The organism is Streptomyces sp. NPDC026515 (assembly GCF_055567595.1).
In genome coordinates this window covers 1-56684 of record NZ_JBVHQD010000035.1, presented here as the reverse complement: position 1 = coordinate 56684, position 56684 = coordinate 1, and the positions used below count along the sequence as shown (strand labels likewise).

General features: G+C 72.0%; 49 protein-coding genes, 1 pseudogene and 1 riboswitch (1 of these 51 running past the window's edge). Of the genes and pseudogenes, 29 read left to right on the top strand and 21 right to left on the bottom strand.

Translation table 11 applies throughout. The features are described 5' to 3' along the window. The 5 genes from ACZ4O3_RS41740 to ACZ4O3_RS41720 all read left to right on the top strand — a co-directional run. Window positions 1–379, top strand: partial view of an FHA domain-containing protein gene (locus tag ACZ4O3_RS41740; RefSeq protein ID WP_362715841.1) — the 3' portion only. It extends 452 nt beyond the left edge of the window; only the last 379 of its 831 coding nucleotides appear in the window; its start codon lies beyond the left edge, outside the window; its stop codon occupies window positions 377–379. Window positions 380–419: 40 nt separating this feature from the next. Next, window positions 420–1157: a transcriptional regulator FtsR gene (ftsR, locus tag ACZ4O3_RS41735; RefSeq protein ID WP_362715845.1), complete on the top strand. Its 738-nt coding sequence runs from the start codon at window positions 420–422 to the stop codon at window positions 1155–1157. Window positions 1158–1248: 91 nt separating this feature from the next. Next, window positions 1249–1722 carry a bifunctional nuclease family protein gene (locus ACZ4O3_RS41730; RefSeq protein WP_026253112.1) on the top strand — a complete coding sequence of 158 codons (474 nt, stop codon included), beginning with the start codon at window positions 1249–1251 and terminating at the stop codon, window positions 1720–1722. A 275-nt stretch (window positions 1723–1997) separates the two neighbouring features. Further along, the gene (locus ACZ4O3_RS41725) at window positions 1998–2681 is read left to right on the top strand and encodes a MerR family transcriptional regulator (protein WP_362715848.1); all 684 of its coding nucleotides are present in this window, start codon (window positions 1998–2000) and stop codon (window positions 2679–2681) included. A 107-nt stretch (window positions 2682–2788) separates the two neighbouring features. After that, complete coding sequence (locus ACZ4O3_RS41720; protein ID WP_467727590.1) at window positions 2789–4183, top strand: DNA polymerase IV; 1395 nt, start codon at window positions 2789–2791, stop codon at window positions 4181–4183. Window positions 4184–4243: 60 nt separating this feature from the next. Here the strand turns inward: ACZ4O3_RS41720 and ACZ4O3_RS41715 are convergent, their stop codons facing one another. Continuing rightward, window positions 4244–4627, bottom strand: a complete 384-nt coding sequence (locus ACZ4O3_RS41715) for a PRC-barrel domain-containing protein (protein ID WP_362715851.1) — start codon at window positions 4625–4627, stop codon at window positions 4244–4246. A 114-nt stretch (window positions 4628–4741) separates the two neighbouring features. Continuing rightward, a riboswitch (glycine riboswitch) is annotated at window positions 4742–4836 on the top strand. A 174-nt stretch (window positions 4837–5010) separates the two neighbouring features. Between ACZ4O3_RS41715 and gcvP the strand changes: the two genes are divergently transcribed. After that, window positions 5011–7896 (top strand): aminomethyl-transferring glycine dehydrogenase, encoded by a 2886-nt coding sequence (gene gcvP / locus ACZ4O3_RS41710; protein ID WP_467727588.1) that lies wholly within the window; start codon window positions 5011–5013, stop codon window positions 7894–7896. Between the two features lie 76 nt (window positions 7897–7972). Here the strand turns inward: gcvP and ACZ4O3_RS41705 are convergent, their stop codons facing one another. Genes ACZ4O3_RS41705 through modA form a run of 3 tightly spaced genes read right to left on the bottom strand, consistent with a single transcriptional unit; the run spans window position 7973 to window position 10778 of the window. Next, window positions 7973–9109 carry an ABC transporter ATP-binding protein gene (locus tag ACZ4O3_RS41705; protein ID WP_467727587.1) on the bottom strand — a complete coding sequence of 379 codons (1137 nt, stop codon included), beginning with the start codon at window positions 9107–9109 and terminating at the stop codon, window positions 7973–7975. Continuing rightward, window positions 9106–9954: a molybdate ABC transporter permease subunit gene (gene modB / locus ACZ4O3_RS41700; RefSeq protein ID WP_362731621.1), complete on the bottom strand. Its 849-nt coding sequence runs from the start codon at window positions 9952–9954 to the stop codon at window positions 9106–9108. Before modB ends, ACZ4O3_RS41705 begins: the two co-directional genes overlap by 4 nt. Next, a complete protein-coding gene (gene modA / locus ACZ4O3_RS41695; RefSeq protein ID WP_467727585.1) occupies window positions 9951–10778 on the bottom strand; it encodes a molybdate ABC transporter substrate-binding protein in 828 nt (275 codons plus the stop codon). Before modA ends, modB begins: the two co-directional genes overlap by 4 nt. Before the next feature lie 228 nt (window positions 10779–11006). Here modA and ACZ4O3_RS41690 point away from each other — a divergent pair. Then, window positions 11007–11207 (top strand): annotated as a pseudogene (locus ACZ4O3_RS41690) (hypothetical protein); the annotation flags it as partial. On the opposite strand, the gene ACZ4O3_RS41685 reads toward ACZ4O3_RS41690, so the two are convergent. Both ACZ4O3_RS41685 and ACZ4O3_RS41680 read right to left on the bottom strand, forming a co-directional pair. Next, the gene (locus ACZ4O3_RS41685) at window positions 11179–11526 is read right to left on the bottom strand and encodes a molybdopterin cofactor-binding domain-containing protein (RefSeq protein ID WP_467727584.1); all 348 of its coding nucleotides are present in this window, start codon (window positions 11524–11526) and stop codon (window positions 11179–11181) included. The pseudogene ACZ4O3_RS41690 and the gene ACZ4O3_RS41685 sit on opposite strands and share 29 nt — an antisense overlap. A 74-nt stretch (window positions 11527–11600) precedes the next feature. Then, window positions 11601–11996, bottom strand: coding sequence for a TOBE domain-containing protein (locus ACZ4O3_RS41680; protein ID WP_385003011.1), 396 nt, complete (start codon window positions 11994–11996; stop codon window positions 11601–11603). An 84-nt stretch (window positions 11997–12080) separates the two neighbouring features. Between ACZ4O3_RS41680 and ACZ4O3_RS41675 the strand changes: the two genes are divergently transcribed. Continuing rightward, complete coding sequence (locus ACZ4O3_RS41675; protein ID WP_467727583.1) at window positions 12081–12680, top strand: DUF6461 domain-containing protein; 600 nt, start codon at window positions 12081–12083, stop codon at window positions 12678–12680. 24 nt (window positions 12681–12704) lie between these two features. Here ACZ4O3_RS41675 and ACZ4O3_RS41670 read toward each other — a convergent pair whose 3' ends face one another. The 5 genes from ACZ4O3_RS41670 to kdpB (ACZ4O3_RS41650) form a co-directional block, all read right to left on the bottom strand. Continuing rightward, on the bottom strand, window positions 12705–13226 hold the full coding sequence (locus ACZ4O3_RS41670; protein WP_467727581.1) for a hypothetical protein: 522 nt from the start codon (window positions 13224–13226) through the stop codon (window positions 12705–12707). 113 nt (window positions 13227–13339) lie between these two features. Next, window positions 13340–15295: an APC family permease gene (locus ACZ4O3_RS41665; RefSeq protein ID WP_362727977.1), complete on the bottom strand. Its 1956-nt coding sequence runs from the start codon at window positions 15293–15295 to the stop codon at window positions 13340–13342. A gap of 421 nt (window positions 15296–15716) precedes the next feature. Next, the gene (locus ACZ4O3_RS41660) at window positions 15717–15896 is read right to left on the bottom strand and encodes a hypothetical protein (RefSeq protein ID WP_362727979.1); all 180 of its coding nucleotides are present in this window, start codon (window positions 15894–15896) and stop codon (window positions 15717–15719) included. 454 nt (window positions 15897–16350) lie between these two features. Then, window positions 16351–17163 (bottom strand): SDR family NAD(P)-dependent oxidoreductase, encoded by an 813-nt coding sequence (locus ACZ4O3_RS41655; RefSeq protein ID WP_385002997.1) that lies wholly within the window; start codon window positions 17161–17163, stop codon window positions 16351–16353. Between the two features lie 358 nt (window positions 17164–17521). Then, complete coding sequence (gene kdpB / locus ACZ4O3_RS41650; protein WP_467727578.1) at window positions 17522–19675, bottom strand: potassium-transporting ATPase subunit KdpB; 2154 nt, start codon at window positions 19673–19675, stop codon at window positions 17522–17524. Window positions 19676–20117: 442 nt separating this feature from the next. On the opposite strand from kdpB (ACZ4O3_RS41650), the gene ACZ4O3_RS41645 reads away from it, so the two are divergent. After that, entirely contained in the window at window positions 20118–21659 is a 1542-nt protein-coding gene (locus ACZ4O3_RS41645; RefSeq protein ID WP_467727577.1) for a hypothetical protein, read from the top strand. Between the two features lie 7 nt (window positions 21660–21666). Here the strand turns inward: ACZ4O3_RS41645 and ACZ4O3_RS41640 are convergent, their stop codons facing one another. Next, window positions 21667–23226 (bottom strand): Na+/H+ antiporter, encoded by a 1560-nt coding sequence (locus ACZ4O3_RS41640; protein ID WP_467727595.1) that lies wholly within the window; start codon window positions 23224–23226, stop codon window positions 21667–21669. Window positions 23227–23408: 182 nt separating this feature from the next. On the opposite strand from ACZ4O3_RS41640, the gene ACZ4O3_RS41635 reads away from it, so the two are divergent. The 3 genes from ACZ4O3_RS41635 to ACZ4O3_RS41625 all read left to right on the top strand — a co-directional run bounded on the left by ACZ4O3_RS41635 (window position 23409) and on the right by ACZ4O3_RS41625 (window position 27020). After that, window positions 23409–25907 (top strand): ATP-binding protein, encoded by a 2499-nt coding sequence (locus tag ACZ4O3_RS41635; protein WP_467727575.1) that lies wholly within the window; start codon window positions 23409–23411, stop codon window positions 25905–25907. Further along, window positions 25904–26692, top strand: a complete 789-nt coding sequence (locus tag ACZ4O3_RS41630) for a DUF4118 domain-containing protein (protein ID WP_467727574.1) — start codon at window positions 25904–25906, stop codon at window positions 26690–26692. Before ACZ4O3_RS41635 ends, ACZ4O3_RS41630 begins: the two co-directional genes overlap by 4 nt. A 181-nt stretch (window positions 26693–26873) precedes the next feature. Then, window positions 26874–27020, top strand: coding sequence for a hypothetical protein (locus tag ACZ4O3_RS41625; protein ID WP_467727572.1), 147 nt, complete (start codon window positions 26874–26876; stop codon window positions 27018–27020). Between the two features lie 47 nt (window positions 27021–27067). Here the strand turns inward: ACZ4O3_RS41625 and ACZ4O3_RS41620 are convergent, their stop codons facing one another. Next, on the bottom strand, window positions 27068–27586 hold the full coding sequence (locus ACZ4O3_RS41620; RefSeq protein ID WP_362721567.1) for a hypothetical protein: 519 nt from the start codon (window positions 27584–27586) through the stop codon (window positions 27068–27070). A gap of 309 nt (window positions 27587–27895) precedes the next feature. Here ACZ4O3_RS41620 and ACZ4O3_RS41615 point away from each other — a divergent pair, with 309 nt between their 5' ends. From ACZ4O3_RS41615 to ACZ4O3_RS41585, 7 genes are all read left to right on the top strand, one after another. Beyond that, complete coding sequence (locus ACZ4O3_RS41615) at window positions 27896–29737, top strand: APC family permease (RefSeq protein ID WP_362721570.1); 1842 nt, start codon at window positions 27896–27898, stop codon at window positions 29735–29737. A gap of 298 nt (window positions 29738–30035) precedes the next feature. Next, window positions 30036–30125 (top strand): K(+)-transporting ATPase subunit F, encoded by a 90-nt coding sequence (gene kdpF / locus ACZ4O3_RS41610; protein ID WP_016434100.1) that lies wholly within the window; start codon window positions 30036–30038, stop codon window positions 30123–30125. Window positions 30126–30132: 7 nt separating this feature from the next. After that, a complete protein-coding gene (gene kdpA / locus ACZ4O3_RS41605; RefSeq protein ID WP_362721573.1) occupies window positions 30133–31797 on the top strand; it encodes a potassium-transporting ATPase subunit KdpA in 1665 nt (554 codons plus the stop codon). Window positions 31798–31826: 29 nt separating this feature from the next. Further along, window positions 31827–33920, top strand: a complete 2094-nt coding sequence (gene kdpB / locus ACZ4O3_RS41600; protein WP_467727570.1) for a potassium-transporting ATPase subunit KdpB — start codon at window positions 31827–31829, stop codon at window positions 33918–33920. A 5-nt stretch (window positions 33921–33925) separates the two neighbouring features. After that, the gene (locus tag ACZ4O3_RS41595) at window positions 33926–34594 is read left to right on the top strand and encodes a potassium-transporting ATPase subunit C (RefSeq protein ID WP_362721579.1); all 669 of its coding nucleotides are present in this window, start codon (window positions 33926–33928) and stop codon (window positions 34592–34594) included. After that, complete coding sequence (locus ACZ4O3_RS41590; protein WP_362721582.1) at window positions 34594–35277, top strand: response regulator transcription factor; 684 nt, start codon at window positions 34594–34596, stop codon at window positions 35275–35277. Before ACZ4O3_RS41595 ends, ACZ4O3_RS41590 begins: the two co-directional genes overlap by 1 nt. 1 nt (window position 35278) lies before the next feature. Next, window positions 35279–37819, top strand: a complete 2541-nt coding sequence (locus ACZ4O3_RS41585; RefSeq protein ID WP_467727569.1) for a DUF4118 domain-containing protein — start codon at window positions 35279–35281, stop codon at window positions 37817–37819. A 4-nt stretch (window positions 37820–37823) separates the two neighbouring features. Here the strand turns inward: ACZ4O3_RS41585 and ACZ4O3_RS41580 are convergent, their stop codons facing one another. Further along, on the bottom strand, window positions 37824–38363 hold the full coding sequence (locus tag ACZ4O3_RS41580; protein WP_385002673.1) for a universal stress protein: 540 nt from the start codon (window positions 38361–38363) through the stop codon (window positions 37824–37826). A gap of 300 nt (window positions 38364–38663) precedes the next feature. On the opposite strand from ACZ4O3_RS41580, the gene ACZ4O3_RS41575 reads away from it, so the two are divergent. From ACZ4O3_RS41575 to ACZ4O3_RS41560, 4 genes are all read left to right on the top strand, one after another. After that, window positions 38664–39011 (top strand): SAV_915 family protein, encoded by a 348-nt coding sequence (locus ACZ4O3_RS41575; RefSeq protein ID WP_362721865.1) that lies wholly within the window; start codon window positions 38664–38666, stop codon window positions 39009–39011. A 23-nt stretch (window positions 39012–39034) separates the two neighbouring features. Continuing rightward, the gene (gene lysA, locus ACZ4O3_RS41570; protein ID WP_385002679.1) at window positions 39035–40369 is read left to right on the top strand and encodes a diaminopimelate decarboxylase; all 1335 of its coding nucleotides are present in this window, start codon (window positions 39035–39037) and stop codon (window positions 40367–40369) included. A gap of 330 nt (window positions 40370–40699) precedes the next feature. Continuing rightward, window positions 40700–42517: an APC family permease gene (locus tag ACZ4O3_RS41565; RefSeq protein ID WP_362723768.1), complete on the top strand. Its 1818-nt coding sequence runs from the start codon at window positions 40700–40702 to the stop codon at window positions 42515–42517. A gap of 99 nt (window positions 42518–42616) precedes the next feature. Next, entirely contained in the window at window positions 42617–44131 is a 1515-nt protein-coding gene (locus ACZ4O3_RS41560; RefSeq protein ID WP_362723771.1) for a glycoside hydrolase family 43 protein, read from the top strand. A 176-nt stretch (window positions 44132–44307) separates the two neighbouring features. On the opposite strand, the gene ACZ4O3_RS41555 is transcribed toward ACZ4O3_RS41560, so the two are convergent. After that, window positions 44308–44514, bottom strand: coding sequence for a DUF5999 family protein (locus tag ACZ4O3_RS41555; protein ID WP_385002705.1), 207 nt, complete (start codon window positions 44512–44514; stop codon window positions 44308–44310). Between the two features lie 350 nt (window positions 44515–44864). Then, a complete protein-coding gene (locus ACZ4O3_RS41550) occupies window positions 44865–45449 on the bottom strand; it encodes a hypothetical protein (RefSeq protein WP_385002687.1) in 585 nt (194 codons plus the stop codon). Between the two features lie 556 nt (window positions 45450–46005). Here ACZ4O3_RS41550 and ACZ4O3_RS41545 point away from each other — a divergent pair. Both ACZ4O3_RS41545 and ACZ4O3_RS41540 read left to right on the top strand, forming a co-directional pair. Then, the gene (locus ACZ4O3_RS41545) at window positions 46006–47526 is read left to right on the top strand and encodes a glutamate-cysteine ligase family protein (protein WP_467727567.1); all 1521 of its coding nucleotides are present in this window, start codon (window positions 46006–46008) and stop codon (window positions 47524–47526) included. A 163-nt stretch (window positions 47527–47689) separates the two neighbouring features. After that, window positions 47690–48430 (top strand): CPBP family intramembrane glutamic endopeptidase, encoded by a 741-nt coding sequence (locus ACZ4O3_RS41540; RefSeq protein WP_362727890.1) that lies wholly within the window; start codon window positions 47690–47692, stop codon window positions 48428–48430. Here the strand turns inward: ACZ4O3_RS41540 and ACZ4O3_RS41535 are convergent. Both ACZ4O3_RS41535 and argG read right to left on the bottom strand, forming a co-directional pair. Further along, entirely contained in the window at window positions 48420–49232 is an 813-nt protein-coding gene (locus tag ACZ4O3_RS41535; protein ID WP_467727565.1) for a PhzF family phenazine biosynthesis protein, read from the bottom strand. The two genes, ACZ4O3_RS41540 and ACZ4O3_RS41535, sit on opposite strands and share 11 nt — an antisense overlap. 251 nt (window positions 49233–49483) lie before the next feature. Beyond that, the gene (gene argG, locus ACZ4O3_RS41530; RefSeq protein ID WP_362727885.1) at window positions 49484–50932 is read right to left on the bottom strand and encodes an argininosuccinate synthase; all 1449 of its coding nucleotides are present in this window, start codon (window positions 50930–50932) and stop codon (window positions 49484–49486) included. 180 nt (window positions 50933–51112) lie between these two features. Here argG and ACZ4O3_RS41525 point away from each other — a divergent pair, with 180 nt between their 5' ends. Then, window positions 51113–51709, top strand: a complete 597-nt coding sequence (locus ACZ4O3_RS41525) for a PadR family transcriptional regulator (protein WP_362727888.1) — start codon at window positions 51113–51115, stop codon at window positions 51707–51709. 75 nt (window positions 51710–51784) lie between these two features. Here the strand turns inward: ACZ4O3_RS41525 and ACZ4O3_RS41520 are convergent, their stop codons facing one another. Both ACZ4O3_RS41520 and ACZ4O3_RS41515 read right to left on the bottom strand, forming a co-directional pair. Beyond that, window positions 51785–52213, bottom strand: coding sequence for a type II toxin-antitoxin system Rv0910 family toxin (locus ACZ4O3_RS41520; protein WP_362730850.1), 429 nt, complete (start codon window positions 52211–52213; stop codon window positions 51785–51787). A 78-nt stretch (window positions 52214–52291) separates the two neighbouring features. After that, window positions 52292–52522, bottom strand: coding sequence for a hypothetical protein (locus ACZ4O3_RS41515; RefSeq protein WP_467727563.1), 231 nt, complete (start codon window positions 52520–52522; stop codon window positions 52292–52294). Window positions 52523–52720: 198 nt separating this feature from the next. On the opposite strand from ACZ4O3_RS41515, the gene ACZ4O3_RS41510 reads away from it, so the two are divergent. Together ACZ4O3_RS41510 and ACZ4O3_RS41505 are read left to right on the top strand one after the other, a co-directional pair. Beyond that, the gene (locus ACZ4O3_RS41510; RefSeq protein ID WP_467727562.1) at window positions 52721–53296 is read left to right on the top strand and encodes a hypothetical protein; all 576 of its coding nucleotides are present in this window, start codon (window positions 52721–52723) and stop codon (window positions 53294–53296) included. A gap of 46 nt (window positions 53297–53342) precedes the next feature. Further along, window positions 53343–54320 carry an EamA family transporter gene (locus ACZ4O3_RS41505; protein WP_467727561.1) on the top strand — a complete coding sequence of 326 codons (978 nt, stop codon included), beginning with the start codon at window positions 53343–53345 and terminating at the stop codon, window positions 54318–54320. A gap of 101 nt (window positions 54321–54421) precedes the next feature. Here ACZ4O3_RS41505 and ACZ4O3_RS41500 read toward each other — a convergent pair whose 3' ends face one another. Beyond that, window positions 54422–55120, bottom strand: coding sequence for a pyridoxamine 5'-phosphate oxidase family protein (locus ACZ4O3_RS41500; RefSeq protein WP_467727559.1), 699 nt, complete (start codon window positions 55118–55120; stop codon window positions 54422–54424). Window positions 55121–55156: 36 nt separating this feature from the next. Between ACZ4O3_RS41500 and ACZ4O3_RS41495 the strand changes: the two genes are divergently transcribed. Continuing rightward, the gene (locus ACZ4O3_RS41495) at window positions 55157–56491 is read left to right on the top strand and encodes an aminotransferase class I/II-fold pyridoxal phosphate-dependent enzyme (RefSeq protein WP_467727558.1); all 1335 of its coding nucleotides are present in this window, start codon (window positions 55157–55159) and stop codon (window positions 56489–56491) included. The last annotated feature ends 193 nt before the right edge of the window (window positions 56492–56684 follow it).

The window sequence follows — 56684 nt, the reverse complement described above, 5'->3', positions numbered from 1 at the left end:
CGAGGTCACCGGCCAGACCCAGGCGCCGGCGCTCTCGCCCGAGGCCCAGGCGGCCGTCGACGCGCTGCCGCTGGGCTCCGCGTTGCTGGTCGTGCGCCGCGGCCCGAACTCGGGCAGCCGCTTCCTGCTGGACAGCGACCTGACCACGGCCGGCCGTCATCCGCAGAGCGACATCTTCCTGGACGACGTGACGGTCTCGCGCCGCCATGTGGAGTTCCGCCGCCAGCCGGACGGCTCGTTCACGGTGGCCGACGTGGGCAGCCTGAACGGCACGTACGTCAACCGGGAGCGCATCGACCAGGTCGCTCTGTCGAACGGTGACGAGGTCCAGATCGGCAAGTACCGGCTGGTCTTCTACGCGAGCCGGCAGGGCATCTGACCCTCCGGACCTCGTGCCGGGACCCCAGGGAAGAAGGTCCATGCTGCACACGCCGAGCGGCGGTACCGGTCACGGCACCGCCGCCACGGAATCCGGGCTGATGAGCATCGGCACGGTGCTGAACGTGCTGCGCGACGAGTTCCCCGAAGTGACCATCTCCAAGATCCGTTTTCTGGAGTCGGAGGGGCTCATCGAGCCCCGCCGGACTCCGTCCGGGTACCGCAAGTTCAGTGGCGGGGACGTGGAGCGTCTCGGACACGTCCTGAGGATGCAGCGGGACCACTACCTGCCGCTGAAGGTCATCCGCGAGTACCTGGACGCCATGGAGCGCGGTGAGGCCGTACAGCTGCCCGTGCTGGGGCGGCAGCGGGACGGCGAGGCGGTGCCGGTGGTGCCCGAGGTGCCCACGGTGGCGCGGATCGGGCGGGACGAGCTGCTCGCGGCCGCCGAGATCGACGAGAACCGCCTGGCGGAGTGGGAGTCGTACGGGCTGCTCACTCCCCTGGAGGACGGCGTGTACGACTCCGAGGCGGTCACCGTGGCCGCGCTCGTGACGGAGCTGGGCAGGTTCGGGATCGAACCGCGTCATCTGCGGGTGATGAAGGCCGCCGCGGACCGTGAGGCGGGCCTGGTGGACCAGGTGGTGGCCCCGCTCAGGCGGCACCGCAACCCGCAGACCCGGGCCCACGCCGAGGCCCGTACGAAGGAGCTGGCGGCGCTCACGGTGAAGCTGCACGCCGCACTGGTGCAGAGCGCCCTCGGGGTGCGGCTGCCGTGACCATCGTGACAGGACCCGGGCGGAGGCCGGATCGGGCGCGCGTTCCGGGCCCGACTACCCAAACGTCCCGGGCACGGCCTAGGGTTGCTGTGTGAACGAGCTCGATGTCGTAGGTGTCCGGGTGGAAATGCCCTCCAACCAACCGATCGTGCTCCTGCGCGAAGTGGGAGGCGACCGTTACCTCCCTATCTGGATCGGTCCGGGGGAGGCGACGGCGATCGCGTTCGCCCAGCAGGGCATGGCTCCTGCACGACCGCTGACCCACGACCTGTTCAAGGACGTGCTGGAGGCCGTCGGCCAGGAGCTCACCGAAGTGCGCATCACGGACCTGCGTGAGGGGGTCTTCTACGCGGAGCTGGTGTTCGCCAGCGGTGTCGAGGTGAGCGCTCGTCCGTCCGACGCCATAGCGCTGGCGCTGCGCACCGGAACGCCGATCTACGGGAGCGACACGGTGCTGGACGACGCGGGCATCGCGATCCCTGACGAGCAGGAGGACGAGGTGGAGAAGTTCCGCGAGTTCCTCGACCAGATCTCGCCCGAGGACTTCGGCACCAGCAGTCAGTGAGGGACGGGAGCCGGCCGGCGCTTCAGCCGCTCACCCGAAGGCCGCGACGGGCCGGTTCACGGTTCGTCAGGGGCGGAACTCACGGGCGATTGCCGGCGGCCACTGAGAGCGTCCTACGCCTTCCCGCCAGACCATTCGGCTAGCCTTTCCCCGCGGTGGGGCACGGGAAACCACTCCTAGGGTGATTATCACTCGGCGTGCCGAGTGTGGCGATCGTTGACGCACCCCTGGTGACTGCCTACCGTCGAGAAGGCAGGTCAAGGACGGAGGTCGGCGTGAGAAGCAGCGGCGACGGTATGGCTGGGGGTGCCCCGGGACGCGGTCTCGGGGAGAGCGGTCCGTACCCGCCCCCGGGCTCTCGACTCCGTCCGAGTTGGGGGGACCCCCAGCACGGCAGCGGTGGCGGTCACGCCGCGCAGCGGCCGGCGGCGGTGCCGAGCGGCGAAGGGGTGGCGTCCATGACGACCGAGGAGATCGGCTATCGGGGGCCCACCGCCTGCGCGGCGGCCGGCATCACCTACCGGCAGCTCGACTACTGGGCACGCACCGGCCTGGTCGAGCCCAGCGTGCGGCCCGCCTACGGATCGGGCACCCAGCGCCTCTACAGCTTCCGTGACGTCGTCGTCCTGAAGATCGTCAAGCGGTTCCTGGACACCGGAGTGTCCCTCCAGAACATCCGCACCACCGTCCGGCACCTGAGGGAACGCGGTTTCCGCGACCTGGAGCGGATGACCCTCATGAGCGACGGCGCCACGGTCTACGAGTGCACCTCGCCCGACGAGGTCCACGCGCTGCTCCAGGGCGGGCAGGGCGTCTTCGGGATCGCGGTCGGCGTGGTCTGGCGGGACGTGGAGAGCGCGCTCTCCCAGCTGCACGGCGAGCGCGTCGACACCGGTGAGACCCTCGTCGGGCACAACCCCGCCGACGAGCTGGCCCGGCGCCGCAACAAGGCGGTCTGAGGCGCCAAGGCGCTGAGGCTCCCCCCATGGCCTCCTGAGCCCTCTGTGACACCCCGGCGCGGTTCCGTGCCGGGGTGTTGTCAGTGGTGTGGTGCAGCATCGGAGATGTGAGAAACGCGCCCACGATCCTGCATCTCGACATGGATGCCTTCTACGCCTCGGTGGAGCAGGCATCCAAGCCGAGCCTGCGGGGGAAGGCCGTGGTCGTGGGCGGCCTCGGACCGCGTGGCGTGGTGGCCACCGCCTCCTACGAGGCCCGGGTGTTCGGGGTGCACTCCGCGATGCCGATGGCGCAGGCACGCAGGCTGGCGCCGAACGCCGCCTACCTCGTGCCGCGCTTCGGGCTGTACCGGTCGATCAGCGAGCAGGTGATGGCGCTGCTGCACGAGCTGTCGCCGCTGGTGGAGCCGCTGAGCCTGGACGAGGCGTTCGTGGACCTGGAGGCGGGTGAGGTGGGCTGGGACGCGGGGTCGGCGCGCCTGGTGGGGGAGAAGCTGCGCGCGGACATCCGGAGCGCCACGGGGGTCTCCGGGTCGGTCGGGCTCGCCGCCTCGAAGATGCTCGCGAAGATCGCCTCCGAGCAGGCCAAACCGGACGGGCTGGTGCTGATCGCACCGGGCACCGAGCGGGCGATGCTCGGGCCGATGTCGGTGCGGACCCTGCCGGGCGTGGGGCCGGCGACCGGGGACCATCTGCGGCGGGCCGGGATCACCACGGTCGACGAGATCGCCGAGGCGGGCGAGGACGAACTGGTTCGGCTGCTCGGCAAGGCCCACGGGCACGCGTTGCACGCGATGGCGCTGGCGCAGGACGAACGGCCCGTGGTCGCCGAGCGGGAGGCCAAGTCGGTGTCCGTCGAGGACACCTACGACGTGGACATCCACGACCGGATGCGGGTGGGGATGGAGGTACGGCGGCTGGCCGACCGGTGCGTGCGCAGACTGCGCGGGGCCGGGCTGTCGGGGCGGACCATCGTGCTGAAGGTACGCAGGTACGACTTCTCGACGCTCACCCGGTCGGAGACGCTCCGGGGGCCGACCGACGACCCGGCGGTGGTGCGGGAGGCGGCCGCGCGGCTGCTGGACTCGGTGGACACGACGGGGGGTGTGCGGCTGCTGGGCGTCGGGGTGACGGGGCTCGCCGACTACACCCAGGAGGATCTGTTCGCTCAGGCGGCGGCGGGGGAGGGGGCGGGGGAGTCCGCGACGGCGGAGGAGGACGCGGCGGAGCCGGTCGCCGAGCAGCAGCCGGCCGCCGAGCGGCGGTGGCCGGCGGGGCACGACGTGCGGCATGCCGAGTACGGGCACGGATGGGTGCAGGGGAGCGGGCTGGGGAGGGTGACGGTGCGGTTCGAGACGCCGGGGGCGGTGGAGCCGGGGCGGGTGCGGACGTTTCGTGTCGACGACCCGGAGCTGGAACCGGCGGAGCCGTTGCCGCTGGTGTCGGGGCGACCGGGTGACGGGGTGGCGGCAGACGGTGTGTGCGGGCGGGTGGGGGGCTGATCGCGCAGTTCCCCGCGCCCTTTGCGGGGGCGTTGCGAGCGGCGCCCCGCCGCCGCCCGGTCAGGTGCCCGGGTCCTCCGTGCCCGCCAGCTTGCCGAAGTGGTGGTCCGGCTCGTCGGGGGGCGGGGCGGCCGTCGTGTCCAGGCCGTAGTGGTGGTAGAGCTGGAGCTCCTGCTCGGGGGAGAGGTGGCGGCCCACGCCGAAGTCCGGGGCGTCCTTGATCAGGGCGCGGTCGAAGGGGACCTTGAGGGTGCCCTCGACCAGTTCGCTCGGCTCCAGGGGCACGAAGGCGTCCCGCGAGAACAGGCCGGTGCGTATGGCCGCCCACTCCGGCACCCCGGTCGCGTCGTCGAGGTAGACCTCGTCGATCGTGCCGATCTTCGTGCCGTTGCGGTCGAACGCCTTGCGGCCGATCAGGTTGCGCGGATCGATGTCGGTCTGCACGGGCCCTCCACTAGGTCGCAACTCATCCGTAAGCACTACAAAAGAGCACATTGAAGGAGGCGGCCACTCGAAGACCCGTGCGTTGCCCTCGCTGGTAGGCTGGCAAGCGGCTGCTGACCCCGCGCGGGAGAGTCCTCCGGACAGACCGGAGGCGCCGAAGGAGCAAATCCTCCCCGGAATCTCTCAGGCTCACGTACCGCACGGACGAGGTCACTCTGGAAAGCAGGGCGGGCGTCGACGGCGTCCGCTCTCACCGACGGTGAAAGCCGGATCCCCTGGGCGTCCGGCGAAGCTCTCAGGTTGAGATGACAGAGGGGGAGGCCGTCGGGGTGCCCGTGCCGGGGTACCCCTCGAAGGTCGCGTCAGACCAGGAGGCCTCCGCAATGACCGCCCAGCGCGTTCCGCTTTCCGAGCTCGAGCAGGGAATCCCCTTCGAGCAGCGCCATATCGGACCCGATCACGAGGCCCGGGCCAAGATGCTCGCCCAGGTCGGTTACGGCTCACTCGACGAGCTGACCGCCGCCGCCGTGCCGGACGTCATCAAGAACGCCGACACCCTGGAACTGCCGGGCGCGCGCACCGAGGCCGAGGTGCTGGCCGAGCTGCGGTCGCTGGCCGACCGCAACCAGGTGCTCGACTCCATGATCGGACTGGGCTACTACGGCACCTTCACGCCGCCCGTCATCCTGCGCAACGTGATGGAGAACCCGGCCTGGTACACGGCCTACACGCCGTACCAGCCGGAGATCTCCCAGGGCCGGCTGGAGGCGCTGCTGAACTTCCAGACCGTGGTCGCCGACCTCACCGGACTGCCCACCTCCGGTGCCTCGCTGCTCGACGAGGGCACCGCCGCCGCCGAGGCCGTGGCCCTGTCGCTGCGCATGGGCAAGAACAAGAAGGGTGTCTTCGTCATCGACGCGGACGCCCTGCCGCAGACCATCGCCGTGATCGAGACCCGGGCCGAACCGGCCGGGGTCGAGATCGTCGTCGCCGACCTCAGCGACGGAATCCCGGCCGACCTCGCCGCACGCGAGATCAACGGCGTGCTCGTCCAGTACCCCGGCGCCTCCGGTGCCGTACGCGACATCAGGCCGCTCATCGAGCAGGCGCACGGGCTGGGCGCGCTGGTCACCGTCGCCGCCGACCTGCTCGCGCTGACCCTGCTGACCTCGCCGGGCGAGCTGGGCGCCGACATCGCCGTCGGAACGACCCAGCGCTTCGGTGTGCCGATGGGCTTCGGCGGGCCGCACGCCGGCTACATGGCGGTACGCGAGAAGTTCGCGCGCAGCCTGCCCGGCCGGCTCGTGGGCGTCTCCGTGGACGCCGACGGGCACCGGGCCTACCGGCTCGCGCTGCAGACGCGTGAACAGCACATCCGCCGTGAGAAGGCCACCAGCAACATCTGCACCGCACAGGTACTGCTCGCCGTGATGGCCGGCATGTACGCCGTCTACCACGGGCCCGAGGGGCTGCGGGCCATCGCGCAGCGGACCCACCGCTATGCCACGATCCTCGCCGCGGGCCTCAGGGCCGGCGGGGTCGAGATCGTGTACAGTGCCTACTTCGACACCCTCACCGCACGCGTGCCCGGCAAGGCCGCCGAGGTCGTCGCGGCCGCCTGCCTGGGCGGCGTGAACCTGCGGCTGGTGGACGCCGACCACGTCTCCATGGCCTGCGACGAGACCACCACGCGGGCCCAGCTGGGTGCCGTGTGGGCGGCTTTCGGGGTCGGGGGCGACGTCGAGGCGCTGGACGAGGCCGCCGCGGACACGCTGCCCGAGGCGCTGCTGCGCGAGGACGGCTACCTGGGCCACCCCGTCTTCCACGAGCACCGCTCCGAGACCGCGATGCTGCGCTATCTGCGCCGCCTCGCCGACCGGGACTACGCGCTGGACCGGGGCATGATCCCGCTGGGCTCCTGCACCATGAAGCTCAACGCGACCACCGAGATGGAGCCGGTCACCTGGCCCGAGTTCGGCCAGCTGCACCCCTTCGCGCCCGCCGAGCAGGCACAGGGCTATCTGACGCTCATCCGTGAGCTGGAGGAGCGGCTCGCCGAGGTCACCGGCTACGACAAGGTGTCGCTGCAGCCCAACGCCGGGTCGCAGGGCGAGCTGGCCGGACTGCTCGCCGTACGGGCCTACCACCGCGCCAACGGCGACGAGCAGCGCACCGTGTGCCTGATCCCCTCCTCGGCGCACGGCACCAACGCCGCCAGCGCCGTCATGGCCGGCATGAAGGTCGTCGTCGTGAAGACCGCCGAGGACGGCGAGGTCGACGTCGAGGACCTGCGGGCGAAGATCGAGCTCCACCGTGACCAGCTCGCCGTGCTGATGATCACGTACCCGTCCACGCACGGCGTGTTCGAGGAGCACGTCGCGGACATCTGCGGTCAGGTGCACGAGGCCGGCGGCCAGGTGTACGTCGACGGTGCCAACCTCAACGCCCTGGTCGGGGTCGCCAAGCCCGGCCACTTCGGCGGCGACGTCTCGCACCTCAACCTGCACAAGACCTTCTGCATCCCGCACGGCGGCGGCGGCCCCGGCGTCGGCCCGGTGGCCGTACGGGCCCACCTGGCGCCGTACCTGCCGAACCACCCGCTCCAGCCGGCCGCGGGCCCGGCGACCGGTGTCGGGCCGATCTCGGCCGCGCCGTGGGGCTCCGCCGGAATCCTGCCGATCTCGTGGGCGTACGTCCGGCTGATGGGCGGCGAGGGGCTCAAGCGCGCCACCCAGGTGGCCGTACTCAGCGCCAACTATGTCGCCAAGCGGCTGGAGCCGCACTTCCCCGTGCTCTACACCGGCCCCGGCGGGCTGGTGGCGCACGAGTGCATCATCGACCTGCGGCCGCTGACCAAGGCGACCGGGGTGAGCGTCGACGACGTCGCCAAGCGGCTCATCGACTACGGGTTCCACGCGCCGACGATGTCCTTCCCGGTGGCCGGCACGCTGATGATCGAGCCGACCGAGTCCGAGGACCTGGGCGAGCTGGACCGGTTCTGCGCCGCGATGATCGCGATTCGGGCGGAGATCGACAAGGTCGGGGCGGGGGAGTGGCCCGCCGAGGACAACCCGCTGCGGGGCGCCCCGCACACGGCCGCCGCCCTCGGCGGGGAGTGGGAGCACGCCTACACGCGGGCCGAGGCCGTCTTCCCGGCCGGGGTGTCCGCCGCCGACAAGTACTGGCCGCCGGTACGCCGGATCGACCAGGCGTTCGGCGACCGCAACCTGGTGTGCTCCTGCCCGCCGCTGGACGCGTACGAGGACTGATCCGCGGTGTCCGCGGTGGTGCGGTAGTACGGATGTGACAGAGGCCCCGCTCCGGCGGGGCCTCTCGCATGGGGCGCTACGCCGGGTACGCGTGGGTCTGTGTCGCCTTCACCGTCGCCCACACCGGGGTGCCCGGGTGCAGGTCCAGTTCGGCGGCGGCGACCGCGGTGAGGTCGGCGACGAGGGCGAGGCCGCCGGTCAGGTCGGCTCGGATCCGGTCCCCGTGGATCTCCAGGCCCGCGACCTCGCAGCGCCAGACGTTGCGGGCGCTGGCCCCCGTGGGGCGGTCCCGGAACAGGGTGACCGCGCTCGGCGGGAACGCGACGAACACGTCGCCGGTGAGGTGCTCCGTGGTGGCGATGGCGGAGCCGGTCTCCAGCCTGACCAGATGGCCCGCGGCCGCGGCCTCGGCCCGGCCGCGGTAGAGGTTGAGGCCGACCAGGTGCGCGATGTAATCGGTGCGCGGGTGGCGGGCGATGTCCGCCGGGGTGCCCTGCTGGACGATCCTGCCGTGCTCGATGACGATCAGACGGTCGGCCAGCACCATGGCGTCCAGCGGGTCGTGGGTGACCAGAACCGCCACGGCCTCGAACTCCGCGAGATGGCGGCGGAGTTGGGAACGGACGTCCAGGCGTGTGCGGGCGTCCAGGGCGGCGAGGGGTTCGTCCAGGAGCAGCAGGCGGGGGTGGGTGGCCAGCGCCCGGGCCAGCGCGACGCGCTGGGCCTGCCCGCCGGACAGCCGGCGGGGTTTGGCGCCGGCGTGGTCCGCGAGGCCCATGCGGTCCAGCCAGGCGGCCGCCCGGACGCGGGCCTCGGCCTTGCTCGCGCCGTGGCAGCGCGGACCGAAGGCGACGTTGTCGAGGGCCGTGAGGTGGGGGAAGAGGAGGTAGTCCTGGAAGACGACGCCCACCGGGCGGGATTCGGGGGGTGTGCGGTCCAACTCCGTCCCGTCCAGGCGGAGATGGCCGGCGGTGAGCGGGGTGAGGCCGGCCAGGGCGCGCAGGGCGGTGGTCTTGCCGGCGCCGTTGGGGCCGAGGACGGCGACGACCTCGCCGGGGGCGGCGGTGAGGGTGATGTCGAGATGGAAGGCGCGTCGGGTGACGACGAGGCGGGCGTCGAGGCCGGCAGGGCCGTGGGGGTGCGACGGCGGGCGCGCGGGGGTTGCCCGGCCTTCGGCGACGGCGGCGGGTGGTGTGGGGTCGGGGGTGGTCATGAGGCGGTCATCCAGCGGTCGCGGAGGCCTGCCAGTACCGCGATCGAGACCGCGAGCAGGACCAGGCTGAGGGCGATCGCCGCGTCGGGGTCGTTCTGGAGGGCCAGGTAGACCGCCAGTGGCATGGTCTGGGTGCGGCCCGGGAAGTTGCCGGCGAACGTGATCGTCGCGCCGAACTCGCCGAGCGCGCGGGCCCAGGCCAGTACCGAGCCGGCCGCGATGCCGGGGGCGATGAGGGGGAGCGTGACCCTGCGGAACGCCGTGAAACGGGACGCGCCCAGGGTCGTCGCCGCCTCCTCGAAACGCGGGTCCGCGGCCCGCAGCGTGCCCTCGACGCTGATCACCAGGAAGGGCATGGCCACGAAGGACTCGGCGATCACGACGGCGGTCGTCGTGAACGGCAGCGTGATCCCGAACCAGGAGTCCAGCCACTGGCCGACGACCCCGTTGCGGCCCAGGGCCAGGAGCAGGGCCACACCGCCGACGACCGGGGGGAGGACCAGGGGAAGTGTCACCAGTGCTCGTACCAGGCCCCGGCCCGGGAACTCGGTACGGGCCAGCAGCCAGGCCAGCGGGACCCCGAACACCAGGCTCACGGCCGTCGCCGCGGTCGCGCTGAGCAGCGAGAGCTGGAGGGCCTGCCACACCTCCGTGCTGGTCAGCAGCGAGGGCAGGCTGCCCCAGGGGGCGCGCAGGAGCAGAGCGAGCAGGGGCAGCAGGAGGAAGACCAGAGCTACCGCTCCGGGGAGGAGGAGCGGTAGCGGCACACCCGACCTGATGCGCCGGCGCCGTGGGCGGCCCGTGACGGCGACGGCTCCGGCGCCCGGCTCGTCGGCCTTCGTCACGGCTTGAGGAACCCGGCCTGGTTCAGGACCTGCTGGCCCTCGGCGGACCGCACCAGTGCGATGAACGCCTTGGCCAGCGTCGGGTTGGGGGCGTCCTTCAACAGGGCGATCGGGTAGTCGTTGACGGCGTCGGCGGACTCGGGGAACTCGACGCCCTCCACCCTGTCGCCCGCGGCCTTCACATCGGTCTTGTAGACGACCGCGGCGTCGGCCTCCTTGAGGACCACCTTGTTGAGGGCGGACTTCACGTCCTCCTCGTAGGAGACCGGGGTCAGCTTCAGCTTGCTGGCGTCCAGCGCCTTCCGGGCGGCGGCGCCGCACGGCACCGTCCGGTCGCAGAGGACCACCTTGAGCGAGGACTTGGTGAGGTCCCTGAGCGAGGCGACCTTGTCGGGGTTGCCCGGCAGGGTGGCGATCTCCAGCTGGTTGCGGACGAAGGTGGCCGGCGTGGTGGCGGTGTCCTTCTTGGCCGTGACGATCGCCATCGTCTTGGGGCTGGCCGCGGCGAAGACGTCGGCGGGCGCCCCGCTGGTGATCTGCGCGGCCAGGGTGTCACTGCCGCCGAAACTGAAGTCGACCTCCGTACCCGGGTGGGCCTTCTCGAAGTCCGCCTTCAGCGTCGTGAAGCTCTCCTTGAGGGAGGCCGCCGCGAACACGGTGATCGAACCCGACAGCTTCGGCGAGGCCGACGCGGAGGTGTCCGACCTCGCCTTGGCGGACGAGTCGTCGTCGGAGGAGGAGCAGGCGCTCAGGGCCAGCAGGGCCGCCACCGAGGCACCGGCCACCTGGAGGGTCTGCCGGGTCCGGCGCGCGGAACGGGTCATCACGAGTGAACTCCTCTGAATCCGGATGAAACAAGCTGTCGCGCCCTGGTGCGACCTGTCTGTCAGCCGCCACTCGATGATACTGCCGCACTTGCCAGCTGTAAGTCCTCTGTCACATCGCATGAGCTGCACACATATGAATTGAGCCTGGCATGTGCGTTTGTACGGAGGGGTGCGGCGTGCACCTCTTCCAAGAGGAGGCCGCCCATGACGCTCGCCGAACTCGACCTCACCGGCGCCGACGGGCACCTCGCCCTGCTCTCCTGGGCGGAGACCGACCCGGATTTCCCGCACGCCCCTGTCCTGGTCGCCGTCAGCATCGACGGCACCCCGCTGGACCTGGCGGGCCCTCAACCGGTCCTGCCGCAGGACCGCTGCGGGGCCCGCCACATCAGCGGCCTCACGGCGATCCGGGTGGACGGCTCGTACGGCGTCCGGCGTCCGGTGCCCGCCCCCCCCGGTCACGCGTGGGCGCCAGCTCCGCGAAGCGCACACGTTCGCGTCCCGCAGCGCGTTGGCCGGCGCCGGTGCGAGCGGGTTGGACGGGCTCTCGCCTGGCGTCGGCGGTCTCCATGAAGTGCATCTCGGTGCGCGGGATGCCGGCGTGCCGCGGGAGCCGGTAGCGGCGGATCGCCGCCGTCTCGACCGCGCCGCCCGCGTCCGCCCGGACGTTCTCGAGGAGCGTGGCGCCGAGCGCCCGTGCGACCCCGCCCTCCACCCGGCCCCGGCACCGCAGCGGGTGGAGCACTTCCCGGGGCGCGACCCGTCCCGGCTGAGCGGCCGGCCGGACCTGTGGGCGGCGTTCATGTGCCGATGACGGTGTCAGACGCGGTCGATGTGGACGTTGGTCGACTTCACCCGGGCGGTGGCCTCCATGCCCACCTCCAGGCCCAGTTCCTCGACGGCCTCGCGGGTCAGCAGGGAGACCAGGCGGTGCGGGCCGGCCTGGATCTCGACCTGGGCGGCGACGTCACCGAGCTTGATCGCGGTCACGATGCCGGGGAAGGCGTTGCGGACCGAGGTGGTGGAGGCGTCCTCCTCGACCGCGCCCGCCCTGGCCAGTTCGACGGAGAACGCGGCGAGGTCCTTGCCGTCGATGAGCCGTCGGCCGCCCTCGTCGCGGTGGGTGGTCATCCGGCCGGCGTCGGCCCAGCGACGGGCGGTGTCCGGGCTGACGCCGAGCAGCCGCGCCGCCTGGCCGATCGTGTAGGACTGCATGGGGTCACGATAGGGCCGGCCGGCGGGGCCCGCGGACCCGGTGTCCTCGGCGGCCGGCCGGCCGCGTGTGGGAGCATCCGCCGTATGACGACCACTGGAGCGAGCCGCGGCCTGGATCTGTTCAGGCACGGGGACATCCCCATCTACACACTGACCTTCGTGCGGGACGTGCCCCCCGCCGAACTGCTGACCCGTATGGGGGTGGACCCGGAGACCCTCGCGCTGCGCGGCGGCGCCGCCGCCGATCTCGCGGACGGGCTGGGTGACGACCTCTACGACGGGGACGAACCGGTCGTCACGACCGGTGTCGACGGCTCCTGGACGTGGGCCTGGGAACTGGGCGGTCTGCACGGACTCGACGATCGGGTCCTCGGTGCCGTCTCGGCGGGGACCGAGGCCGTCGTGCTCCACTACAACGAGAAGCCGATGCACTGGTTCAAGTACGCGGTCGGCGGCGACGTCGTCGTGGACTTCCACACCCTGCACGCGATCGATCCGATCGGGCACGACCCGGCGCGGCTCGACGACACCATGCGGCCGCTGGGGCTGGTGCGGGGCGAGGTGGCGCCGCCGCACAGTGCGCTCGCACTGCTGGAGAACGCCTTCGACATCGGCCTGACCGACCCGACCAGCGCCGACGACCAGCGCTGGAGCGGCAGGCTGCGCGCCCTGCCGGAGGAGTGACCGGCCTAGCGGCCCCTGCGGCGGTCAGGTCAGGCCGGACGCCTTGAGGACCGCGAGCGCGGTGGTGTCGTCGATCTCGTGGCCGAGCCGTGCGAGCACCTCGGTGCCCCGGCGCAGGGTGCCGCGGTCCAGGGAACGGCGCACGCCGGTGTCCAGTTCGTGCCAGAGCAGCGGATTGGCGTGCAGGACGTTCGGGTCGAGCTCCAGCCGGTTGCCGGCGGTGTCGCGCAGCACCAGGTGGGCGGAGACGTCGCCGTACTGGGCGACGTAGACCAGGGAGTCGGTACGGACGGTACGCCGGCGCAGCGGCCCGCGTGCGGCCATCCAGCCGGGACCCGCCGTGACCCGGGCCGGCAGCAGCATGGCGAGGACGGCGGCGGCCATCGCGGCCCACAGCAGTGCGCGGGCCGGGGTCAGGGTGCCGGCGTCCCAGTCCACCAGGAGCGTCAGGCCGCCGAAGCCGAGGGCACAGCCGGCGGCCAGGCGTGCGCTGCCGCGCCAGGTGCGGTCACCGGCCGCCCGGCCCTTGCGTCTTGTGTCCTCCATGGGGCCGACGGTAGGGGCCGCCGGGCTGCCGGAGCCGGTGGCTGACGGGGTTCTTATGCCTACCCAGCGGTTATTGACGGGATCCTTACGACCGCCACCCGTACCGGCCCGGCTCAGCCCGTGTGGACGCGTGGCCGCCGGGCGCGGTCCGGCTCCGCCTCGCGCAGCACCTCCCGGGTGACCGGGGCGACCTCGCCCTGACCGAAGAGGAAGAAGCGCAGGAAGTTGGCGAACGGACCGCCCTCGGTCCACTCGAAGTAGATGTGCGGGATGCAGCCGGTCTCGTCACGGACGTGCAGCAGCAGCGCCGCCAGGGCGTTGGGGATGGAGGCTGACTCCAGGGTCAGGACCCGGTAACGGTTGTGCAGGACCTCGCCCCGCACGGTCAGGCCCGCCTCGAACTCGGAGGGGTCGGTGACCGTGACCTCGACGAAGACGAAGTCCTCCTGCTCGGGCATGTCGTTGTCGGCCCGGATCTGCTCGACCTTGTCGCGGTACTCGGCCTTGTCGCGGGCGTCCGGCTCATTGGCGATGAACCGCATCTTGCGGCTGGCCATGTCCCTGATGAACCGTTCCGCCATGTCGTCGAGCGTCACACTCGTCACGCGCAGCTCGAAGGCGCGGGCCAGCCGGGACAGCAGCGAGACCAGGATGATGCCGACGATGAAGCAGGCACCGATCTTCACACCGTCCGGGCGCTCGATGACGTTCACGACCGTCGTGTACAGGAACACCGCCGAGATGACCGCGAAGGCGACGGTCCAGTTGCGCTGCCGGGCCTTGCGGGCGGCGATGGTCACCGCGATCGCCGCGGAGCTGATCAGCACCAGCACACCGGTGGCGTAGGCGCCGCCCTGCGCGTCCACGTCGGCGTCGAAGATCCAGGTGACCAGGAAGGCGATCAGGGTGAAGACGATGACCATCGGGCGCACGGCACGCGCCCAGTGCGGTGCCATGCCGTAGCGAGGCAGGTAGCGCGGCATCAGGTTGAGCAGGCCGGCCATCGCGGAGGCGCCGGCGAACCACAGGATGCAGATGGTCGAGACGTCGTAGACCGTGCCGAAGGCGTTGCCGAGGTACTCGTGCGCCAGGTAGGCGAGGGCACGGCCGTTGGCGTCGCCGCCGGACTTGAACTCCTTCTCCGGGATCAGCAGGGTGGTGATGAAGCTGGTCGCGATCAGGAAGCAGCTCATGATCAGGGCGGCCGTGGTGAGCAGCTTCCTGGTGTCCCGGATCCGGCCGGTGGGCCGCTCCTCGGTGTCGCCCGCGTCGCCCTGGACGTGCGGCATGACCGCGACGCCGGTCTCGAAGCCGGACAGGCCGAGGGCCAGCTTGGGGAAGACGATCAGGGCCACGCCGATCATGACGAAGACATTGCCGTGTTCCGTGGTGAGGGCGCTGGTCCAGTCGGTGATCACGTGCTCGGCGGTGATGACGTGGTAGATGCCGACGATCACGACGACGACGTTCAGCGCGAGGTAGATGCCGACCAGGGCGACCGCGACGCCGATGGCCTCCAGGAAGCCCTTGAGGAAGACCGCGCCGAGCAGCGCCACCAGGATCAGCGTGATGATCATCTGCTTGCCCTGGAGGAAGTCCGTCAGATGCGGGTTCTCGACCAGGTGGGTGGAGGCGTCGGCGGCCGACAGGGTGATGGTGATCAGGAAGTCGGTGGCCGCGAAGCCCAGCAGGGTGAGCACGAAGAGCTTGCCCTGCCAGAAGGAGAGCAGGCGCTCCAGCATGGCGATGGAGCCCTCGCCGTGCGGGCTCTCCGCGGCCACGCGCCGGTAGACCGGCAGCGCGCCCGCCAGGGTGACGATGACCAGCACGATGGTCGCGATCGGCGACAGCAGCCCGGCCGCGAGGGCCGCGATGCCCGGCTGGTAACCGAGGGTCGAGAAGTAGTCCACACCGGTCAGGCACATCACCCGCCACCAGCGCTGGCCCTTGTGCGCGGCCTCGGGGTGCGCGTGGGGCCCGGTGTGGCCGCCGCTCTTGCCCATGTCGGACAGCCCCTCCAGCATCCAGGCGCGCAGGCGACCCGGAGGGGGGTGTTCGGTCGTGGCCATCGGTCGGGCTCCTGGTGTCCGGCGCGCTGAGTGCGGGGCAGTTCGATTCCGGCCATCACGCGGACGGCCGCACCAGCGTATGCAGAGAGTGACGCGTGGGCCCACGGATCAGCGGGCGCCGGGCGTCAAGCTTGCGTTAAGAATCGCCTGGCAGGAGGTGCCGGAGCGTCAAGAAAGAGCGGCACGCAGGCCACGGGGAGACGTTCGGCTGTACGGGGGACGGCGGGCGGGTGCGGGGGTCGGACACCGAGTGTCATCCCGTACGGCGCCCTGCCGTACGCCCTCTCGGGCGCACCACCGTTCGCGTACGGCCGGGCTGCCGGCGGTGTGGCGCACGTACTCGCGGACCAGGCGGAACCCAGCGGTCCAGGCCAGGAGACGGCCGGCACGGTCGTGGAGCGGACAGTTCCCGGCGGGGACGTCACCGCGCGCGGTGACGTCGGCGCACAAGGACCTGGTCGGTACGGCCGGTCGCCGCCCAGGCATGCCCGGAGGCGGCCAGGCCCCGCGGGTCGCCCCGGCCGGCGGAGAGCCGGGAGTCGTCCGGGCCGAGGCCGAGCACGGCGTCCGTGTCGGCCGGCTCCAGGCGCCGTATCGTCACGTCCTCGGAACGGCGGACGCGGCGGCTCGGCCTGGAGGGTCCAGATCATCCGGTCCTGGGAGTGAGGCGCTCGAAGGCGGCCCCGAGCGCGGGCAGGAAGCCGGCGGGAGCGTCCATCCGAGGCGGGCCAGGATGCCAGGGCCTCGGGCGTCAGTGCGTCCGCGGCTCCGCGCAGGGCGACGTGCCCGGCGCACGACGCGGCGATCAACGCGGATGAGTGGAGCGGTCGGTCACCACCGGCCGACGCCGGTGGCGAGCTCGATCACGGGGTCTTCGCACCAGTTCATCCGGGTTTGCCGGGTGCGGGACGGGGCGGTCGACCTGCCCCCCGTCGGGCTTCGGGAGCGCCCCGGCCCTGACCGGCCTTCGCGTCGCGGTCGGCCCTCTCCTGGGGGTGTCGCCCCAGCGGGCTCGTGCGGACGTGGGTTTCAACTCCGTTCCACAGAGCGGACGTTCAGGCGGTGCGTCCCACCAGCAGGTCGGCGAGCCTGGTGAGTCGCCTGACCGTGCGGTCCTCCGTCGCGGCGGGGGCCGGTTCGACGCGGGCGTCCCGGTCGTAGTAGGCGCCGTTGACGATCTCGACGGACGGGTCGCAGAGGCGGGCCACGTGTGCGGCGCCCTCGGCGGCCGAGGCGCCCTCATGCGCGTAGAGCGGGAGCAGCGCGGTCTCGCAGGCGCCCGGGTGCACGGAGACAGCGGTGACGCGCGGGTCGGCCGCGAACACGGTGAGCGCCAGCTGGGACTGGGCGTAGGCGGCGAGCCGGGAGTAGCGGCGGGTCCGGTTGGGGTCGGACCACTGGATGGACGCCGTGCGGTGCAGGGCGGAGGAGACGTTGACCACCCGGCCGCCGGGCTCGCTGGTGAGGGCCGGCTCCAGCAGGCAGGTGAGCAGGTAGTGGGCGAGGAAGTTGATCTGGAAGGCGATCTCGTTGCCGTCGGCGGTCACCGTGTGCCGCTCGGGTGCGGCGATGCCCGCGTTGTTGACGAGGACGTCCAGGTGCGGGTGCTCGGTGGCCACCTTGTGGGCGAGGCTCTCCACCTCGTCGAGACGCGCGAAGTCGGCGGCGTAGGTGCACAGCCGGTCGGCGTCGATCCCGGCGGCGGTTGCGATGAGCCGGTCCGCGGCGGCGCGCGCCTCTTCCGCGCTGCGGCCGTGCAGCAGCACGGTGGCGCCCCGCTCGGCGAGCAGCCGGGCGGTCTCCAGGCCGATGCCGGAGGTGGCGCCGGTGACGAGAACGGTGCGGGATGAAAGGGCTGAGTCGGACATGGTCCCATCCGGGGGTGCGGGCACGCGGCACGGTCCCCGAAGGGGCCGCGGCAGGCGTGCGGGGGAAAGGAAGGAGGGGGCGCCGGACCGGGTCAGGTCCCTCGGCGAGAGGGCGAGGTCCGGCGCCCCGTGAGGTGCGGAAGCCGCCTCAGCGGGACCCGAGGGCTTCCGGGCAGCGCGGCTGACGACGGGACGGCCGAGCGGTACTCGGCGGCCGGTCGAAGAGGAGCCAGGCGCTGTTCACGGGTTCCATGCAAGCGGTTCGGGGCTCCCCGGACAAGCCGGAGTGCGCTTCTCTGACACGCCTCTGACGTGCGCATACGCGTCTTTGACGGGCCGTTCGGCCGAACGGGTGGGGTCAGCCCAGGCCGGGCACCGCCGAGATCACCAGGTCGATCAGCTTGATGCCCGCGAACGGCAGCACCAGCCCGCCGAGCCCGTACAGGAGCAGATTTCGGCGCAGCAGGTCGTGCGCCGACGAGGGCGTGTAGCGGACGCCGCGCAACGCGAGCGGGATCAGCGCCACGATGATCAGTGCGTTGAAGATGATCGCCGAGGTGATCGCGGAGGTGGGGCTGTGCAGGCCCATCACGTTGAGAGACGTCAGACCGGGGTACGCGCCCGCGAACATCGCCGGGATGATCGCGAAATACTTCGCGACGTCGTTGGTGATGGAGAACGTGGTCAACGCGCCCCGGGTGATGAGGAGTTGCTTGCCGATCTCGACGATCTCGATGAGCTTGGTCGGGTCGGAGTCGAGGTCGACCATGTTGCCGGCCTCCTTCGCGGCCGACGTGCCCGTGTTCATCGCCACGCCGACGTCCGCCTGCGCGAGCGCGGGGGCGTCGTTGGTGCCGTCACCGGTCATCGCGACCAGCTTGCCGCCCGCCTGCTCCCGCTTGATGAGGGCCATCTTGTCCTCGGGAGTGGCCTCGGCGAGGAAGTCGTCGACGCCCGCCTCCTCGGCGATTGCGCGGGCGGTGACCGGGTTGTCCCCGGTGATCATGACCGTGCGGATGCCCATCCGGCGAAGCTCGGCGAAACGCCGCCGGATGCCGTCCTTCACGACGTCCTTGAGGTGGATCAGGCCGAGCACGCGCGGGCCGTCCCAGTCGTGCACCGCCACCAGCAGCGGAGTACCGCCGGACGCGGCCACCGTGTCGGCGAACATCCGTGCCTCGGACGGGACATGACCGCCGTACATCTCCACCCAGGCGATCACCTGCTGGGCCGCGCCCTTGCGGATCGAGCAGACCGCGCCGTTGTCCCAGCGCAGGTCGACGCCACTCATCCGGGTCTGGGCGCTGAAGGCGACCCAGCGGCCGTTCGCCACCTCTTCCCGGCCGGGAGCACGCAGTCCGTGCAGCTTCTTCGCGAGGACGACGACGGAGCGGCCCTCGGGTGTCTCGTCGGCCAGCGAGGACAGCTGTGCCGCGTCCGCGAGCTGCCGTTCGTCCACACCGGGCAGCGGCACGAAGGCGACGGCCTCCCGGTTGCCGAGGGTGATGGTGCCGGTCTTGTCCAGCAGGAGCGTGCCCACGTCACCGGCCGCCTCCACGGCCCGCCCCGACATGGCGAGGACGTTGCGCTGCACCAGCCGGTCCATGCCCGCGATGCCGATCGCCGACAGCAGCGCGCCGATGGTCGTCGGGATGAGGGTGACGAGGAGAGCGACCAGGACGGTCGTCGACTGGGCCGCGTCGGCGTACTCGGCCATTGGCTGGAGGGCGACCACGACCAGCAGGAAGATGATCGTGAGTGACGCCAGGAGGATGTTCAGGGCGATCTCGTTCGGTGTCTTCTGCCGGGAGGCGCCCTCGACCAGTGCGATCATCCGGTCCAGGAAGCTGTGCCCGGGTCGCGCGCTCACCCGGACGACGATCCGGTCCGACAGAACGGTCGTACCGCCCGTGACCCCGCTGCGGTCACCGCCCGATTCGCGGATCACCGGCGCCGACTCGCCCGTCACCGCCGACTCGTCGACGGCCGCGACCCCGTCGACGACATCGCCGTCCGCCGGGATCAGCTCGCCGGCCGTGACGACCACGAAGTCCAGCGGCTTCAGCTCGGTCGCGGCGACCGCCTCGGTGCGGGCGCTGCCCGCGTCCGTGCCGTAGCGCCAGTCGAGGAGCCTTACCGCCACCGTGTCGGTGCGGGCCCTGCGCAGGGACGCGGCCTGGGCCTTGCCGCGGCCCTCGGCGACCGCCTCGGCCAGGTTGGCGAAGACCACGGTCAGCCACAGCCAGAAGCTGATCACCCAGGTGAAGAGGGCCGGGTGCAGCAGCCCGGACAGGGAGGTCAGGGCGGCTCCCACCGAGACCACGAACAGGACCGGGTTCCTGACCAGGTCCCGCGGGTGCAGTTTGCGCAGCGCGTCGGGGAAGGAGCGGACGAGCTGGCCGGGTTCGAAGAACTCGCTCCGGGTCCGGCGCCGCATGCCTCCCTTCGGCTGCGGGCGGGACGGACGCGGGGCACGGGACGGCGGGGCCTGCTCGGGAGCGGCGCGCAACATGAGGACCTTCGTGGGACGACAGCGGGGTGGTGGCCGGCGAGGACCGTGCGGTGGCGGGGCCCCGGCACCGCACGGCGGGCGCACGGACGCCGACGGGACGCCGTCGGGGTGTGGTGCGCGGCGCCCGTCGCTCGGAACGGGCCCCGGCCGCCGCGGTCCGCGTCGGATCCGTCGTCCGGGGCCGTGAGGCCGCCGGCACCCGCGGCCTCCTCGGGCGGCCGACCGTGAACGTATCCCCTGGCGAGCGCCGGTCGTGCCTGGTCAGCGCCGTATTTGCGGATCCCGTACGGGCGGCGTGGGCATGCCGTCAAGGTCCCGTCAAACTTGCCTGAAGGGTCGTCAGAGGCGCATCAAGGCCGCCTGCTCCCGGCCGGATCCGGTCGCAGACTTGACCGGCACGGGGGACGGGCGACCGTCCGTGGCGGGTACCTGGGAGGGGACCGTGACCATCACGGCCGGCACAGCACACAGACCTCCGCACGAGGCTGTCGAAGAGCCACGGCACACCACGGTCGTCCCGCCGCCCGTGCCGATCCCGGAGCCGCGCAAGCGGCGCCCGGGGCCGCGGATCGTGGCCGCGCGGGCCGCTCTGCGCCACCGTTTCCGGGCGACCGTTCCGGCACGGCTGCGCCTTCTGCGCGCGGCCACGGTCCTGCTCGCCGGCGCCCTGGGAATCCTGCTCCTGGTCGCCGCACTGGCCGCGAACGGCACCTGGGACGCCGTGGCCGACCGCGACGCCCCCCGCACCACCAGCGCCGCCGGCCTGGAACTGGCCCTGAACGACATGGACGCCCAGGCCGCCAACATCCTGCTCTCCAGCGGGGACGGCGGCACGGGCGGGCTGACCACCCCGCACGCCAAGGCCGTCGGTCTGTACGGCGACGCCCGCCGCGAGATCGGGCACGACCTGCGTAACCTCTCGGCCGCCGCCCAGGGGGACCGGACCGACGAGAAGACGGTCGAGTCGATCACCGACGACTTCGCCGAGTACCAGGAACTCATCGGCCGCGCCCTGGAGAACGACCGCAGGACCGGCGGCAAGCCGGACGCGCTCACCGACTACCGTGACGCCACCGACCTGCTACGCGGCCACCTGCTGCCGGACGCGCGCAAGCTGGTCGACTCCAACGACTCGGCCTTCGACTCCCACTACACGGCGGCCCGTTCGGCGCTCTCCGCCCAGCTCGTCGCCGTCCTCGCGCTCGGCCTGCTGCTCCTCGCCGTCCTCGGCGCCCTGCAGTGGTACCTGGCCCACCGCTTCCGCCGGAACCTCAACCCCGCCCTCCTGGCCGCCACCGCGTGCGCCGTGGCCGCCGTCGTTCTCGGCACCCAGCTCCTCTCCTCCTCGGCCACGCATCTGACGGTCGCCCGGCACGACGCCTTCGACTCCGTCGTCGCCCTCTCCCGCGCCCGCGCGACCGCCTACGACGCCAACGCCGACGAGAGCCGCTTCCTCCTCGACCCGCAGCGCCGCGCCCGGTACGCGGACGCCTTCCTCGCCAAGTCCCAGGAGCTGTACGGCATCCGGGACGCCACGCTCACGACCTACGACGCCCGGCTCGCCGCCACCTGGCGGGACTACCGGTCCGACGCGGCCGCCCCGCGCTTCACCGGCGAGTTCCGGCGCGAGCTCGACAACATCACCTTCCCCGGGGAGCGGGCCGCGGCCGAGCGGACGGTCGACGCGTACGCCGTCTACGAACGCGACGACCGGAAGATCCGATCGCTGTTCGCCGCCGGCCGGGAACAGCAGGCGGTGGAGTTCTGCATGGGCTGGGAGGCGGGCACGTCCAACGTGCACTTCGGGGCGTGGATGGCCGCGCTGGACCGGGTGACCGACATCAACCGCGCCCACTTCGACGAGTCGGTGGCTGCGGGGCGCGGCGAGCTGACCGGACACCTGGCCTGGACCTGCGCGCTGTTGCTGCTGGCCGTGGCGCTGACCGGGCTGGGGCTGCGGACCCGGCTGGCGGAGTTCCGCTGACGGGACGTCACGCGTCCGCCAGCCGCGCCTCCTCCAGGTCCAAGGAGCGCTGGAGCCGCCTTCGGGTCGTGTCGCTGATCGTGTGCTCGTCGTACAGCCGCCGCAGCTCCGCTGCCTCCACCGCTATCAGGTCGCGCCGCAGCTGCCGGTAGACCAGGTCGGCCGACTCGACCGTGCTGTCGGCCAGCCGGTCGCGGGCGTGGTCGAGGCGGGCGTCGAGGCCGCGCCGGAGCCGGTCCAGGACCACCTCGGGCACGGCCTCCAGCTCGGACAGCTCCTCCAGCCGCCGGATGCCCGCGTCGGCCAGCCGGCAGCGGGCGGCGGCCTCCTCGCGCTCGGTGTGGTCGGGCTCCAGGGCGATGCCGGAGCGACGCACCACGGAGGCCAGGGAGAAGCCCTGGACGACGAGGGTGACCACGACGACGGAGGTGGTCAGGACCAGGACCAGAGGGCGCTCGGTCAGTGCCGAGCCGTCCTTCGCCACCACCGGGATCGACAGCGCTGCGGCCAGCGGCACCACGCCCCGGGTACCGGCCCAGGTCAGCACCACCGGGACCCGCCAGTTCGGCCGCTGGATGCCGCCCTTGCGCTGCACCACCGCCGACAGCGGCGCAAGCCACAGCAGCCGTACCGCGATCAGCGTGGCGGCCACCGCCAGCGCGTACAGCGGCCACACCCGGTCGCCGTCGGACAGTGCCCGCACCTGGGCGGGCAGCGCGAGCCCGATCAGACTGAAGACCACGCTCTCCAGCAGGAAGACCACGGTGCCGTGGACGGCGTGCAGCTGAAGCCTGATGCGGGCGTCGGTGAGCCGGTCGCCGCGGCCGCCCAGGACGACCCCCGCGACCACCACGGAGGTGACGCCGGAGGTGTGGGCCGCCTCTGCGAGGACGTACGCGATGTACGGCGTGACCAGGGATATCACCGTCTCCAGGACCGGGTCCTCGGTGCGCCGCCTGATCACCGTGACGACACCGGCGACGACCGCGCCGATCAGCGTGCCGCCGCCCGCCAGCAGCAGGAACTCACCGCCCGCCGTCCCCCAGCTCGCCGCCGCCGAGGCCACCGCGACGCTCACCGCGACCCGGTAGAGAACCAGGGAAGTCGCGTCGTTGAAGAGGCTCTCCGCCTGGACCAGCATCTGCACCTTCGGCGGCAGCGCGAGCCGGCGGCCGAGCGCGGTCACTGCGACCGGGTCGGTACTGGCCAGGATCGCGCCCAGGACGAACGCCATCGGCCAGGACAGCGGGGTGAGCACCGAGGCGACCGCGCCGACGGCCGCCGCCGAGGCCAGCACCAGACCGACCGCGAGGACCCCGACCGGCTTCCAGACCGCGCGCAGCTCACGCCAGGACAGCTCCTCGGCGCTGGCGTAGAGCAGCGGCGGCAGGACGACGAGACCGATGACCTCCGGGCTGATCTGGATCTGCGGGGTGCCCGGCAGCAGGGCCACGGCGAGGCCCGCGACGACGAGGAGGGAGGGGGCGGGAATCCGCCATCGACGGGCGAAGGTCGCGACCACCGTCGCCAACACCACGAGTGCGAGAACCGTAGCCACGCCGCGCATGCCGTCCCCCTGGGGTTCTGCTGGAGCCACGATGACTCCCCGCCGACCAGACTTCCCGGCACACCGCCGTCATCCTATCCGGCCACGGGCCGTCAAGAGGGTGTCAACGTCCTCGTCAGCGGCGCCAGAGACGCGTCAAGAAGCCGGACCAGGGGCCCTGCGGCGCGCTTGTCTTTGAGGTGATGAACGACGTACCGCGCGGACGACTGAAGGTCTACCTCGGGGCCGCCCCAGGGGTCGGCAAGACCTACCGCATGCTCGACGAGGCCCGGCGCCGCGCGTCCCGGGGCGCGGACGTGGCGGTGGGGTTCGTGGAGTCCCACGGGCGCCCGCGGACCGAGGCCATGACCGACGGCCTGGAGGTGGTGGCGCGCCTGCGCTGCGGCTACCGGGGCGGCGAGTTCGAGGAGATGGACGCCGCGGCCGTGCTGGCGCGCCGCCCGCAGGTGGCGATCGTCGACGAGTTCGCGCACACCAACATCCCGGGCGGCGGCCGGCACCCCAAGCGCTGGCAGGACGTCGAGGACCTGCTCGCGGCCGGCATCGACGTGATCACGGCAGTCAACATCCAGCACCTGGAGTCACTCAAGGACGTCGTCGAGAAGATCACCGGGGTGCCGCAGCACGAGACGGTGCCCGACGAGGTCGTCCGGCGGGCCCAGCAGATCGAGTTCGTGGACATCCCGCCGGAGGGGCTGCGCCGTCGCATGGCGCACGGCAACATCTACGCCCCCGAGAAGGTCGACGCGGCCCTCGCCAACTACTTCCGTCCCGGCAACCTCACCGCCCTGCGCCAGCTGGCCCTGCTCTGGGTGGCCGACCGGGTCGACGAGGCGCTCCAGTCGTACCGCGCCGAGCACGCCATCGGCGGGGTGTGGGAGACCCGGGAGCGGGTCGTGGTCGCGCTGACCGGCGGACCGGAGGGCGACACGCTGGTACGACGGGCCGCCCGCATCGCCGACCGGTCGGCGGGCGGCGACCTGCTCGCCGTGCACGTGGCCCGCAGCGACGGCCTGGCCGCCGGTGTCTCGCACGCGTCGCTGGCCCGGCAGCGCCGGCTGGTCGAGGACCTCGGCGGCAGCTACCACTCGGTCGTCGGCGACGACGTGGCCACCGCCCTGGTCGAGTTCGCCCGCGCCGAGAACGCCACCCAGCTCGTCCTCGGCACCAGCCGCCGGGGCCGCCTCGAACGCTTCCTCACCGGACCGGGGACGGGGGAGGTCGTCACCGCGCTCTCCGGCGACATCGACGTCCACCGGGTCACCCACGAGCGCGCCGGCCGCGGCACGCTGCTGCCCTCACGGCGCCGCACCCTCTCCCCGCGCCGCCTGATCGCGGGACCGGTGGCGGGGCTGGTGCTCCCGGTGCTGCTGACCGTCGCCCTCGCCCAGGTCCGGGGCACCGTCAATCTGACCAGCGAGGCCCTGCTCTTCCTGCTCGCGGTGGTCGGCGTGGCCTGCATAGGCGGGGTCACCTCCGCCGTGATCGCGTCCGTCACCGCGTCCCTGCTGCTCAACTACTGGTTCATTCCGCCCGTCGGCCGGTTCACCCTCGACGATCCCAACGCCCTGCTGGCGCTCGGGGTGTTCGCGGTGGTGGCCGCCACCGTCGCCGGGGTCGTCGACCGCTCGCTGCGGCTGTCCCGGCGCGCGGCCCGGGCCGCCGCGGAGGCCGAGACCATGTCGTCGCTGGCCGGGAGCATCGTGCGCGGCGGCCAGACCATCCCGGCCCTGCTGGAGCGCACCCGCGAGACCTTCGGCATGGATTCCGCCGTGCTCGTCGGGGAACTGCCCGACGGCGCCGACGTCACCGCCGTGCCGGCCGGCCCTGGCAACTACCTGGTCCTGCGGGGTCGTACCCCCTCCGCGTCCGAGCGGCGGGTGCTCGGCGCCTTCGCCGCGCACGTCGGCTCGGCCGTGGAGCGGGCCCGGCTCGCGCAGGCCGCCGCCGAGGTCGAACCGGTACGCGCCGCCGACCGCATGCGCACCGCCCTGCTGCGGGCCGTCGGCCACGACCTGCGCACCCCGCTCGCGGCGGGCTGGGCGGCGGTCACCTCGCTGCGCAGCCGCGAGGTGGAGTTCTCCCCGGACGACCGCGACGAACTCCTCGCCACCGCCGAGGAGTCCATGGCCCGGCTGAGCCGGCTGATCGACAACCTCCTCGACCTCAGCCGTCTGGAGGCCGGTGTCCTGACCCTCAACCTCCGGGCCACCGCCCTGGAGGAGGTACTCCCGGCGGCCCTCGCCGACACGCCGGCCGTCGACGTGCACGGCGAGCCGGAGAACCTGCCGCCGCTATTGGCCGACCCGCCGCTGCTGGAGCGCGTGATCGCCAACCTGGTCGGCAACGCGGCCCGTTACAGCCCGCCAGGCAAGCCGGTGCTGGTGACGGCGAGCGCGCTGGCCGGGCGCGCCGAACTCCGGATCATCGACCGGGGACCCGGCCTGCCGGCGGGCGGCCGCGACCGGCTCTTCGAGCCCTTCCAGCGGTTCGGCGACACCGACAACACCACCGGCCTCGGCCTCGGCCTGGCTCTCGCCCGCGGGCTCACCGAGGCGATGGACGGCACCCTGACCCCCGAGGACACCCCGGGCGGCGGACTGACCATGGTCGTCTCGCTGCCCCTGGCCGACCGCATCCGACCCAGCCTGACCCCGCAGCGCGCAGGAGGTACCTCATGACCACCACAGCCGGTCCGGGACCGGTGACCTCCGGCCGGCGCATGCCCGCCACCAGGGACCGGGTCGCCCTGGTCACCGGCCTCGTCGCCCCCTTCCTCGTCTCCCTCGCCCTCGTCCCCCTGCGCTCCGGGCTGTCCCACACCAATGCGGCGCTGGTCCTGGTCGTGGTGGTCGTCGCCGTGGCGGCGCTGGGCAGCCGTACGGCCGGAGCGGTCGCGGCGCTGTCGGCGGCTGCCTGGTTCGACTTCTTCCTGACCCGGCCGTACGAGACCTTCGGCATCAGCGCCGGCGCCGACATCGAGACGGCCGTACTGCTGCTCGCCGTCGGAGTGATCGTGGCCCGGCTCGCGGCTCACGCGCGCAGGCTGGAGGTCATCACGGTGACCGACGAGGGCTACCTCGCCCGTATCCACGCCACCGCCGAACTGGTCCAGTCCGCCAGGTCCGCCGACACCGTCGTGGACCACGTGCGCCGCGAGCTGACCGGTCTGCTCGGGCTGTCGGGGTGCCGCTTCGAGTACGGCACCCTGCTGGGGCGGCCTTCCCGCCTCCGCGCCGACGGCGCGCTCACCGTCGGGCACCGGGTCTGGGACCCGGACCGGAGCGGCTGGCCGAAGGGCGAGATCGAGCTGCGCGCGTACGGCAACGGGCACTACCTCGGCCGGTTCATGCTCACGCCGGGTCCCGGGCCGGTGCCTCCGTTGCAGGCCCGGCTGGTCGCGGTGACGCTGGCCGACCAGACCGGGGCGGCGCTGGACACGGCGGGGCCGGTCAGCGCGGGCTGACCGGCGAGGAGGGGCCGGCCCCGGCCCGCGCCGCGCGCGTGCCCTGGCGTGCTCTTGGTGATCCTTGAACGCGGCCCGGCCGGAACCGGTCGTGCCGTGAGCGCCGTTCCGGCTGAAGCGACGTCACCCCTTCTCGTGCCCGCGGCATCCGGCGGGCGAACCGGACACATGGTGATCCGCGGTGACGGCGGACTCGCGCACCGCTCGCCGTCAGCGGCCCCCCCACCACGACCAGGCCTCCGCCGTCCGACTGCCCGTCCTCGCGGGGGCCTTCGACTGGCGGGTGCCGCACCCGGGGGACCGGGTGGTGGTGATGACCACACGGTGAGGCCCCGACGTGCTGATGACCGGGGGTGGGGCAGGACGTGAGGAGACCTACTCCAGCCCCGAGGCCTTGAAGACACCCCGGGCGCTCTCGCGTTCGACCTGTTCGCCGAGTCGGCTGAGCGCCGTCGAGCCGCATGTGAGGGTGCCGGCCGCAGCCGCCTCGCGGGCGCCCGCGTCCACGCACAGCCACAGGTCGGGGTTGGCGACGAGGACCTGGGGGTCGATGGTCAGCCGTTCGCCGCAGGCGTCACGGAGCACCAGCCGGGGGGAGATGCCGTCGAGGCAGCGGACGGAGACCAGGAGATCGGTGCGGACCCTGCGGGTGCGCAGCAGCCGACGTGAGGTCAGCCAGCCGTCGCCGGCGCGGACCCTTGGCGGGTAGAGGACGGCGAGGAGGAGCAGGGCGAGGGCGGTCCAGAGACTGCCGCGCCACCAGGTGATCGTCCCCGCCCCCCAGTCGGCCAGGAGGAGCAGGGCGAGCAGGACCCCGGCACAACGGACCGATGCGTAGACGTCATTGGACCAACGGTGGTCCTCGGAGGAGCGGGCCTCTTCGCCGTGCTGCATGGGGTGAACGTAGGGAGTCGCGGTCCGCGGCGTCAGCAGGAGCCGCATGTCCTTGACGGGACTCTGACGGTCGTGGGCCGGCCCGGGACGTGGGAGGCGAGCGTACCCACGCGGCGACGGCCGCACATCGGCGCGCAGCTCCGCTTCCCGCGGGGCCCGACGTCAAGAGCGCGTCAAAGTCGAACCCTCCCGCGCGAAGAACGCGCAAGGAATTGCCGGCCCTGGCCGGGACGGGACAGAACCTAGTCGCATCGCGCGCGGTACGGCCGCGCGCGAAGGCATGTCCAGATCGTTAAGGAGCACCCTTCCATGTCGGTACTGACCACCGAACCGGGCGCCGTGCCCGCCGGTGAGGAGCCGCCCGACACCGGTGAGCGGCATCGGCTCACCGCCGTCACCGGCCTCGCCGCGCTGTCGCTGGACGCGATGGCGTCGGTGGCGTACGGGCCGGAGGCCATCGTGCTGGTGCTGGCCGCCGCCGGTGCGCACGGACTCGGGTTCACACTGCCCGTCACCCTCGCCATCGCCGCTCTGCTGGCCGTGCTCGTCGCGTCGTACCGGCAGGTCATCGCGGCCTTCCCGGACGGCGGCGGCTCGTACGCCGTGGCCCGGACGCATCTCGGCGCCCGGACCAGTCTGGTGGCCGCCGCCTCCCTGGTGCTCGACTACGTCCTCAACGTGGCCGTCGCCGTGACCGCCGGTGTCGCGGCCCTCACGTCCGCCTTCCCGGCCCTCTACCCGCACCGGCTGTGGATCTGCCTGGCCGTGCTGGTGCTGGTCACCGGGGTGAACCTGCGGGGCATCGTCGAATCGGCGAAGGCGTTCATCGTGCCGACGGCCGTGTTCGTCGGGGCGGTCTTCGTGCTGATCGGCGTGGGGCTGTTCCGTTCGTCGCCGGTGAGTACCGTCACCGCCGCCGGGCACGCCTCCGTCCTCGCCGACAACGCCTCCAGCGTCGGCGCCCTGCTCCTGCTGAAAGCTTTCGCCTCCGGTTGCGCCGCACTCACCGGCGTGGAGGCCATCGCCAACGCCGTGCCCTCCTTCCGGGCGCCGCGGGTCAGACGGGCCCAGCACGCGGAGATCGCCCTCGGCGCCGTGCTCGGCGCGATGCTGATCGGGCTGTCGGTGCTGATCTCCCGGTTCCACCTCCAGCCGGTCCAGGGCGTGACCGTCCTGGCGCAGCTCGCCGACGCCTCGCTCGGCCACAACTGGGGCTTCTACGTCATCCAGTTCGCCACGATGATCCTTCTCGCCCTCTCCGCCAACACCTCGTTCGGCGGACTTCCGGTGCTGCTCAAGCTGCTCGCCAGGGACAACTACCTGCCGCACGTCTTCGCGCTCAAAGCCGACCGGCAGGTGCACCGGCACGGCGTGCTCGCCCTGGCCCTGGTCTCGGCGGCGCTGCTGGTGTTCTCCGGTGGTGACACCAACACCCTGGTGCCGCTGTTCGCCATCGGCGTCTTCGTCGGCTTCACCATCGCCCAGGTGGGCATGGTGCGGCACTGGCGGCTGGAGCGAGGGCCGGGCTGGCGCGGGAAGGCCCTGCTCAACGGCTTCGGGGCGGTCCTGACCGGGGTCGCGACCGTCGTCGTCACCGTCGGCAAGTTCGCCGACGGCGCCTGGCTGGTCGTCGTGCTGCTGCCGCTGCTGGTCGCCGTCTTCGGCGCCGTGCACCGCGCCTACGGACGGATCGGGGAGCGGCTCGGGCTCGGACGGATCCCGGAGCCACCGCACCGCGAGCGGTCGGTCGTGATCGTGCCGGTCTCGTCGTTGTCCCGGCTCACCTCCCAGGCGCTGTCCGCGGCCGCCTCCCTCGGCGACGAGGTCCGCGCCGTGACCGTCTGCCACCCCGACCCCGAGGACCGGGCCCAGCTGCACGCCCTGGAGCGCGCCTGGGCCGAGTGGGACCCCGGGGTGCCGCTGGTGAGGCTGAGCTGTGAGCGGCGCACCCTCGGCCGTCCCATCGCCGCGTACGTCCGTGAGGTCACCGCGTCCGAGCCGGCCACCCAGGTGACCGTGCTGATCCCGGAGACCGAGCCCGAGCGGCTCTGGCAGCGGCTGCTGCAGAACCAGCGGGGCGCGGTCGTCGCGCACGCCGTGCGCCGGGAGACCGACGCGGTGATCTGCCGCCTGCGGTTCCGCGTGTCCTGATACGCCCGGTGCTTCCGAGGCCGGTGTTTCCCCAGTTCAGTGTGGTTTTGGCGGCCGAACAGCGCTGTCCGGTCGCGGCTTGGCCGAGGCCGCGTAAGAGTCCCGTCAAAGGCGTGAACACCGCCGTAAGGGACCCGTCAACGGTGGCTGAATCCGGCCGGAAAGGCGCTTTCCTCTAACAGTCCAAGTCCGTTCCGAATCTCATTCAGGAGTTCACGATGGCCGATCTGGCCTTCGTCGTCGCCGTGCTCGCGGGTTTCGCGCTGGTGGCTCTCGTCGCCAAGGGGGTGACCAAGCTGTGACCGCCGAGAACATCGTCGGCCTCGTCGTGGCCGTCGCCCTGCTGGGCTATCTCGTCCTCGCCCTGATCTTCCCGGAGAGGTTCTGAGACAGACATGGGTCCCGTAACCGCCGCCGTGCTCCAGCTCGCCGCCCTCATAGGCGCGCTGGCGCTCTGCTACGTCCCCTTCGGCAACTACATGGCCAAGGTCTACTCCTCCGACAAGCACTGGCGCGTCGAGAAGTGGATCTACAAGGGCATCGGCGCCAACCCCGACACCGAGATGCGCTGGCCCGCCTATCTGCGCGGTGTCCTCGCCTTCTCCGCGGCCGGCGTCCTCTTCCTCTACCTGCTGCAGCGGCTCCAGGGCATCCTGCCCGGCTCGCTCGGCTTCTCCTCGGTCAACCCGGCGCAGTCGTTCAACACGGCCGTCTCCTTCGTGACCAACACGAACTGGCAGTCGTACTACGGCGAGCAGACCATGGGGCACATCGTCCAGACCGCCGGTCTGGCCGTGCAGAACTTCGTCTCCGCGGCCGTCGGCATCGCCGTCGCCGTGGCGCTGGTGCGCGGGTTCGCGCGCTCGCGCACCGGTGAGATCGGCAACTTCTGGTCCGACCTGGTGCGCGGCACCGTCCGCATCCTGGTCCCGGTCGCCGCGGTTGCCGCGGTGATCCTGGTCGCCTGCGGTGCCATCCAGAACTTCTCCGGCATCCACGAGGTCGGCCAGTTCATGGGCGGCTCGCAGCAGTGGAACGGTGGCGCGGTCGCCTCCCAGGAGGCCATCAAGGAGCTGGGCACCAACGGTGGCGGTTACTTCAACGCCAACTCCGCCCACCCCTTCGAGAACCCGACGCCCTTCACCAACCTGTTCGAGATCTTCCTGATCCTGCTGATCCCGTTCGCGCTGACCCGCACCTTCGGTGTGATGGTCGGCTCGGTCCGGCAGGGCTACGCGATCCTCGCCACCATGGGTGCCATCTGGCTCGGCTTCGTCGCGCTGATGATGTGGACCGAGTTCGCCCACCACGGCCCCGCCTTCCAGCTCGCGGGCGGCGCCTACGAGGGCAAGGAGGTGCGGTTCGGCGTCGGCGGTTCGTCGATCTTCGCGGTGACGACCACGCTCACCTCGACCGGCGCGGTGGACTCCTTCCACTCCTCGTTCACCGGCCTCGGCGGCGGCATCACCCTGCTCAGCATGATGCTGGGCGAGATCGCCCCCGGTGGTACCGGCTCCGGCCTCTACGGCATCCTGATCATGGCGATCATCGCGGTGTTCATCGCCGGTCTGATGGTCGGCCGTACGCCCGAGTACCTGGGCAAGAAGATCGGCGCCCGCGAGATCAAGCTGTCGGCGATCTACATCCTGATCACCCCGGCTCTGGCGCTCGTGTTCACCGCGGCCTCCATGGCCCTGCCGACCCCGCCGCACTCCATGCTCAACCCCGGAGCGCACGGCTTCTCCGAGGTGCTGTACGCCTTCACCTCGGCGGCCAACAACAACGGCTCCGCCTTCGCCGGCCTGAACGCGAACACCGACTGGTTCAACACCATGACCGGACTCGCCATGCTGTTCGGACGCTTCCTGCCGATGGTGTTCGTGCTGGCACTGGCCGGCTCACTCGCCGAGCAGCGGCCCGTCCCGGCCACGGCCGGCACCCTGCGCACCGAGAAGCCGCTCTTCACCGGCCTGCTCGTCGGCGCCATCCTGATCATCACCGGTCTGACCTACTTCCCGGCCCTGGCGCTGGGCCCGCTGGCCGAGGGGCTGGCGTCGTGAAAACCCGAACGGAAGCCCACGAGGACACCATGTCCACACCCACCCTTGCGCCCCACCAGGACGCGCCGACCGGGCACAAGCCCGCCGAAGGCCGCGTCGGCGCGGGCCTGTTCGACGCCAAGCAGCTGATCAGGTCCCTCCCCGAGGCCTGCCGCAAGCTCGACCCGCGGGTCATGATCAAGTCGCCCGTGATGTTCGTGGTGTGGGTCGGCTCGATCCTGACCACGGTCTTCTCCTTCAAGGACCCGGGCGACTGGTTCGGCTGGACCATCAGCGCCTGGCTCTGGCTGACGGTCATCTTCGCCAACCTCGCGGAGGCGGTCGCCGAGGGCCGCGGCAAGGCCCAGGCGGACACCCTGCGCAAGGCCAAGACCGACACCGTCGCCCGGCGACTGGCCGGTGGCACCGAGGAGCAGGTGCCCGGCACCGAGCTGAAGATCGGTGACCTGGTGGTCTGCGAGGCCGGCGACATCATCCCCGGTGACGGTGACGTCATCGAGGGTGTCGCGTCGGTCGACGAGTCGGCGATCACCGGTGAGTCGGCCCCGGTCATCCGCGAGTCCGGCGGTGACCGGTCCGCGGTCACGGGCGGTACCAAGGTGCTGTCCGACCGGATCGTCATCAAGATCACGACGAAGCCGGGCGAGACCTTCATCGACCGCATGATCAGCCTGGTCGAGGGCGCGGCCCGGCAGAAGACGCCCAACGAGATCGCGCTGAACATCCTGCTCGCCTCGCTGACGATCGTCTTCCTGCTGGCCGTCGCCACCCTGCCGCCGTTCGCCAACTACGCGGGCACCCATCTGACGATGGTCGTGCTGGTCGCCCTGCTGGTCTGTCTGATCCCGACCACCATCGGCGCCCTGCTGTCGGCGATCGGCATCGCGGGCATGGACCGGCTGGTGCAGCGCAACGTGCTCGCCATGTCGGGCCGTGCGGTCGAGGCCGCCGGTGACGTCTCCACGCTGCTGCTGGACAAGACCGGCACCATCACCCTCGGCAACCGCCAGGCCTCCGAGTTCCTGCCGGTACGCGGGGCCACCGAGGCCGAGGTCGCCGACGCGGCCCAGCTGTCGTCGCTGGCCGACGAGACCCCCGAGGGCCGCTCCATCGTGGTCCTGGCGAAGGAGAAGTACGGGCTGCGCGAGCGGCACCAGGGCGAGCTGGCGCAGGCCGAGTGGATCGCCTTCACCGCCCAGACCCGCATGTCGGGTGTGGACGTCGACGGCAGGAAGATCCGCAAGGGCGCGGCCGGTTCGGTCATCGCCTGGGTCCGCGAGCAGGGCGGCACCGTCGCCGAGGACGCGGACACCCTCGCCAACCGCATCTCCGAGGCCGGCGGCACCCCGCTGCTGGTCGCGGTCGAGGACGCCGAGGGCGCGCGCATCCTGGGTGTCATCCACCTCAAGGACGTCGTCAAGGACGGCATGCGTGAGCGGTTCGAGGAACTGCGCCGCATGGGCATCAAGACCGTCATGATCACGGGTGACAACCCGCTGACCGCCAAGGCGATCGCCGACGAGGCGGGTGTCGACGACTTCCTCGCCGAGGCCACTCCCGAGGACAAGATGGCCCTCATCAAGCGGGAGCAGGCGGGCGGCAAGCTGGTCGCGATGACCGGTGACGGCACCAACGACGCCCCCGCGCTCGCGCAGGCGGACGTCGGCGTGGCGATGAACACGGGCACGTCGGCCGCGAAGGAGGCCGGCAACATGGTCGACCTCGACTCCAACCCGACCAAGCTCATCGAGATCGTCGAGATCGGCAAACAGTTGCTGATCACGCGCGGTGCGCTGACCACGTTCTCCATCGCCAACGACGTCGCGAAGTACTTCGCGATCATCCCGGCCATGTTCGCCGTGGTCTACCCGGGCCTGGACAAGCTCAACATCATGCACCTGTCCTCACCCAGCTCCGCGATCCTGTCCGCGGTCGTCTTCAACGCGTTGATCATCATCGCGCTGGTGCCGCTGTCGCTGCGGGGCGTCCAGTACAAGCCGGTCAGCGCCGACAAGATGCTCCGCCGCAACCTGGGGATCTACGGCCTCGGCGGTCTGATCGCCCCCTTCATCGGCATCAAGGTCATCGACCTGCTCATCTCCCTCATCCCCGGAATCGGCTGAAGGCCATGAACAACTCCGTAAGCAACACCGCTCGGTTGCTCTGGGCGGGCCTGCGTGCCCTCCTCGTGCTGACCCTGGTGACGGGCGTCGTCTACCCGCTGGTCGTCACCGGCATCGCCCAGGCCGCGTTCCACAGCAAGGCGAACGGCTCCGAGATCAAGTCGGACGGCAAGGTCGTCGGTTCGTCCCTGATCGGCCAGTCCTACAACCTGCCGCTGAAGAAGGGCCAGGAGACCCCGGACGCGGACCTCAAGTGGTTCCAGGGCCGCCCGGCCAACGGGCTCGGCAGCAACAGCATCAACACCCAGTACACGCTGATCCTTTCGGGTGCGACCAACCTCGCCGGCGACAACAAGGTGCTGATCCAGCAGGTCAAGGACGCCAAGGCCGCGGTCGTCAAGGACAACTCGGTGCCCGGCTACACGGTCACACCCGCGCAGGTGCCGGCCGACGCCGTCACCTCCTCGGGCTCCGGCCTGGACCCGGACATCTCCCCGGCCTACGCCGAGCTCCAGGTCCACCGGATCGCGGCGAGGAACAACCTCTCCGCCGACCAGGTGGAGAAGCTGGTGAAGGACCACACCACGGGCCGTACCCTCGGCTTCATCGGGGAGCCCCGGGTGAACGTCCTCGAACTCAACATCGCGCTGAAGGAACTGATCAAGGGCGACTGATGACCCGAGTGCTGGTCGTGGAAGACGACCCACAGCTCGTACGGGCACTCGTGATCAATATGCAGGCACGCCAGTACGGAGTGGACGCGGCGCCCGACGGCGCCACGGCCCTCCGGCTGGCGGCCGCGCGTCAGCCGGACGTGGTGATGCTCGACCTCGGACTGCCCGACATGGACGGGGTCGACGTCATCAAGGCGCTGCGCGGCTGGACCCGTGTACCGATCCTTGTGCTGTCGGCACGGCAGGCCTCCGACGAGAAGGTCGCCGCGCTGGACGCGGGCGCCGACGACTACATCACCAAGCCGTTCAGCATGGACGAACTGCTCGCCCGGCTGCGGGCGGCGGTCCGCCGTACCGAGGACGTGCCGCTCGCCCCCGAGACCACCCGGGTGGAGACCGACGACTTCACCATCGACCTGCTCGCCAAGAAGGCCGAACGCTCCGGCCGCGAGGTACGCCTCACCCCCACCGAGTGGCATCTGCTGGAGATCCTGGTCACCAACCCCGGCCGGCTCGTCACCCAGAAGCACCTGCTCCAGGAGGTGTGGGGAGTGCCGCAGAGCAACAAGACCAACTACCTGCGGGTCTACATGGCCCAGCTCCGCCGCAAACTCGAGGCGGACCCCTCACACCCCCGGTACCTGATCACCGAGCCCGGCATGGGCTACCGCTTCGAAGGATGACATGGCACGCGGCAGGCTTCGGATCTACCTCGGTGCGGCTCCCGGCGTGGGCAAGACCTACGCCATGCTCTCCGAGGCACACCGCAGGACCGAACGGGGCACCGACTGCGTCGTCGCGTTCGTCGAGCACCACGACCGGCCGCGCACCGAGGTGATGCTGCACGGCCTGGAGGAGGTCCCGCGCCGGGAACTCGGCTACCGGGGCGCGGTGTTCACGGAGATGGACGTCGACGCCGTACTCGCGCGCCGCCCCCAGGTCGCCCTCGTGGACGAGCTGCCGCACACCAACATCCCCGGCTCCCGCAACGCCAAGCGCTGGCAGGACGTCGAGGAGCTGCTGGCCGCCGGGATCGACGTCGTCTCCACCGTCAACATCCAGCACCTGGAGTCCCTCGGTGACGTCGTCGAGTCCATCACGGGGGTACGGCAGCAGGAGACCGTGCCCGACGAGATGGTGCGGCGCGCGGACCAGATCGAGCTGGTCGACATGTCGCCCCAGGCGCTGCGCCGGCGCATGGCGCACGGCAACATCTACCAGTCCGACAAGGTCGACGCGGCCCTCTCGAACTACTTCCGGCCGGGGAATCTCACCGCACTGCGCGAACTGGCGCTGCTCTGGGTCGCCGACCGGGTCGACGAGTACCTGAACGAGTACCGCAGCGAGCACCGGGTCTCGAAGATCTGGGGCTCGCGGGAGCGGATCGTGGTCGGCCTGACCGGCGGACCCGAGGGCCGGACCCTGATCCGGCGGGCCGCGCGGCTGGCCGAGAAGGGCGCGGGCGGCGAGGTGCTGGCCGTCTACGTGTCGCGCAGTGACGGCCTGACCTCCGCCTCCCCGAAGGAACTCGCCGTGCAGCGCACCCTGGTCGAGGACCTGGGCGGCACCTTCCACCAGGTCGTCGGCGAGGACGTCCCCGCGGCCCTGCTCGACTTCGCGCGCGGGGTGAACGCCACCCAGATCGTGCTGGGTGTCTCCCGGCGCAGGAGCTGGCAGTACGTGCTGGGGCCGGGCGTCGGGGCCACGGTCGCCCGGGAGTCGGGACCCGATCTCGACGTCCACCTCATCACCCACGACGAGGTCGGCAAGGGGCGTCTCCCGCTGGGGCGTTCGGCGCGGCTCGGCCGGTCCCGGATCATCTGGGGCTGGGGGGCCGGCGTGCTCGGGCCGGTCCTGCTGACCTGGCTGCTGACCAGTGCCGCACCGGAGGTGGGCCTGGCCAACGACATGCTGCTCTACCTCACCCTGACGGTCGCCGCGGCCCTGCTCGGCGGACTGCTCCCGGCGCTCACCTCGGCGGTGGTCGGCTCCCTGCTGCTCAACTGGTTCTTCACCCCTCCCGTCCACACGCTCACCATCGCGGACCCCGAGAACATCGTCGCCATAGCGATCTTCGTCGGGGTCGCCCTGTCGGTGGCGTCGGTGGTGGACCTGGCGGCCCGGCGCACCCAGCAGGCGACCCGGCTGCGCGCCGAGTCGGAGATCCTCTCCTTCCTCGCCGGCAGCGTGCTGCGGGGGGAGACCAGCCTGGAGGCGCTCCTGGAGCGGGTCCGTGAGACCTTCGGGATGGAGTCGGTCGCGCTGCTGGAGCGGGCGGACGACGTGACGCCGTGGTCCTGCGCGGGCAGCGTCGGTCCGCAGCCGTGCCGGACGCCGGAGAACGCGGACGTCGACATGCCGGTCGGCGATCACATGACGCTCGCCCTGTCCGGGCGGGTGCTGCCGGCCTCCGACCGCCGCGTGCTGGCCGCGTTCGCCGCCCAGGCGGCCGTCGTACTCGACCGGCAGCGGCTCCGGCAGGAGGCCGACCGGGCCAAGGAGCTGGCGGAGGGCAACCGCATCCGTACCGCGCTGCTGGCCGCCGTCAGTCATGATCTGCGCACTCCGCTGGCCGGCATCAAGGCCGCGGTGTCGTCGCTGCGCTCGGACGACGTGGAGTGGTCCGAGCATGACCGGGCGGAGCTGCTGGAGGCGATAGAGGCGGGCGCCGACCGGCTCGACCTCCTGGTGGGCAACCTGCTCGACATGTCCCGCCTGCAGACCGGCACCGTCACGCCGATCGTGCGCGAGGCCGATCTGGACGAGGTGGTGCCGATGGCACTCGGCGGGGTCCCCGAGGACAGCGTCAGGCTGGACATCCCCGAGACGCTCCCCATGGTCCACGTCGACAAGGGACTGCTGGAGCGGGTCGTCGCCAACGTGGTGGAGAACGCGGTCAAGTACAGCTCGGCGGACACCCCCGTACTGGTGAAGGCCAGTTCCATGGCCGACCGGGTGGAGGTGCGGGTGGTGGATCGCGGACCGGGCGTCCCGGACGAGGCCAAGGAGCGCATCTTCGAGCCGTTCCAGCGCTACGGCGACGCACCGCGCGGTGCCGGTGTGGGCCTCGGCCTGGCCGTGGCCCGGGGTTTCACCGAGGCGATGGGCGGCACGCTCACGGCCGAGGACACGCCGGGCGGGGGGCTCACGATGGTACTGAGCCTGCCGCCCGCGCCCGGGCGCGGACGAGAGCGGCCCGATCTCCCGACCGCGGTGACGTCGTAACGGCTCAGGACGACAACTGCCGTGGGTCCATCGGCAGATGCCAGGCGTTGCGGCGGTGCGCGGCCGCCAGCGCCTCCTCCAGCGGGGACGGCGGTATCGCGAGGACCGGGCAGTGCGCGTGGGTCAGGCAGTAGCGGGTGACGCGCCCCGAGAAGGCCCGGTGCCAGCCGCGCCGGCCCGCGCCCACGACCAGGATGTCGTCGTCCCGGTCGGCCGTCTCCACCAGGGCCAGCCCGGCGGTGGCGCGGACGACGAGGCCGTGCAGCGGGACGCCGGCCGGCGCCGCCTCACCGAAGACCTCGCCGAGCACGACGAGCAGCCGTTCCCGGGCCAGTCGCTGCCACTCCTCGACCAGAGCCGGCGGGGTCGGGGAGCGGCGCGCCGCGAGTTCGCCGCCCGGCGGCTCCCAGGCCAGCACCGGCCACAGTTCGGCGTCCCGCCGCCGGGCCTCCGCCGCGGCCCGCCGCAGAGCCGTGACGCTGCCCAGCGAACCGCTCACACCGACGACGACCCGACCTGGTGCGCAGGTGTCGTAACCGGACATGTATTCACCGTACTTCCGCAGCGGACCCCGGGCGTGTCCCGGGGACGGACCGGCTCCATGACACTCCCCGGAGCGCGGCGCGGGCCAGTCCCTCAGCCGCTTCCTGTCACACCTCTGACGCCCGCGACCAGCGTCGACGGCCCCTCCGTCAGCATCCCGTCAACGTCGCCGCGATCACCGTCAGCGTCCCGTCATGAGGCATCGGAGGACCGCTGGGGACAGGCATAGCTTCTTGGGAGAGCCCCGGTCAGCCTTCCCGCGTCCGGGGCACCAGCTTCTACCTGTACCAGGAGGCATCCCATGGCAGAGCTCATGTGCGGTGACGATCCGGAACCTTCCGATCGCTTCCCGGCCGGACCACTGTTCGTACCCGTCCGGCCGGGTCCCGCGGGATGTGCGGCCCGCCTGTTCCGCACCGCCCTGGGCGAGCGCACCGCCGTCGGTTTCACCTCGGCCGGCCAGCTCGCCGCCACGCTCGGCCCCGACCAGGCCTGGATCCGGCTCGCCGAACCCGCGCTGCGTGCCCTGACCGCACCGCTCGGCGTCACCACCGTCACGGTCGATCCCCAGCTGTCCGCACCGGCGCCGATCCCGGTTGCGCCGCTCGCGCCGGCCGCCGTGTCCCTGCGGATCGCCCGAACCGCCTGAACCGTCTGAGAGGGGAGCGGTCGATGACCACCCTGCACGAACCCGTCCTGACCACCACACCCGCCGATCTGTCGGTGTGGCCCGCCTCCACCACCGAGCCCCGGCCCGGCGACCTGGCCGTGGGAGGTGTCCCGCTCGCCGAGGTCGCCGACCGGTTCGGCACGCCCGTCTACGTCCTGGACGAGGACGAGGTCCGCGAGCGCTGCCGCACCTACCGGCACGCCTTCCCGGACGCCGAAGTCCTCTACGCGGCCAAGGCGTTCCTGTGCCGGGCCATGGTCCACTGGACCGAGGAGGAGGGCCTGGGACTGGACGTCTGCTCGGCCGGCGAGCTCGAACTCGCGGTCACCACCGGGTTCCCGCCGGAGCGGATCGTGCTGCACGGCAACGCCAAGTCCCCGCGCGACCTGGAGACCGCGCTGCGGCTGGGCGTGGGACGGATCGTGATCGACAGCCCCTCGGAGATCGCCCGGCTGGCCGCCGCCGTCGGACCCGACGGGCACCAGAAGGTGATGGTCCGGGTGGTGCCCGGCATCAGCGCGGGCGGCCACGAGAAGATCCGCACCGGCACCGACGACCAGAAGTTCGGCCTGTCCATCGCCGACGGCTACGCGCAGCACGCCATCGCCCGGATACTGGACCAGCCGCAGCTCGAACTCACCGGCCTCCACTGCCACCTGGGCTCCCAGATCACCAGCGTCAAGCCCTACCTGGCCGCGGTGCGCCGGGTGGTCGGGCTCATGGCCCGGCTGCACGAACAGCACGGCCTGGTGCTGCCCGAGCTGGACCTCGGCGGCGGCCACGGCATCGCCTACCGGCCCGGCGAGGAGGCCCTCGACCTGACCGCCCTGGCCCGCAAGGTGGGCGCCGAGCTGACGGAGGCGTGCGCGGCGGCCGGGCTGCCGGTGCCCCGCCTGATCATCGAGCCGGGCCGGGCCATCGTGGGTCCGGCCGGGATCGCCGTGTACCGGGTCCTCGCCGTCAAGAGGACCGGCGCGAGCACCTTCGTCGCCGTCGACGGCGGGATGAGCGACAACCCGCGGCCCGCACTGTACGGGGTCCGGTACGCGCCCCGGCTCGTCGGCCGTGCGAGCACCGCGCCGACGGCCCCGGTGACGGTCGTGGGGCGGCACTGCGAGGCGGGGGACATCCTGGCCGCCGACGTCGAGCTCCCCTCCGACCTGCGCCCCGGTGACCTGCTCGCGGTCCCGGTGGCCGGCGCCTACCACCTCTCGATGGCCTCCGGTTACAACCTGGTGGGCCGTCCGCCGGTCACCGCCGTCCGGGACGGCCACGCCCGCCTGCTGGTGCGCCGCGAGTCCCTGGAGGACATCCGCCGCCGGGACGTCGGTCTGTAGTCCCGCCCGTCCCCGATACCCACCTCCGGGCGAGCGACGGCCCGGCCTCGCCCGGAGGTGTCCCCCACCGCACCACTCCACCCGCGTTCCCGTCCCACGCACTTCGACGAGTCCGCGATCACCGGCGAGTCCGCGCCGGTCATCCGCGAGTCGGGGGGTGACCGCTCCGCCGTCACCAGCGGCGCCCGAGTGCTGTAGAGGCCCCCGGACGGGCCGGCCCTCCCTCACTCGCTCACGCCGGCCGGCCCGTCCGGGTATGTCCCACGGGCGGGCACCCACGGCGCGGAGGACACTGTTGCCGACCGTCCCACCGGCCGTGATGGGGTCCCGATGGCGTATGGCCTGGCACGACGTGAACTGAGACCGAGGGTGCCGCTGCGCCCGGGCGAGGGCGACAGACACGGTCTGACCAGTCTGCAGGGGCTGGCCGCGCTCTCCCTGGACGCGCTCAGTTCGGTGGCGTACGGGCCCGAGGCGATCGTGCTGGCCCTGGTGGTCGCCGGTACCGGGGCGCTCACCGCGACCCTGCCCATCACCCTCGCGATCGCCTTCCTGCTCGCCGTGCTCGTCGTCTCCTACGGCCAGGTCATCGCCGTTCACCCGGACGGGGGCGGCGCCTACGCCGTCGCCAAGGCGGATCTCGGCGGCACCGCGAGCCTGCTCGCCGCCGCCAGCCTGGTCGTCGACTACGTCCTCACCGTCGCCGTCAGCCTCGCCGCCGGCGCCGACGCGCTCGCTTCGGCCTTCCCGTCCCTGGGGCGGGACAAGCTGCTCGTCTGCCTGATCGGCCTGGCCCTGCTGACGGCCGTGAACCTGCGGGGCATCGCCGAGAGCGCCCGGGTGCTGATGCTGCCGACCCTGCTGTTCGTCGTCTCGGTCCTCGGCGTGATCCTGCTCGGTCTGATGCGCTCGCACCCGGCCGCCGTGGTCGGCACCGATCAGCCCGTGCACGCGACCGAGGCGCTGGGCGCGCTGGTGATCCTCAAGGCGTTCTCGTCCGGGTGCTCGGCCCTGACCGGCGTGGAGGCCATCGCCAACGCCGTACCGACCTTCCGGCCCCCCAGCGTCAGGCGCGCCCAGCGCACCGAACTGATGCTGGGTGCGCTGCTCGGGATCATGCTCATCGGCCTGGCGATCCTCATCCACCGCGACCATGTGGCCCCCCGCGGCGGGGTGACCGTCCTCGCCCAGCTCACCGCGGGTGCCTACGGCACCGGCTGGCCCTACTACGTCACCAACCTCGTCGTCACCCTCGTCCTGGGCCTGGCCGCCAACACCAGCTTCGGCGGCCTGCCGGTGCTGATGAGCCTGCTCGCCCGCGACCACCGGCTGCCGCACCTCTTCGGTCTGCGCGCCGAACGCCCGGTCTACCGCTACGGCGTGGTGGTCCTCGCGCTGCTGGCCGCGCTGCTGCTGGTCGCCACCGACGCCGACACCCACCGGCTGCTGCCGCTCTTCGCCATCGGCGTCTTCATCGGCTTCACCCTCAGCCAGGTAGGCCTGGTCCGGCACTGGACGACCTCGCGGCCGCCGGGCTGGAAGCGCCGGGCGCTCATCAACGGCACCGGCGCCCTGCTCACCACCCTGGCCGGGGTCATCCTGCTGCTCACCAAGTTCCTCGGCGGCGCCTGGGTGGTGGTGCTCGCCGTACCGCTGCTGATGCTGCTGTTCGCCCGTATCCAGCGTTACTACACCGCCGTGGGCCGGGAGCTGGGCCTCGGGCGCATCCCGCGGCCTCCGTCCCGGCACACCGGCAGCCTGGTGATCGTGCCGATCGGCGAGGTCAGCAAACTAGCCCGGCACGCCCTCGGCGCCGCCCTCGCCCTCGGCGACGAGGTGGTCGCGGTCGCGGTGCACGCCGACCCGGTCCGGTCCCGTGCGCTGGAGGAGGCATGGGACCTGTGGAACCCCGGAGTGCGCCTCGACATCGTCAACAGCCCGCACCGCTCGCTGGTGCAGCCGATCGTCGACTACGTACGCAGGGCGGCGGAGGGCGGCCGCCAGGTCGCCGTCCTGATCCCCGAGGTGGAGCCGCTCCACCGCCGCTACGAGATCCTCCAGAACCAGCGCGGCCTGCTCCTCGCCACCGTCCTGCGGGCCCGCACCGACGTCGTGGTCTGCCTGCTCCCGTACCGTCTGAAGCTGTAGTACGCCCGCCTTGTCGGGCCTCGGACAGGGCCCTACAGTGCGCCTCGTCATGTTCGCCGGCATCGCCGAAACTTTCGGCGACGGTGGGAGAGGGCACGCATGCGGACGTACGCCAACCCGGTCATCCCCGGATTCCATCCCGACCCGAGCGTGTGCCGGGTGGGGGAGGACTACTACCTGGTGTGTTCCAGCTTCGAGTACTTTCCCGGCGTCCCGCTCCTGCACAGCCGGGACCTGGTGCACTGGCGGCAGCTCGGGAACGTGCTGGACCGGCCTGGCCAGTTGACGCTGCCGGATGAGACGCCGGCCTCGGGCGGGGTGTACGCCCCGACGATCCGGCACCACGACGGGCTCTTCCACGTGGTCACGACCAACGTCAGCGCGGGGGGCACCTTCCTGGTCACCGCCGAGCGGCCCGAGGGGCCCTGGTCCGACCCGGTGTGGATCGACGTCCCCGGGATCGACCCCGACCTCGCCTGGGACGAGAACGGCGACTGCTGGTGCGCGGTCGCGGGGGTGGCGGTGGCCCGGATCGACACCCGGACCGGGAAGGTGCTGGAGGGGCCGCTGCCGATGTGGTCCGGGACCGGGCTGCGCGACCCCGAGGCGCCGCACCTGTACCGGGTCGGGGAGTGGTGGTACCTGCTGGTCGCCGAGGGCGGCACCGCGCTCGGGCACGGGGTGTCCGTGGCCCGCGCCCGCTCACCGCGCGGGCCCTGGGAGCCTGCGCCGGGCAATCCGCTGGTCTCCCACCGGGGCACCCGGGAGCCGGTCCAGTGCACCGGCCACGCCGACCTGGTGCGGGCCGCCGACGGCAGCTGGTGGGCGGTGCTGCTGGGCACCCGGCCGCGCGGCTGGTTCCCGGAGTTCCACGTCCTTGGCCGGGAGACCTTCCTGGCTCCGGTGGAGTGGGCGGACGGCTGGCCGCGGATGGGGCCGGTGCGCGAGCGGGAGCAGGCTCCGGCGGTCTGGCACCCGGTCGAACGGCCGCCCGTGCGCGACGAGTTCACGGACGCGGTCCTCGCACCGCAGTGGATCTCCCCGCGCAGCCGGCCGGCCGGCTCCTGGTCGCTGTCCGAGCGGCCCGGGTGGCTGACGCTCACGGCCACCGGGAACAGCCTCGACCGGCCCGGGCACACCTTCGTCGGCCGCCGCCAGCAGCACCCGGACTGCCGTGCCGCGGCGCTGCTCGACCCGGGCCCGGCGCGCGCGGGTCTCTCCCTCCGTATCGACGAGGCCCACCACTACGACCTGGAGGTGAGCGGGGGAACGGTGAGCGCGGTCGTCAGGATCGGTCCGCTGCGGCAGACGATTTCCGAACACCCCGTCCCCCCGGGCCCGTTGACCCTCGTCGTCGAGACCCGCACCACCCGGGTGCCGCCGCCCGCCGCGACCGTGCCGGGGCACACCGGGGCGGCCGGCGTCCGGTCCGGCGGGCCCGACGCCGTGACCCTTTCGCTGGAAACGTCCGACGGTGTCGTTCGGCTGGCCGAACTCGACGGGCGGTATCTCTCCACCCAGGTGGCGGGCGGGTTCACCGGCCGGGTCGTCGGCATGTACGTCACCGAGGGCCGGGCCGCCTTCGACTGGTTCGAATACGTGCCCATGAGCTGACGCGTGACACCTCGACGCTCCGGAACCGGCCTGCTTCGCGCTGCGCCGAGGACTCGCTACCAAGGGTGACGTCCCCTGGACGCACGTCGGGGCCGGTGCGCACCATGCGTGTGCGTCCGGCCCCTGCTGGTCACCGGGCGGAGCGGCGGAGCCGCCCGGGGGTGGTGCGGTGGTCGTCAGGCGGCGGTCATCACGCTGCCGGCGCCCTGCGGGCGGTGCGGCGCGATGATCTGGCCGTCGGGCAGAAGCTCACCGGTGTCCTCGAAGAGCAGGACGCCGTTGCACAGCAGGCTCCACCCCTGCTCCGGGTGGTGCGCCGTCAGACGGGCGGACTCCCGGTCGGCGGATTCTGCTGTCGGGCACGGTGGCTGGTGCTGGCACATGGGTGGGGTCTCTCGCTCTGTCGTGGTCATCTCGGTCCCCCGTGGTGATGAGTCGGTCGGAAACCAGTGTTGCCCTCCGGGCGGTGTTCCGCAGGGATTTAGCCGCACCGCTTCTCACAGACTGGAGACGCGTCACTCGCGCGGACGGTTCATCCCGACCGGGCTGCCAATTCGGATGGTTCCGCATGGCCGGATGGGGCTAGTCAGGTCGGTGGAGTGGCGTTATCCGGCTCTGGGGAGCGGCTAATTGCTCGTACGAGCGGCTTCTGGTGTCCCACGTATTGACTTGTGGAAATACGACCGTACCCCGTCACTCGTCCGAGGGCGACGGGGTACGGCGGGTGCCGGTCTCAGGCGGGTGTGATCAGCAGGGGTGCCGTGGTGATCCGGTGGGTCAGCACGGGCAGCAGCTCGGCCACCGGGTGCGGCCGGTGGGCCGCGATGCCGGGCGGGGCCGGGGCGAGCGGGACGAGCAGGTCGCTGGCGGCCGGGTGGCCCTCGGCGCCGTCCGCGGTGCAGTCGCCGTGCAGCCACAGGGTGAGCATGTAGAGGCCGGGCAGGGACAACAGGCGCGGCTGGTAGGTCTGTTGCAGGGCCTCGGCCTGCTGCAGGGCCCGCTCGGTGGAGGAGATGTAGGGCCCCTCGAAGAAGTGCGAGAAGGCCCAGCCGTCCGGGGTGAGCTTGGTGTCGGCCGCGGCCACCGCGCGGTCGCCGCAGCGGATCAGGAAGCGCCAGCCGGCCAGCCGGGTGGCGGACATGCCCTCCGGGGTGATGCGGTCCAGGACGTGCAGGGGCAGGGGAAGTTCGGGGGTCGTGGGTCCCTGGGCGGTGCGCAGGGAGGGGGTGCGGGCCTCGCGGACCGCGGTGGGGGACCCGAGGGCGGTGAGGACGGAACGCAGGGCAGGCGCGGGGGCAGCAGGGACGTGCAGCGGCATGGTGTCGCCTCTCGTTCGACAGGCGCGGCGGCGCGAGGGCAGGGGCGGACGGCGCTGTCAGCTCACAGGGGGGTCAGAGAGGCGGGGGCCCGGCTCGGTGAAGAGAGGTACCGGCGTTGTCCGCCGCACGTCATTCAAAGGGCAGGAACCAGACCGTGGGCGCCAGCCTTCTGCCTTGTTCGCGGAGTTTATACGACGCCTGTTCAGACGGCGTTTCACCGGGTCGTCCCACAGAAGAGAGCAAGGCGTAATTCGGCCATTGATACGTGCGGAATCCTCCCGATTTCCGGCCCGCCGTGACCGCGCTGACCTCGGAATACGAGGTTCTCGCGGTCGGCCGAATGTCGTCGGCGTTTTTCACGAGGACATCGGGGAACCCGCAGTTGCATGATGCCCCATGCCCCGCGAATGTGCCGCAGGACACATTCCAACAGACTAGCGGCTACCGGTGCCGCGCGCGACGTTATCGATCGCTCCCGCTGGGCATCATCCCACCTGGACCCGGGACCATCGGCGGCCGGAACCCCGGTCCGCCCATTCGAGGAGGGACGCTTCGATGGGGGAGAAGGTCGTGGCGGGCCGGTTCGACCTGTCCGATCGCCAGCGCTACCGCGAAAAGCTCCGTGACTGTCTGGCGGGGCTGGAGCGACTGCTGGTGGAGAAGCGGTTCGACCGCCCCAAGAACCTCATGGGCGTCGAGATCGAATTGAATCTCGCCGGTGCGGACGGCATGCCGAGAATGTTGAACGGACAGGTGCTCGAACGTATCGCGAGCCGTGATTTCCAAACAGAACTCGCCATGTTCAACCTGGAAGTGAACATAGCTCCCCACCGGCTCGGCGGCCGGGTATTCGACCGGCTCGACGAGGAACTCCGGACCTCGCTGGCGTACGCCGACCGCAAGGCGCGCGAGGTGGCCGCCGGGATCGTGATGATCGGCATTCTGCCCACCCTGGAGCGGGACGACCTGGTCTCCGCGAACCTCTCCGAGGTCGACCGGTACACGCTGCTCAACGACCAGATCGTGGCCGCCAGGGGCGAGGACTTCGTGCTCGACATCGAGGGCGTCGAGCATCTCAGGTGCACCTCGAAGTCGATCGTCCCGGAGGCCGCCTGCACCTCCGTCCAACTGCACCTCCAGGTCACGCCGGCCCGCTTCGCCGACGTGTGGAACGCGGCGCAGGCGGCGTCCGCCGTGCAGATCGCCGTGGGCGCGAACTCCCCTTTCCTCTTCGGCCACGAACTGTGGCGGGAGTCCCGGCCACCGCTGTTCCTCCAGGCCACGGACACCCGGCCGCCCGAGCTCCAGGCGCAGGGCGTACGGCCGCGCATCTGGTTCGGCGAGCGCTGGATCAGCTCCGCGTACGAGCTCTTCGAGGAGAACCTGCGCTTCTTCCCGCCGCTGCTGCCGATCTGCGACGAGGAGGACCCGCTGGCCGTGCTGGACGCGGGCGGGGTGCCGAAACTCGCCGAACTCGTCCTGCACAACGGCACGGTGTACCGCTGGAACCGGCCGGTGTACGGCATCGCCGACGGCGTCCCGCACCTGCGCGTCGAGAACCGGGTGCTGCCGGCCGGGCCGACCATCACCGACGTCATCGCCAACGCGGCGTTCTACTACGGCCTCGTGCGCGCCCTGGCCGAGGAGTCGCGGCCGGTGTGGACCCGGCTGCCGTTCGCCGCGGCCGAGGCGAACTTCGACGCGGCGTGCCGGCACGGCATCGACGCGCGGCTGGTGTGGCCGAGGCGCGGCCGGTACGGCGGCGGGACGGCCGAGGTGGACGCGGTCACCCTGGTCCGCGACGAACTGCTGCCGCTGGCGGCGGCCGGGCTGGACGCGTGGGGGGTGGAGGCAGCCGACCGGGACTTCTACCTGGGCGTCATCGAGGAGCGGTGCCGGCGGAGGGTGAACGGTGCGTCCTGGCAGGCGACGACGTTCCACCGGGCGGTGGAACGGGGGCTGCCCAGGGACGAGGCGCTGGCGGCGATGACACGGCGCTACGCGGACCTGATGAATCAGGGGGAGCCGGTGCACACGTGGCCGGTGGGGTTGTCGGAGCCGGTGCTGATGCGGTGAGCGCAGGGGGTCGGTGCCCTGCCGGTGCGGCGGCGGGGGTCGGCCGCTCCTGTCCGGGGTTGATCGGGCAAGCTGTGACGTCCGATGACCGTTGGAGGCAGGAGTACAGGTGGAGGCGGACCAGGTGGCCGGTGCTTACCCACGGGAGCGGCCCTCGCAGCGCATGTTCAGGGACGAGACACTGCTCGTGCTGGGGCTCTCGCTCGGTGCGAGTGGAGTCTCCGCCCTGATCAGCTTCGTCGGATCGGTCACCGAACCCGGCGGCCTCAAGGACCAGGCGGCGACCCTCAACGCGTCCGCCGCGCCGGGCCGCCCCTGGCTCGATCTGGCCTGGCAGCTGTTCGGCATCGCCAGCGCGCTCGTCCCCGTGCTGCTGGTCGCCCACCTTCTTCTCCGCGAGGGCGCGAGCCTGCGCACGCTCGGCTTCGACCGCACCCGCCCCTGGCCCGACCTCGGACGCGGGGCGGGCGTCGCCGCGGTGATCGGCAGCGCCGGGATCGCCTTCTACCTCGCGGCACGCGGCCTCGGCTTCAACCTCACGGTGGTGCCGGAGGCGCTGCCGGACGTGTGGTGGAAGTACCCCGTGCTGATCCTCTCCGCGATGCAGAACGCGATCCTCGAAGAGGTCATCGTCGTCGGCTATCTGCTGCGCCGCCTCGACCAGTTGGGGTGGAGTGCGGGCACGGCGCTGGTGGCGAGTTCCGTACTGCGCGGGTCGTACCACCTCTACCAGGGGATCGGCGGCTTCGTCGGCAACATGGTGATGGGCGTGGTCTTCGTCTACCTGTACCGGCGGTGGGGCCGGGTCGGCCCCCTGGTGGTGGCGCACTCCCTGCTCGACATCGGCGCGTTCGTCGGTTACGCGCTGCTGGCGGGCAGGGTGGGCTGGCTGCCTACGGCGTGAGCAGTTCCCCGTCGATCACGGTGACGGCCCGTCCGGTGAGCAGGGTGCGGTCGCCGCGCAGCGCGGTGCGGACGAAGCCGGTACGGCGGGAGGCCTGGAGCCCGGTCAGATCGGGCCTGCCGAGCCGGGCCGACCAGTGCGGGGCGAGCGCGGTGTGCGCGCTGCCGGTCACCGGGTCCTCGTCGATGCCGACGTTGGGGAAGAAACAGCGGGAGAGGAAGTCGTAGCCCTTCGCCGGGTCCTCGGCACGTGCGGTGGCGATGATCCCGCGCGTGGAGTAGGCGCCGAGGGCCCTGAGGTCGGGGGAGAGGCCGAGCACCGTCCTCTCGTCGGCGAGTTCGACGAGCAGGTCACCGACGTCCGGTCCGGTGTCGAAGGCGGCGACGGGTTCCGCACCGAGCGCGTCGGCGACGCCCGCCGGAGTGTCGACCCGGGTGAGCGGGGCGGTGGGGAAGTCGAGGGTGATCGCCCCGTCCGCGGTGGGCGTCGCGATCAGCACCCCGCTGCGGGTGGCGAACCGCACGGGGCCGGTGTGTGCTCCGGTGGTGTGCAGGACATGGGCCGTGGCCAGCGTGGCGTGTCCGCACATCGCCACCTCGGTGACCGGCGTGAACCACCGCAACGCCCAGTCGCCGTCGGCGTCTTCGGACAGGGGGTGCGCGAACGCGGTCTCGGCGTGGTTGACCTCCATGGCCACGTTCCGCATCCACGGGTCATCGGGAAAGGCGTCGAGCAGCACGACACCGGCGGGATTGCCGGCCAACGGCCGCTCGGTGAAGGCATCGACGATTCGAATCCGCATGCCCCGGACGGTAGGGCTTTCGCACCACTCCCCTCCAAGGCCAATCGCCATCCCCTGGCCCGATTTCCCCCACCCGGCGGCCCCGGCCCACCGCTCCTGCGTCCCGACAGGGGCGCGGGGAACCGCGCGAGCGACCAGACGGTGCCGCACTCGCCGTCGGACCGTCGGTCTCCGCCGCGTGCCGATCGGCCCTACCCCCGGCACGGGAAAGGGCCGACCCGGTGCCGGGCCGGCCCTCCTGAGCGGCACGCTCAGTCCGTGCCCAGTTCCATCGCCGCCCGGTCCAGCAGCTCGTCGGCGTCCGGCGCGGCCTCCCCGCGGGACGCGATCGCCTCGGCGCCGCCCTCCGGCATGTTGCCGATCAGGCCTGTCGCCGCGGCCTGCGCCGCACCGATCGCCGGGTTGGCCGAGCCGATCAGGCCGAGGCCCGCGTACTGCTCCAGCTTCGCGCGGGAGTCGGCGATGTCGAGGTTGCGCATGGTGAGCTGACCGATCCGGTCCACCGGGCCGAACGCGGCGTCCTCGGTGCGCTCCATCGACAGCTTGTCGGGGTGGTAGCTGAACGCCGGCCCCGTGGTGTCGAGGATCGAGTAGTCCTCGCCGCGCCGCAGTCGCAGCGTCACCTCGCCGGTGACGGCCGCGCCGACCCACCGCTGCAGCGACTCGCGGATCATCAGCGCCTGCGGGTCCAGCCACCGGCCCTCGTACATGAGGCGACCGAGGCGCCGGCCCTCGTTGTGGTACTGGGCGACCGTGTCCTCGTTGTGGATCGCGTTCACCAGCCGCTCGTAGGCGGCGTGCAGCAGGGCCATGCCCGGCGCCTCGTAGATCCCGCGGCTCTTGGCCTCGATGATCCGGTTCTCGATCTGGTCGGACATGCCGAGGCCGTGCCGGCCGCCGATCGCGTTGGCCTCCATGACCAGTTCGACGGCGGTTGCGAACTCCTTGCCGTTGACGGTCACCGGCCGGCCCTGGTCGAAGCCGATGGTCACGTCCTCGGGCAGGATCTCGACCTCGGGGTCCCAGAACCGCACGCCCATGATCGGGTCGACGGTCTCGATGCCGTTGTCCAGGTGCTCCAGGGTCTTCGCCTCGTGCGTGGCGCCCCAGATGTTGGCGTCCGTGGAGTACGCCTTCTCGGTGCTGTCCCGGTACGGCAGCCCGTGCGCGAGCAGCCACTCGGACATCTCCTTGCGGCCGCCGAGCTCGGTGACGAAGTCCGCGTCCAGCCAGGGCTTGTAGATCCGCAGGTGCGGGTTGGCGAGCAGGCCGTAGCGGTAGAACCGCTCGATGTCGTTGCCCTTGAAGGTCGAGCCGTCGCCCCAGATCTGGACGTCGTCCTCCAGCATGGCCCGCACCAGCAGCGTGCCGGTGACGGCACGGCCCAGCGGGGTGGTGTTGAAGTACGCCCGCCCGCCCGAGCGGATGTGGAACGCGCCGCAGGTCAGCGCGGCCAGGCCCTCCTCGACCAGCGCGGCCCGGCAGTCCACCAGGCGCGCGATCTCGGCACCGTAGGTGTGCGCGCGGCCGGGCACCGAGGCGATGTCGGGCTCGTCGTACTGGCCGATGTCGGCGGTGTAGGTGCACGGGACGGCGCCCTTGTCGCGCATCCACGCGACCGCGACCGAGGTGTCGAGCCCGCCGGAGAAGGCGATGCCGACGCGCTCGCCGGCGGGAAGGGAGGTGAGGACCTTGGACATAGGAAGAGTATGCATCACAGCGCATGGTCATGCAACGTCGCCTTTCGGAGGGCGCGTCCGGCCGGGGAGTGCGTCCGCTCGGGGTCGGCGAGTGGGGGTTGTCATTCGAAAGCTTCCGATATATCGTTGACGCATCGCGAACGATACGCGACAGATCAACGATGGAATGGAGTGATCGCCATGCGTTCCCACGGACACGAGCGTGGACATGGACAGCGACAGGGACGCCGTGCGGCGTTCGGCCCCTTCGGGCCGGGTGGCCCCGGCTTCGGTCCCGGTGGGCCCGGTTTCGGGCCGGGGCACTGGGGGCCACGAGGGCGCGGAGGCCCCAGGGGGAGGGCGCGGCGCGGTGATGTGCGGGCCTCGATCCTGGCCCTGCTGAAGGACCGCCCGATGCACGGCTACGAGATGATCCAGGAGATCGCCGAGCGCAGCGGCGGTGCGTGGAAGCCCAGCCCCGGCTCGGTCTACCCCACCCTCCAGCTGCTGGAGGACGAGGGCCTGATCGCCAGTGAGAGCGAGGGCGGCAAGAAGCTGTTCTCCCTCACCGACAGCGGCCGCACGGCCGCCGACGAGGGTCCGGACGCCCCCTGGGAAGAGGCTTCCCGCGGGGTCGACTTCGAGGCCCTCGGCGAGATCCGGCAGGCCGGTTTCGGTCTGATGGAGGCCTTCGGGCAGGTCTGGAAGACCGGCACCAAGGAACAGCGTGAGAAGGCGCTGGCCGTCATCAACGAGACCCGCAAGAAGCTGTACCTCATCCTCGCCGACGAGGACTGACCCTCGTGGTCACGGCGGACGGGGCGCCCCGCGGAGCGATCCGCGGGGCGCCCTTCCGTCCGTCCGGGTCAGTGCTCAGGCCACCAGTCCGCCCAGCTTGCGCAGCGACTCGTTCAGGGCCGCCGTCGCCGAGTCCTTGAGTTTTCCCGCCATCAGCGACACGGCCGCGCCCGTGAACTCGCCGTCGATCCGCACCGCGGTCGCGTCCCCGTCCGGGGTCAGCGTGTAGCGGGTCGCGACGGTCACCGCCATCGGGCCCTTGCCGCGGATCGCCAGCACCCGCGCCGGCTCCAGCTCCTCGATGGTCCACTCGACCTCGGCCGGGAAGCCCATCAGCTTCATGTTCTCCTGGAAGGTGCCGCCCACCGCCAGGTTCTCCGGACCGCCCTTCGGGAAGCTGGTGTGGGTCGCGTTCCACTCCCCGTACGCCGGCCAGTCGGTGAGCTGCGCCCACACCTTCTCGGCCGGTGCCTGGATGCGTGCCTCCGCGCTGACTTCGGCCATGCGACCACCCCTTCGTATCGGGCTACGGTGTCGCGGAACGTAGCTGCAGGGCCGCGAACATTCAATACTGATGAACCGTCAGGAAGTGTGCGGATCCCCGGACGGCCCGGCGGCGCGGTCCACCCGCCGTATCTCCGCCGCGTCGAACTGGTCCCAGGCCCGCGGGAACGCGCTCTCGTCGTGGCAGTGCCACGCGTCCCGGAACAGGTCGGCGGGCAGGGCGTTCTCGGGCGCGTACACCCGGTACACGTACTGCCTGCCGTCGACCGCAGGCAGCGCGACCAGCCGGTAACCGCACCCGCTCTCCACGAGGGCGACAGACGTACCACCGGTGCGCGGCGGTTGCGCGCGGGGCGCACTGCGAGCGGCGCGCGCCCCTGCGAGCGGATCGGCCTGATCTCCTCCGTAAGGAGGAGATTTCGGCCGTCGCCGTCCACTCTGCGTGGGACGCGAAGATGCTTCCCCCTGGTGATGACTCAAGCGCTTGCGGTTGATGAGGTAGGGGGTGTGCAACCCCGTATTCCCCGCCAGCCCGTCCAGGACCAGGGCGGCATCCACGCGGACGACGATGCCGGGCTCGGCGCCGAGCTGGCAGCGGTGGTCGCCGGTGCCCGCCGGAGGGCGGTGCGGGACGGGGACCGCCAGGTCGACACCGCCCATCTGCTGCACTCGCTGATCGAGTACGACCCCGAGGTCCGCGCCGTCATCGGCGACGCCCCGCAACTCGCCCGGCTGCTCGGCTATCTCGTGCAGCGCAGCATCGGCTACGGCCTGCGCTGGCAGGGCGGGGTGGAGGACTCCGGCGCCCCGCCGGCCGTCCCGCGGACCGGGGTGAAGGGCGACGGAACCTGGTCGCCGGTGGCCGCGGTCGCCCTGGAGCACGCCTGCGGCCGTGCCCGGCGCCGCACTTCCGGCCGGGCCGAAGGCACCGATCTGCTCGCAGGCCTCGTCCTGGATCCGGGGTCCCGGGCCGTGGAGGTGCTGGAGCGGGCCGGAGTGGCCGCCGGTGACCTGGCCCTGCGGATCGACGGGAGCGGCGGAGTGCGGGACGCCGAGACGGAAAGCCGCACGTCCAGCCGCTGAGACAGGGGTCAAGGGGTGTGACGCTCATGTCGTCCGCTGGCATCATGTGCCGGTGCCTATCACTGACAGCAGCCATGGCAGGGGCCTCGGACTCTCCCTCGCCCTCGGGTCGGCGCTCGCCTTCGGCGGTTCCGGCGTCGCGGCCAAGCCGCTGATCGAGGCCGGACTCGACCCGCTGCACGTGGTGTGGCTGCGGGTGGCGGGTGCCGCCCTGGTGATGCTGCCGCTCGCCGTCCGCCACCGTGACCTGCCGCGCCGCCGGCCCGCGCTGCTCGCCGGGTTCGGCCTGCTCGCCGTCGCGGGCGTCCAGGCCTGCTACTTCGCCGCGATCTCCCGCATACCCGTGGGGGTGGCGCTGCTCGTGGAGTACCTCGCCCCCGCGCTGGTGCTCGGCTGGGTGCGCTTCGTCCAGCGCCGGACGGTCACCCGCGCCGCCGCGTTCGGCGTCGTCCTCGCGGCCGGCGGCCTCGCGTGTGTCGTGGAGGTGTGGGCGGGACTGAGCTTCGACGCGCTGGGCCTGGCGCTGGCCCTGGCGGCGGCGTGCTGCCAGGTGGGGTACTTCGTGCTCGCCGATCACGGCGGAGGCGAAGGGGTGGATCCGCTCGGTGTCATCGCGTACGGGCTGCTGGTCGGCGCGGGTCTGCTGACCGTGGTGGCCCGGCCGTGGGAGCTGGACTGGTCGGTACTGGCCGGCTCCGCGCGGATGAACGGTACGCAGGTGCCGGCCGCCGCGCTGCTCGCGTGGATCGTGCTGGTGGCGACCGTGCTCGCCTACGTCACGGGGGTGGTGTCGGTGCGGCGGCTGTCTCCGCAGGTCGCGGGGGTGGTGGCCTGTCTGGAGGCGGTGGTGGCGACGGTACTCGCGTGGGTGCTGCTGGGGGAGCACCTGTCGGTGCCGCAGGTGGCGGGCGGGGTGCTGGTGCTGGTCGGCGCGTTCATCGCGCAGTCGTCCGCCCCGGCCAAGGAGCCGGTGCCGGAGCGGAGCGCGCTGGGGGAGAGGGCCGCTCCGACGACCGCGGGATGACCGGTGCGGCGGCCGGCGCGGGCCGTCGGTGGCCGGTCGCGCCCCTGGACGGGGCGCGCTCCCCCTGCCGGAACCGTGCGGGAACCGATCCGGAACCGGGATCAGACGCCCTTCAGGTACGACGGGATCGGGACGTCCGCCGCCAGGTCGTCGTTGGCGATCACCGTGTCGTGGCCCTTCCGCAGCGGCACCACGCCGGCCCAGTACGGCAGGTCCAGGTCCTCGGGCTCGTCGTGGGCGCCGCCCGTGCGAGTCTTGGCCGAGACCTCGGTCAGGTCCAGCCGGATCACCGCCGTCGCGGCCAGTTCCTTCCGGTTGGCCGGGCGGGAGTCGGCGGAGCGGCCCGCCACCACCTGGTCCACCAGGGCGTCCAGCGCGAGACGCTTCTCCTCGGGGTCGGTGACCTGGCGGGCGACGCCGTGCACCACGACCGAGCGGTAGTTGATCGAGTGGTGGAAGGCGGAGCGGGCCAGCACCAGGCCGTCGACGTGGGTGACCGTCACGCACACCGGGAGACCGGGGTCGGCCTGGCCCGCCATCCTCAGCGGGCGCGAGCCCGTCGAGCCGTGCAGGTACAGCACCTCGCCGACCCGGGCGAACAGCGTCGGCAGCACCACCGGGGCACCGTCGCGCACGAAGCCGAGGTGGCAGACGTACCCCTCGTCGAGGATCGAGTGCACCTCCTCGCTGTCGTACGACGCCCGCTCCGCGGAGCGCGTCGGGACGGTGCGGCCGGTCGGGGTGTAGGCGGCGGGCTGCTCCGGTACGGTCCCCCGCACGGCGGGCTCGGCGGTCTCCATTGCGGACCTCCATTGCACTAGTGCATAATCTGCTTTGTGCTAGGAGAATATCCGATCGAAGGCCGGGGCGCAGCGGAGATTGCCGCCAGTGTCGAACGCGCGGTGGGCGGCGGCAGACTGGAACCGGGGCAACTGCTGCCGCCGATGCGGGAGTTGGCGACCCGGCTCGGGGTGAATCCCAATACGGTCGCGGCCGCGTACCGCACGCTGCGGGAGCGCGGGGTCATCGAGACCGCCGGCCGGCGGGGCAGCCGCGTCCGGTCCGTGCCGGCCACCACCGGGCGGGACCGGATCGGGGCCGACGTCCCGGCCGGCGTGCGCGACCTGGCCGCCGGCAACCCCGACCCCGCGCTGCTCCCCGCCCTCGGTCCGGCCCTGGCGGCGCTGGCGGCCGACGAGGGCGACCGCGCCCCGGTTCTGTACGGCGCCGACCCCGTCGAGCCGGAGCTGGAGCGGATCTCGCGCGCCGAACTCACCGCCGACGGCGTGCCGGACGGGCCGTTCACCGTCACCTCCGGCTCCCTCGACGCCGTCGAGCGGGTCCTGCTGGCACATCTCAAGCCGGGGGACCCGGTCGCCGTCGAGGACCCCGGGTGGGGCCGCACCCTCGACCTGGTCCCCGCGCTGGGGCTGCGCACCGTCCCGGTGGCCGTGGACGACGACGGACCGCGTGCCGACAGCCTGCGCCGGGCGCTGGAGTCCGGGGCGCGCGCCCTGATCGTCACCGCGCGGGCGCACAACCCCACCGGCGCCGCGGTGAGCGCGGCACGCGCGCGGGCGCTGTGCGCCGTCCTGCGCGACCACCCGCACACCCTGCTGATCGAGGACGACCACGGTCACGGCATCGTCGACCTCCCCCTGCACCCGCTGGTGGGCACCACCCGGCACTGGGCCTTCGTCCGCTCGGTCGCCAAGGCCTGCGGCCCGGACCTGCGGCTGGCCGCCATGACCGGTGACGACATCACCGTCGACCGGGTGCGGGGCCGGCAGCGGCTGGGACCGGGCTGGGTGAGCCGCCTCCTCCAGCGCACGGTGGTCCGGCTGTGGACGGACGGCGCGGTGCGCGGCCCGGAGGTGGCGGCGGCCTACCGGGCCCGTCGTGAGCTGCTCATCGACGCACTCGCGGACCACGGCGTCGAGGCCCACGGCCGCAGCGGCATGAACGTCTGGATCCCGGTCCCGGACGAGACGGGCGCGGTGTCCGCGCTGCTGCACCAGGGATGGGCGGTGTCCCCGGGGGCGAGGTACCGCCTCGCGTCCCCGCCCGGCATCCGGGTCACGGTCTCGACACTGACCCCCGAGGAGACCGCCGCACTGGCGGCGGCGGTGGCATCGACGGTCACACCGGCCCGGGGCCGCATCCAGGCCTAGGCGTATCCAGGCCTAGGCGTATCCAGGCCTAGGCGTATCCAGGCCTAGGTGTACTGCCCCGTGAGACACCTCAGGGTTCTAACTCGTCAAGCGGCGGAGGCGAGTTCGACGAGGAAGGCGGTTTGTTCGTCGAACAGCTTGCGGTGCTGGAGGCAGTGGTAGAGCTGGCCGAGCATGCGGTTGAAGAGGTTTC

Bases quoted from the DNA above. Each gene is read 5' to 3' on its own strand.
- ftsR (WP_362715845.1), top strand. From the start codon at position 420: ATGCTGCACACGCCGAGCGGCGGTACCGGTCACGGCACCGCCGCCACG.
- gcvP (WP_467727588.1), top strand. From the start codon at position 5,011: ATGACCGCCCAGCGCGTTCCGCTTTCCGAGCTCGAGCAGGGAATCCCC.
- ACZ4O3_RS41705 (WP_467727587.1), bottom strand. From the start codon at position 9,109: ATGACCACCCCCGACCCCACACCACCCGCCGCCGTCGCCGAAGGCCGG.
- modA (WP_467727585.1), bottom strand. From the start codon at position 10,778: ATGACCCGTTCCGCGCGCCGGACCCGGCAGACCCTCCAGGTGGCCGGT.
- ACZ4O3_RS41680 (WP_385003011.1), bottom strand. From the start codon at position 11,996: ATGCAGTCCTACACGATCGGCCAGGCGGCGCGGCTGCTCGGCGTCAGC.
- ACZ4O3_RS41675 (WP_467727583.1), top strand. From the start codon at position 12,081: ATGACGACCACTGGAGCGAGCCGCGGCCTGGATCTGTTCAGGCACGGG.
- ACZ4O3_RS41670 (WP_467727581.1), bottom strand. From the start codon at position 13,226: ATGGAGGACACAAGACGCAAGGGCCGGGCGGCCGGTGACCGCACCTGG.
- ACZ4O3_RS41665 (WP_362727977.1), bottom strand. From the start codon at position 15,295: ATGGCCACGACCGAACACCCCCCTCCGGGTCGCCTGCGCGCCTGGATG.
- ACZ4O3_RS41655 (WP_385002997.1), bottom strand. From the start codon at position 17,163: ATGTCCGACTCAGCCCTTTCATCCCGCACCGTTCTCGTCACCGGCGCC.
- kdpB (WP_467727578.1), bottom strand. From the start codon at position 19,675: ATGTTGCGCGCCGCTCCCGAGCAGGCCCCGCCGTCCCGTGCCCCGCGT.
- ACZ4O3_RS41640 (WP_467727595.1), bottom strand. From the start codon at position 23,226: ATGCGCGGCGTGGCTACGGTTCTCGCACTCGTGGTGTTGGCGACGGTG.
- ACZ4O3_RS41635 (WP_467727575.1), top strand. From the start codon at position 23,409: ATGAACGACGTACCGCGCGGACGACTGAAGGTCTACCTCGGGGCCGCC.
- ACZ4O3_RS41630 (WP_467727574.1), top strand. From the start codon at position 25,904: ATGACCACCACAGCCGGTCCGGGACCGGTGACCTCCGGCCGGCGCATG.
- ACZ4O3_RS41620 (WP_362721567.1), bottom strand. From the start codon at position 27,586: ATGCAGCACGGCGAAGAGGCCCGCTCCTCCGAGGACCACCGTTGGTCC.
- ACZ4O3_RS41615 (WP_362721570.1), top strand. From the start codon at position 27,896: ATGTCGGTACTGACCACCGAACCGGGCGCCGTGCCCGCCGGTGAGGAG.
- kdpA (WP_362721573.1), top strand. From the start codon at position 30,133: ATGGGTCCCGTAACCGCCGCCGTGCTCCAGCTCGCCGCCCTCATAGGC.
- kdpB (WP_467727570.1), top strand. From the start codon at position 31,827: ATGTCCACACCCACCCTTGCGCCCCACCAGGACGCGCCGACCGGGCAC.
- ACZ4O3_RS41595 (WP_362721579.1), top strand. From the start codon at position 33,926: ATGAACAACTCCGTAAGCAACACCGCTCGGTTGCTCTGGGCGGGCCTG.
- ACZ4O3_RS41590 (WP_362721582.1), top strand. From the start codon at position 34,594: ATGACCCGAGTGCTGGTCGTGGAAGACGACCCACAGCTCGTACGGGCA.
- ACZ4O3_RS41585 (WP_467727569.1), top strand. From the start codon at position 35,279: ATGGCACGCGGCAGGCTTCGGATCTACCTCGGTGCGGCTCCCGGCGTG.
- ACZ4O3_RS41580 (WP_385002673.1), bottom strand. From the start codon at position 38,363: ATGTCCGGTTACGACACCTGCGCACCAGGTCGGGTCGTCGTCGGTGTG.
- ACZ4O3_RS41575 (WP_362721865.1), top strand. From the start codon at position 38,664: ATGGCAGAGCTCATGTGCGGTGACGATCCGGAACCTTCCGATCGCTTC.
- lysA (WP_385002679.1), top strand. From the start codon at position 39,035: ATGACCACCCTGCACGAACCCGTCCTGACCACCACACCCGCCGATCTG.
- ACZ4O3_RS41565 (WP_362723768.1), top strand. From the start codon at position 40,700: ATGGCGTATGGCCTGGCACGACGTGAACTGAGACCGAGGGTGCCGCTG.
- ACZ4O3_RS41560 (WP_362723771.1), top strand. From the start codon at position 42,617: ATGCGGACGTACGCCAACCCGGTCATCCCCGGATTCCATCCCGACCCG.
- ACZ4O3_RS41555 (WP_385002705.1), bottom strand. From the start codon at position 44,514: ATGTGCCAGCACCAGCCACCGTGCCCGACAGCAGAATCCGCCGACCGG.
- ACZ4O3_RS41550 (WP_385002687.1), bottom strand. From the start codon at position 45,449: ATGCCGCTGCACGTCCCTGCTGCCCCCGCGCCTGCCCTGCGTTCCGTC.
- ACZ4O3_RS41545 (WP_467727567.1), top strand. From the start codon at position 46,006: ATGGGGGAGAAGGTCGTGGCGGGCCGGTTCGACCTGTCCGATCGCCAG.
- ACZ4O3_RS41540 (WP_362727890.1), top strand. From the start codon at position 47,690: ATGTTCAGGGACGAGACACTGCTCGTGCTGGGGCTCTCGCTCGGTGCG.
- ACZ4O3_RS41535 (WP_467727565.1), bottom strand. From the start codon at position 49,232: ATGCGGATTCGAATCGTCGATGCCTTCACCGAGCGGCCGTTGGCCGGC.
- argG (WP_362727885.1), bottom strand. From the start codon at position 50,932: ATGTCCAAGGTCCTCACCTCCCTTCCCGCCGGCGAGCGCGTCGGCATC.
- ACZ4O3_RS41525 (WP_362727888.1), top strand. From the start codon at position 51,113: ATGCGTTCCCACGGACACGAGCGTGGACATGGACAGCGACAGGGACGC.
- ACZ4O3_RS41520 (WP_362730850.1), bottom strand. From the start codon at position 52,213: ATGGCCGAAGTCAGCGCGGAGGCACGCATCCAGGCACCGGCCGAGAAG.
- ACZ4O3_RS41500 (WP_467727559.1), bottom strand. From the start codon at position 55,120: ATGGAGACCGCCGAGCCCGCCGTGCGGGGGACCGTACCGGAGCAGCCC.